At 61.1% G+C, this 57172-nt stretch carries 53 protein-coding genes, 1 tRNA gene, 1 other RNA gene and 1 pseudogene (1 of these 56 cut by a window edge); 24 read left to right on the top strand and 32 right to left on the bottom strand.

Features of this window, described 5'->3' with window-relative positions:
- The 7 genes from hisN to MGEO_RS15555 all read left to right on the top strand — a co-directional run.
- Positions 1-657 carry the 3' portion of a histidinol-phosphatase gene (hisN, locus tag MGEO_RS15585; protein WP_198948118.1) on the top strand. The gene continues 144 nt to the left of window position 1, outside the view, so the window shows 657 of its 801 coding nt (coding positions 145-801); its start codon lies beyond the left edge, outside the window; the stop codon is at positions 655-657.
- Between the two features lie 118 nt (positions 658-775).
- Positions 776-2107, top strand: a complete 1332-nt coding sequence (locus tag MGEO_RS15580) for an 8-oxoguanine deaminase (RefSeq protein WP_085639855.1) — start codon at positions 776-778, stop codon at positions 2105-2107.
- Positions 2108-2216: 109 nt separating this feature from the next.
- Positions 2217-3350, top strand: coding sequence for a cobalamin-independent methionine synthase II family protein (locus MGEO_RS15575; RefSeq protein WP_085639928.1), 1134 nt, complete (start codon positions 2217-2219; stop codon positions 3348-3350).
- 3 nt (positions 3351-3353) lie between these two features.
- A complete protein-coding gene (locus MGEO_RS15570; protein WP_085639853.1) occupies positions 3354-4064 on the top strand; it encodes an alpha/beta fold hydrolase in 711 nt (236 codons plus the stop codon).
- Positions 4065-4200: 136 nt separating this feature from the next.
- Positions 4201-4573: RNase P RNA component class A (gene rnpB / locus MGEO_RS15565), an RNA gene on the top strand.
- Positions 4574-4695: 122 nt separating this feature from the next.
- A complete protein-coding gene (gene rpmG / locus MGEO_RS15560; protein WP_050927593.1) occupies positions 4696-4863 on the top strand; it encodes a 50S ribosomal protein L33 in 168 nt (55 codons plus the stop codon).
- Positions 4864-5009: 146 nt separating this feature from the next.
- Positions 5010-6146 carry a YHYH protein gene (locus tag MGEO_RS15555; RefSeq protein WP_085639850.1) on the top strand — a complete coding sequence of 379 codons (1137 nt, stop codon included), beginning with the start codon at positions 5010-5012 and terminating at the stop codon, positions 6144-6146.
- A 112-nt stretch (positions 6147-6258) separates the two neighbouring features.
- Here MGEO_RS15555 and guaD read toward each other — a convergent pair whose 3' ends face one another.
- Positions 6259-7548, bottom strand: coding sequence for a guanine deaminase (gene guaD, locus MGEO_RS15550; protein WP_085639847.1), 1290 nt, complete (start codon positions 7546-7548; stop codon positions 6259-6261).
- 131 nt (positions 7549-7679) lie between these two features.
- Here guaD and mgtE point away from each other — a divergent pair, with 131 nt between their 5' ends.
- Positions 7680-9074: a magnesium transporter gene (gene mgtE / locus MGEO_RS15545; protein WP_085639844.1), complete on the top strand. Its 1395-nt coding sequence runs from the start codon at positions 7680-7682 to the stop codon at positions 9072-9074.
- Positions 9071-9637 carry a 5-formyltetrahydrofolate cyclo-ligase gene (locus MGEO_RS15540; RefSeq protein ID WP_085639841.1) on the top strand — a complete coding sequence of 189 codons (567 nt, stop codon included), beginning with the start codon at positions 9071-9073 and terminating at the stop codon, positions 9635-9637. The genes mgtE and MGEO_RS15540 overlap by 4 nt, the downstream gene beginning before the upstream one ends.
- 51 nt (positions 9638-9688) lie before the next feature.
- Here the strand turns inward: MGEO_RS15540 and MGEO_RS15535 are convergent, their stop codons facing one another.
- The 16 genes from MGEO_RS15535 to MGEO_RS15460 all read right to left on the bottom strand — a co-directional run bounded on the left by MGEO_RS15535 (position 9689) and on the right by MGEO_RS15460 (position 22557).
- The gene (locus MGEO_RS15535; RefSeq protein ID WP_085639838.1) at positions 9689-10870 is read right to left on the bottom strand and encodes a S41 family peptidase; all 1182 of its coding nucleotides are present in this window, start codon (positions 10868-10870) and stop codon (positions 9689-9691) included.
- 21 nt (positions 10871-10891) lie between these two features.
- Positions 10892-11299, bottom strand: coding sequence for a (R)-mandelonitrile lyase (locus MGEO_RS15530; RefSeq protein ID WP_085639835.1), 408 nt, complete (start codon positions 11297-11299; stop codon positions 10892-10894).
- 82 nt (positions 11300-11381) lie between these two features.
- On the bottom strand, positions 11382-11696 hold the full coding sequence (locus tag MGEO_RS15525) for a DUF1272 domain-containing protein (protein WP_085639832.1): 315 nt from the start codon (positions 11694-11696) through the stop codon (positions 11382-11384).
- 71 nt (positions 11697-11767) lie between these two features.
- Positions 11768-12142, bottom strand: coding sequence for a SpoIIAA family protein (locus tag MGEO_RS15520; RefSeq protein ID WP_085639829.1), 375 nt, complete (start codon positions 12140-12142; stop codon positions 11768-11770).
- A gap of 68 nt (positions 12143-12210) precedes the next feature.
- The gene (locus MGEO_RS15515; RefSeq protein WP_085639826.1) at positions 12211-12720 is read right to left on the bottom strand and encodes a GNAT family N-acetyltransferase; all 510 of its coding nucleotides are present in this window, start codon (positions 12718-12720) and stop codon (positions 12211-12213) included.
- An 89-nt stretch (positions 12721-12809) separates the two neighbouring features.
- Positions 12810-13778: a cupin domain-containing protein gene (locus MGEO_RS15510; RefSeq protein ID WP_085639823.1), complete on the bottom strand. Its 969-nt coding sequence runs from the start codon at positions 13776-13778 to the stop codon at positions 12810-12812.
- Positions 13779-13794: 16 nt separating this feature from the next.
- A complete protein-coding gene (locus MGEO_RS15505; RefSeq protein WP_085639820.1) occupies positions 13795-14757 on the bottom strand; it encodes a nuclear transport factor 2 family protein in 963 nt (320 codons plus the stop codon).
- The gene (locus MGEO_RS15500) at positions 14754-15767 is read right to left on the bottom strand and encodes a LacI family DNA-binding transcriptional regulator (RefSeq protein ID WP_085639924.1); all 1014 of its coding nucleotides are present in this window, start codon (positions 15765-15767) and stop codon (positions 14754-14756) included. The genes MGEO_RS15505 and MGEO_RS15500 overlap by 4 nt, the downstream gene beginning before the upstream one ends.
- A complete protein-coding gene (locus MGEO_RS15495; protein ID WP_085639817.1) occupies positions 15764-16522 on the bottom strand; it encodes an SDR family NAD(P)-dependent oxidoreductase in 759 nt (252 codons plus the stop codon). The genes MGEO_RS15500 and MGEO_RS15495 overlap by 4 nt, the downstream gene beginning before the upstream one ends.
- A 76-nt stretch (positions 16523-16598) precedes the next feature.
- Positions 16599-17207: a hypothetical protein gene (locus tag MGEO_RS15490; RefSeq protein WP_085639814.1), complete on the bottom strand. Its 609-nt coding sequence runs from the start codon at positions 17205-17207 to the stop codon at positions 16599-16601.
- 14 nt (positions 17208-17221) lie between these two features.
- Positions 17222-17650: a VOC family protein gene (locus tag MGEO_RS15485; protein WP_085639810.1), complete on the bottom strand. Its 429-nt coding sequence runs from the start codon at positions 17648-17650 to the stop codon at positions 17222-17224.
- Complete coding sequence (locus MGEO_RS15480) at positions 17629-18579, bottom strand: ester cyclase (RefSeq protein ID WP_233139947.1); 951 nt, start codon at positions 18577-18579, stop codon at positions 17629-17631. Before MGEO_RS15480 ends, MGEO_RS15485 begins: the two co-directional genes overlap by 22 nt.
- 162 nt (positions 18580-18741) lie before the next feature.
- A complete protein-coding gene (gene hisD / locus MGEO_RS15475; RefSeq protein WP_085639807.1) occupies positions 18742-20067 on the bottom strand; it encodes a histidinol dehydrogenase in 1326 nt (441 codons plus the stop codon).
- 91 nt (positions 20068-20158) lie between these two features.
- Positions 20159-20899, bottom strand: coding sequence for an alpha/beta hydrolase (locus tag MGEO_RS15470; protein WP_085639804.1), 741 nt, complete (start codon positions 20897-20899; stop codon positions 20159-20161).
- A 60-nt stretch (positions 20900-20959) separates the two neighbouring features.
- Positions 20960-22207 (bottom strand): MFS transporter, encoded by a 1248-nt coding sequence (locus tag MGEO_RS15465; RefSeq protein ID WP_085639801.1) that lies wholly within the window; start codon positions 22205-22207, stop codon positions 20960-20962.
- A 104-nt stretch (positions 22208-22311) separates the two neighbouring features.
- Positions 22312-22557: a hypothetical protein gene (locus tag MGEO_RS15460; RefSeq protein ID WP_085639798.1), complete on the bottom strand. Its 246-nt coding sequence runs from the start codon at positions 22555-22557 to the stop codon at positions 22312-22314.
- 308 nt (positions 22558-22865) lie between these two features.
- Between MGEO_RS15460 and thrS the strand changes: the two genes are divergently transcribed.
- The 6 genes from thrS (at position 22866) to ygfZ (ending at position 28455) form a co-directional block, all read left to right on the top strand.
- Positions 22866-24845: a threonine--tRNA ligase gene (gene thrS / locus MGEO_RS15455; protein WP_085639795.1), complete on the top strand. Its 1980-nt coding sequence runs from the start codon at positions 22866-22868 to the stop codon at positions 24843-24845.
- A gap of 234 nt (positions 24846-25079) precedes the next feature.
- Positions 25080-25382, top strand: a complete 303-nt coding sequence (locus tag MGEO_RS15450; protein ID WP_085639792.1) for a BufA1 family periplasmic bufferin-type metallophore — start codon at positions 25080-25082, stop codon at positions 25380-25382.
- Between the two features lie 83 nt (positions 25383-25465).
- A complete protein-coding gene (gene bufB, locus MGEO_RS15445; protein ID WP_085639788.1) occupies positions 25466-26323 on the top strand; it encodes an MNIO family bufferin maturase in 858 nt (285 codons plus the stop codon).
- Entirely contained in the window at positions 26320-27054 is a 735-nt protein-coding gene (locus tag MGEO_RS15440; protein ID WP_085639785.1) for an HvfC/BufC N-terminal domain-containing protein, read from the top strand. The genes bufB and MGEO_RS15440 overlap by 4 nt, the downstream gene beginning before the upstream one ends.
- A 26-nt stretch (positions 27055-27080) precedes the next feature.
- On the top strand, positions 27081-27653 hold the full coding sequence (locus MGEO_RS15435) for a DoxX family protein (RefSeq protein ID WP_085639781.1): 573 nt from the start codon (positions 27081-27083) through the stop codon (positions 27651-27653).
- 58 nt (positions 27654-27711) lie between these two features.
- Positions 27712-28455, top strand: a complete 744-nt coding sequence (ygfZ, locus tag MGEO_RS15430) for a CAF17-like 4Fe-4S cluster assembly/insertion protein YgfZ (RefSeq protein WP_085639778.1) — start codon at positions 27712-27714, stop codon at positions 28453-28455.
- A gap of 412 nt (positions 28456-28867) precedes the next feature.
- On the opposite strand, the gene efp is transcribed toward ygfZ, so the two are convergent.
- Positions 28868-29431 (bottom strand): elongation factor P, encoded by a 564-nt coding sequence (gene efp, locus MGEO_RS15425; RefSeq protein WP_085639775.1) that lies wholly within the window; start codon positions 29429-29431, stop codon positions 28868-28870.
- A 215-nt stretch (positions 29432-29646) separates the two neighbouring features.
- Here efp and MGEO_RS15420 point away from each other — a divergent pair, with 215 nt between their 5' ends.
- Positions 29647-29970: a DUF6280 family protein gene (locus MGEO_RS15420; protein WP_072776460.1), complete on the top strand. Its 324-nt coding sequence runs from the start codon at positions 29647-29649 to the stop codon at positions 29968-29970.
- 95 nt (positions 29971-30065) lie between these two features.
- On the opposite strand, the gene MGEO_RS15415 is transcribed toward MGEO_RS15420, so the two are convergent.
- The 3 genes from MGEO_RS15415 to MGEO_RS15405 form a co-directional block, all read right to left on the bottom strand.
- Positions 30066-31283, bottom strand: coding sequence for a hypothetical protein (locus MGEO_RS15415; protein WP_085639773.1), 1218 nt, complete (start codon positions 31281-31283; stop codon positions 30066-30068).
- Positions 31284-31352: 69 nt separating this feature from the next.
- Complete coding sequence (locus tag MGEO_RS15410; RefSeq protein WP_085639770.1) at positions 31353-32762, bottom strand: TolC family outer membrane protein; 1410 nt, start codon at positions 32760-32762, stop codon at positions 31353-31355.
- Between the two features lie 54 nt (positions 32763-32816).
- A complete protein-coding gene (locus MGEO_RS15405) occupies positions 32817-33470 on the bottom strand; it encodes a protein-L-isoaspartate O-methyltransferase family protein (protein WP_085639767.1) in 654 nt (217 codons plus the stop codon).
- Between the two features lie 162 nt (positions 33471-33632).
- Between MGEO_RS15405 and MGEO_RS15400 the strand changes: the two genes are divergently transcribed.
- Positions 33633-33706 (top strand) — tRNA-Cys (locus MGEO_RS15400).
- Positions 33707-33780: 74 nt separating this feature from the next.
- On the opposite strand, the gene MGEO_RS15395 is transcribed toward MGEO_RS15400, so the two are convergent.
- Entirely contained in the window at positions 33781-34437 is a 657-nt protein-coding gene (locus tag MGEO_RS15395) for a tyrosine-type recombinase/integrase (RefSeq protein ID WP_085639764.1), read from the bottom strand.
- A 271-nt stretch (positions 34438-34708) separates the two neighbouring features.
- Here MGEO_RS15395 and MGEO_RS21185 point away from each other — a divergent pair, with 271 nt between their 5' ends.
- Complete coding sequence (locus tag MGEO_RS21185; protein ID WP_143746280.1) at positions 34709-35143, top strand: hypothetical protein; 435 nt, start codon at positions 34709-34711, stop codon at positions 35141-35143.
- Positions 35144-35598: 455 nt separating this feature from the next.
- On the opposite strand, the gene MGEO_RS15390 is transcribed toward MGEO_RS21185, so the two are convergent.
- The 10 genes and pseudogenes from MGEO_RS15390 to MGEO_RS15345 all read right to left on the bottom strand — a co-directional run bounded on the left by MGEO_RS15390 (position 35599) and on the right by MGEO_RS15345 (position 49095).
- On the bottom strand, positions 35599-36852 hold the full coding sequence (locus tag MGEO_RS15390) for a D-amino acid dehydrogenase (RefSeq protein WP_085639761.1): 1254 nt from the start codon (positions 36850-36852) through the stop codon (positions 35599-35601).
- 95 nt (positions 36853-36947) lie between these two features.
- Positions 36948-37606 (bottom strand): annotated as a pseudogene (locus MGEO_RS15385) (IS6 family transposase).
- 99 nt (positions 37607-37705) lie between these two features.
- Positions 37706-38716 carry a C45 family autoproteolytic acyltransferase/hydolase gene (locus MGEO_RS15380; protein WP_085639758.1) on the bottom strand — a complete coding sequence of 337 codons (1011 nt, stop codon included), beginning with the start codon at positions 38714-38716 and terminating at the stop codon, positions 37706-37708.
- A gap of 5 nt (positions 38717-38721) precedes the next feature.
- On the bottom strand, positions 38722-40173 hold the full coding sequence (locus MGEO_RS15375) for a biotin carboxylase (protein ID WP_085639755.1): 1452 nt from the start codon (positions 40171-40173) through the stop codon (positions 38722-38724).
- Between the two features lie 3 nt (positions 40174-40176).
- On the bottom strand, positions 40177-42939 hold the full coding sequence (locus MGEO_RS15370; RefSeq protein WP_085639752.1) for an aminotransferase class I/II-fold pyridoxal phosphate-dependent enzyme: 2763 nt from the start codon (positions 42937-42939) through the stop codon (positions 40177-40179).
- Between the two features lie 46 nt (positions 42940-42985).
- The gene (locus MGEO_RS15365) at positions 42986-43954 is read right to left on the bottom strand and encodes a carbon-nitrogen hydrolase family protein (RefSeq protein ID WP_085639749.1); all 969 of its coding nucleotides are present in this window, start codon (positions 43952-43954) and stop codon (positions 42986-42988) included.
- 157 nt (positions 43955-44111) lie between these two features.
- A complete protein-coding gene (locus tag MGEO_RS15360; RefSeq protein WP_085639746.1) occupies positions 44112-44537 on the bottom strand; it encodes a universal stress protein in 426 nt (141 codons plus the stop codon).
- 13 nt (positions 44538-44550) lie between these two features.
- Positions 44551-47289 carry a TRAP transporter permease gene (locus tag MGEO_RS15355; RefSeq protein ID WP_085639743.1) on the bottom strand — a complete coding sequence of 913 codons (2739 nt, stop codon included), beginning with the start codon at positions 47287-47289 and terminating at the stop codon, positions 44551-44553.
- 108 nt (positions 47290-47397) lie between these two features.
- On the bottom strand, positions 47398-48360 hold the full coding sequence (locus MGEO_RS15350) for a TAXI family TRAP transporter solute-binding subunit (protein ID WP_085639740.1): 963 nt from the start codon (positions 48358-48360) through the stop codon (positions 47398-47400).
- Between the two features lie 165 nt (positions 48361-48525).
- Positions 48526-49095: a cupin domain-containing protein gene (locus MGEO_RS15345; protein ID WP_085639737.1), complete on the bottom strand. Its 570-nt coding sequence runs from the start codon at positions 49093-49095 to the stop codon at positions 48526-48528.
- Positions 49096-49270: 175 nt separating this feature from the next.
- Here MGEO_RS15345 and gabT point away from each other — a divergent pair, with 175 nt between their 5' ends.
- From gabT to MGEO_RS15310, 6 genes are all read left to right on the top strand, one after another.
- Entirely contained in the window at positions 49271-50653 is a 1383-nt protein-coding gene (gene gabT, locus MGEO_RS15340; RefSeq protein ID WP_085639734.1) for a 4-aminobutyrate--2-oxoglutarate transaminase, read from the top strand.
- A gap of 105 nt (positions 50654-50758) precedes the next feature.
- Positions 50759-52078, top strand: coding sequence for an aspartate aminotransferase family protein (locus MGEO_RS15335; RefSeq protein ID WP_085639731.1), 1320 nt, complete (start codon positions 50759-50761; stop codon positions 52076-52078).
- The gene (locus MGEO_RS15330; RefSeq protein ID WP_085639728.1) at positions 52078-53706 is read left to right on the top strand and encodes an FMN-binding glutamate synthase family protein; all 1629 of its coding nucleotides are present in this window, start codon (positions 52078-52080) and stop codon (positions 53704-53706) included. The genes MGEO_RS15335 and MGEO_RS15330 overlap by 1 nt, the downstream gene beginning before the upstream one ends.
- Positions 53703-54263, top strand: coding sequence for a carboxymuconolactone decarboxylase family protein (locus MGEO_RS15325; protein ID WP_085639725.1), 561 nt, complete (start codon positions 53703-53705; stop codon positions 54261-54263). Before MGEO_RS15330 ends, MGEO_RS15325 begins: the two co-directional genes overlap by 4 nt.
- A 42-nt stretch (positions 54264-54305) precedes the next feature.
- Positions 54306-55784 carry an NAD-dependent succinate-semialdehyde dehydrogenase gene (locus MGEO_RS15320; protein WP_085639722.1) on the top strand — a complete coding sequence of 493 codons (1479 nt, stop codon included), beginning with the start codon at positions 54306-54308 and terminating at the stop codon, positions 55782-55784.
- A gap of 843 nt (positions 55785-56627) precedes the next feature.
- A partial coding sequence (locus tag MGEO_RS15310; protein ID WP_143746279.1) for a DMT family transporter occupies positions 56628-57172 on the top strand: 545 nt, incomplete at its 3' end.

Here is a 57172-nt window from a genome sequence, read left to right as displayed (position 1 = left end):
GTCACAATCGCAGACCGCGCGTCTGAAACTGCGATGCGCGAGGTCCTGGCCGACCTGCGCCCGCAGGACGGAATTCTGGGCGAAGAACATGGCACGGTGGAGGGCACCAGCGGTCTGACATGGGTGCTCGATCCGATTGACGGCACGCGCTCCTTCATCAGCGGCACGCCAACCTGGGGTGTGCTGATTGCCCTGTCCGACAGCACGGGTCCGGTCCTCGGCATGATCGACCAACCCTATGTAGGCGAACGTTTCATGGGTGGTTTGGGACGCTGCAACTGGACGGGTCCGGGGCGCGACGGGACGCTTGCCACAAGGCAGACATCGGCGCTGGCGGATGCCACGCTCTTCACAACTTTCCCGGAAATCGGCACCGACGACGAGCGCGTCGCGTTTCAGCGTGTCGCCCGCGAGGTCAAGCTGACGCGCTATGGCTGCGACTGTTATGCCTATGCGCTGCTGGGCGCCGGACAGATCGACCTCGTGATCGAAGCCGGGCTGAATGCCTATGACGTTCAGGCGCCTATCGCCGTCATCGAGGCGGCGGGCGGTGTTGTCACCCAATGGGACGGCAGCCCCGCCCATGACGGTGGCACGACGCTTGCCGCTGCCACGCCGGAACTGCACGCCGCCGCGATGGCGCTTCTGAACGGCTGACACGCGCACCGATCCGCGCTACACCTGACTCCGCCCGGGCGAGTCCTTCCGCTCCTTTTCTGTCGCCCCGGCGGGTTATCCTCACCGAAAAGGGCACGATTTGTGTGGAGGGAACGGCATGGCCATCCTGATCAAGAACGCCACAACCATCCTGACGATGGACACCGCTCTGGCAGAGCTGGCACAGGCGGACATCCGCATCGAGAACGGTGTCATCACGGAAGTCGGCAGCGGGCTGACCGGCGCGGAAGAGACCATTGACGCCAAAGGCTGCGTGGTTACGCCCGGCTTGGTCAACACCCATCACCATCTCTACCAGACCCTGACCCGCGCGGTGCCGGGCGGGCAGGACGCGCTGCTTTTCGGCTGGCTCCAGACGCTGTACCCGATCTGGTCGCGCTTTGGCCCCGAAGAGATGTATATCTCGGCCCAGATCGGATTGGCAGAACTGGCTCTGTCTGGCTGCACGCTGACCTCTGATCATCTCTACCTCTACCCGAACGGCGCGCGCCTTGATGATACAATCGCCGCCGCACAGGACATCGGGATGCGCTTTCACCCGACACGGGGTGCGATGAGCATTGGCGAAAGCGATGGCGGGCTGCCGCCGGATTCGCTGGTCGAAAACGAAGCGGCGATCCTCGAAGACTGCATCCGCGTGATCGACGCCCACCACGACCCGCGCGAGGGCGCGATGGTTCGGGTGGGCGTTGCGCCCTGTTCCCCCTTCTCGGTCAGCCGCGACCTGATGCGCGATGCCGCCCTGCTGGCGCGCGACAAGGGGGTGATGCTGCACACCCATCTGGCCGAGAACGACGAGGACATCGCCTATTCCAAGGCGCAGTTCGGCTGTCGCCCGGGCCAATATGCCGAAGATCTCGGCTGGACCGGGCCGGATGTCTGGCACGCGCATTGCGTCAAGCTCGACGGGCAGGAGATCGACCTTTTCGCCAAATCCCGCACCGGGGTGGCGCATTGCCCCTGCTCCAACTGCCGGCTTGGGTCGGGCATCGCCCCAATCCGTGCCATGCGCGATGCCGGTGTGCCGGTCGGTCTGGGTGTCGACGGGTCGGCCAGCAACGACGCTGGCAATCTGGTGGCCGAAGCGCGTCAGGCGATGCTGCTGCAACGGGTGGCCAATGGCGCCAACGCCATGAGCGCGCGCGAGGCGCTTTACATCGCCACGCGCGGCGGGGCCGAGGTGTTGGGCCGTCCGGATTGCGGCCAGATCGCGGTTGGCAAGCGCGCCGATATCGCCATCTGGGACGTGACCGGGGTGGAAAGCGCCGGAAGCTGGGACCCGGCGGCGCTGCTGCTCGCCGGACCGACGCGGGTCAAACACCTGCTGGTCGAAGGACGCCAGATCGTGCGCGATGGGCATGTGACCACCATTGACCTGCCCAACGTCGTTGAACGGCAGAATACCCTTGCTCGGGCACTGATGGGATGAGCGGCCAAAGCTTTTCGAAAAGCATTGCCAGATGCTTCGAAGCATCTGGCACCGCGCGCCTGATTTGTTAGTGTCGCTGCAAACCTATGCAGACCGAGGGGCCGAGCCGATGACACGCATCAAGACCACCCATGTCGGATCGCTGCCGCGCACGCAGAAAGTGGTGGATTTCATCTTCGCCCGCGAGAATCGTCAGGACTATGACCACGCCGCTTTCGATGCCGCGATGACCGAAGCCGCATCAGACACCGTGCGCCGACAGGTCGAGGCCGGGATCGATATCGTGTCGGACGGCGAAACCTCCAAGATCAGCTACGCCACTTATGTGAAAGACCGCTACACCGGTTTCGACGGCGACAGCCCGCGCAACGCTCCGGCCGATCTCAAGCTGTTTCCGTCTTTCCTCGAACGGCTCAAGGACGATGGCGGCACGCCGAAATACGCGCGCCCCATGTGTGTGGGCGAGGTGAAGTCCAAAGGTCAGGGCGAGTTGGAAACCGATATTGCCAACCTCAAGGCCGGGATGGCGGCGCATGGCGCAACGGAGGCGTTCATGAACGCGGCCTCCCCCGGTGTGATCTCGCTTTTCCAGCAGAACCAGTTCTACCCCACCCGCGACGCCTATCTGGCAGCGCTGGCCGATGCGATGCGCGACGAATACCGCACCATCGTGGACAGCGGGCTGATGCTTCAGCTCGACTGCCCCGATCTTGCGCTGTCGCGGCACATGATCTTTACCGATCTGACCGACGCCGAATTCGTCAAGATCGCCGAAAGCCATGTGGAGGCGATGAACCACGCGCTTGACGGGATCGACCCGGCGCGGGTGCGGGTGCATATCTGCTGGGGCAATTACGAAGGTCCGCATGTCTGCGATATCGACATGGACACGGTCTTCCCGACGCTGATGAAAGTGTGCGCGGGTCAGGTGCTGTTCGAGACCTCGAACCCCCGGCACGCACATGAATGGACCGTGTTCCGCGACCGCAGATCCGAGATCCCCGAGGACATGGTGCTGGTCCCCGGCGTGATCGATTCGACAACCAATTTCGTCGAACACCCCGAAGTGGTGGCGCAGCGGATCGAACGCTTTGCCGAAATCGTCGGCCCAGACCGCGTGATCGCGGGCAGCGATTGCGGTTTCGGCACCTTTGCAGGTTTCGGCGCGGTGGACCCGAATATCGCCTATGCCAAGCTGGCCACGCTGGCCCGCGGCGCGGCTTTGGCGTCGGAGCGGCTGTAGACGATGGCAGAACCGGTTGTCTTTCTGCCGGGCATGATGTGCGACGCGCGGCTTTTTGAGCCGCAGATCCGTGCGTTTTCCGCCACCCATCCGGTCATGGTGGCACCGATCACCCAAGGCCAGCGGATTGAAGAGATCGCCTCTGGCCTCCTGCCCCTGCTGCCCGCGAAATTCGCACTGGCGGGCCTCAGCATGGGCGGCATCGTGGCGATGGAGATCCTGCGCCGCGCGCCGGAACGGGTTCTGCGGGTGGCATTGATGGACACCAATTGCCTTGCGGAAACGCCGCAGGTCGCCGCAAATCGCGAGCCGCAGATCGTCAAGGTGAAGTCGGGCAAGCTGACCGAGGTGATGCGCGACGAGTTGAAGCCCAACTACCTCGCCCCCGGTCCGCGCCGTCCGGCCGTGCTGCAAACCGTGATGGACATGGCGCACACGCTGGGCCCGGATGCGTTTGTCCGGCAATCCCGCGCGTTGCAGCGGCGCCGCGACCAGCAGGGCACCCTGCGCCGGATCCATCAGCCGACGCTTGTCCTGTGCGGCGCGCATGACGCCTTGTGCCCGGTCAAACGCCACAGCGTCATGGCGGAACTGATCCCGCATGCGCGGCTTGTCGTGCTTGACGATGCCGGCCATCTGCCGACCCTTGAAACCCCGGACGAGACCAATGACGCGCTTTGGGAGTGGCTGCACCAGCCCTATGTTCTGCGATGATGCATCGGATTGGCGCGTGCCGATCCGATGGAGCAGCCCCCGCCCCTCGCAAATCCGGAAAAAGCAGACAAACCGCACGTGGCCCTGTCGCATGGTGATTGACCGCACAGGGCGCTTGCCCTACGCCACCTCTCGCGCGGAGGGCCGGATGGCCGCCCCCTCGGGGGAGGAAAGTCCGGACTCCCTGAAGCAGCGGTGCCGGGTAACGCCCGGGCGGGGCAACCCGACGGAAAGCGCCACAGAGAACAGACCGCCCCGGTCCGCCGGGGTAAGGGTGAAACGGTGGGGTAAGAGCCCACCGGGGGGCTGGCAACAGCCCCCGCACGGCAAGCCCCACCGGGAGCAATGCCGAATAGGGGGATCGCGCCGCGCGTCGGCAGGGTCGCTTCAGCCCAGATCCCCGGGTTGGCAGCACGAGGCCGGTGGCGACACCGGTCCCAGAGGAATGGTCATCTAACCTTGGGGAAACCCAAGGGGGACAGAATCCGGCTTACAGGCCCTCCGCGCGATTTTTCGGAACATTCGGCAAAGAAGCGACGCAAGAAGGGTTGACTCACCCGTGCGCGCGGGTAGAAGGCAGCCTTCATACTGGAATTTACGGGCAGGCCTTGCCCGGTGCAGGAGACGACCCATGGCGAAGCCTACCACAATCAAGATCCGCCTGAACTCGACTGCGGGAACGGGTCATTTCTATGTGACCAAGAAAAACGCGCGGACGATGACGGAAAAAATGTCTGTGCGGAAGTACGACCCCGTCGCGCGCAAGCACGTCGAGTACAAGGAAGGCAAGATCAAGTAAGCCTTCCGTTCACACGGACAGTGAAGAAAAGCCGCGCCGGGCTGATCCGGGCGCGGTTTTTTCGTTTGCGGAAGGGTTCAACCCCTGAGGCCGAACCCTTTCGTGAAAGCGCCCTTCGAAAAAACCACCATTGATTGCTCCGGCTTATGCCGGCCTTTTTTGCATCTTGCAGCTATTTTCGCAAAAAAACTGAAAATTTCGATTTTTCTGCCAGAGTCAGCGACGGAGTCTTGCCCTTGGTCCGTTTCATCTATGTGGATGGTCCCACCAACGGGCCGCCGCGCAGTATCAACTTGTTTTGTGCCAATACGAAGAGGGACCATATGACTATCGGGAAAAACGCTAAAAAATCGAGGATTTTCAGAAGGCTCGGCATTTCCTTCCAGACAGCGGCCATCAGTGGTCTGTCCGTGTTTGCAGCTTTTGTTGACCCAGCAAGCGCTCATGAAGACATCACAAACGCCATTCTGACGGATCGAGCTGCAAATTGTACGGCATATGCCGATACCTACTCGGCCCAGGCCACGGACGTGCAGAACGCGCGTGAATTCGATGCGTCGGTCTCGATAAGTGTGAGCGGCGACCACTGCTCCATCACATCCAACGCGGTTCCCAATCATGACTTCAACGCCACAGGGCGGTTTGTCACCCCGCTTTCCGAACAGAACCAGGCGTACTCGGTTCCTGCAAATCCCACCCTCGCAGCCCAGCCAACGGCCTTGAGCCTGCAATATGACAATGCGGTTTTTCTGAACGGCGTGAAACTCGACCTGCTTGCGGCAGGGTGTTTCGGCGTGGGCAACGGTCGGATCGGGTGCAACGACATGACGGCGCCCTATCGCTATGATCCAATGGCGCCGGGTGCCGGGTTTGGTGCCGATGAGCACAACGCCCATACGCAGCCCGATGGCGCCTATCATTATCACGGCAATCCGATGGCGCTGTTCGAGCAGGAAAACCCGACATCTGCCTCTCCGGTCATTGGCTTTGCCGCGGATGGCTTTCCGATCTTCGGGATTTACATCGACGATGGCGGCACAATCCGAAAAGCGACAAGCAGCTATCGCCTCAAGATCGGCACACGCCCCGGTGGCCCCGGAGGGACATATGACGGAACCTTTGTCGATGATTGGGAATATGTCGACGGATACGGTGACCTGGATCGGTGCAACGGGATGACTCAGGATGGCGTCTACGGCTATGTCGTCACCGAGACCTACCCGCATGTCATGGCCTGTTTTTCAGGCACTCCGGATTCGTCGTTCATGAAGCGGCGCCCGTAGGTCGACCTGTCGCTCACCTGCGGGTGGCCCGGGGATCATGTTGGCGGCATCGGCTCTGTGCTGATGCCTGCCAGCATCCGAATGGAACGATCGAACGCGGCGCGTCAAAACCTCAGCGCCGCCGCTCGCCCATCACCCAAACCCCCGACACCGCGCGGTCGTCCCCCATCATGATCGTCGGGAACACCGCTTCCCAGATATCCGCGGCCCTCGCGCTGCGCTGCGCAATGGCGGGCGTTGATCCCAGATCCAGCGTAATGAAATCCGCCTCAGATCCCGGGGCCAAAGTCCCCACGCGGTCCGCGATCCGCAAAGACCGCGCCGAGCCTTCGGTCGCCAGCCACAGCAAGGTCGACGGGTGCAGCGCCACGCCGCGCAGTTGGGCAATCTCATAGGCTGCCGCCATCGTGCGCAGCATCGAAAAGGACGACCCGCCGCCGGTATCGGTGGCCAGCCCCACGCGCTGCCCCTCTGCCGCCAGACCCGCCATGTCGAAAAGACCCGACCCGATGAAGGTGTTGGAGGTCGGACAATGTATCAGAGCCGCGTCGACCTCGCGCAGCCGGTCGCGTTCACGCGGTTCAAGATGGATGGCATGGCCGTAAAGGCCATTGGCCCCCAGCAACCCATGCGCCTCATAGGTATCAAGGTAATCCCTCGCCTCGGGGTAGAGCCCGCGCACCCAGGCAATCTCGTCGGTCTGTTCGCTCAGATGCGTCTGCATCAGGCAGTCGGGGTGTTCGGCCCACAAGGCCCCCAGCGCCGACAGTTGTTCGGGGGTCGAGGTGGGCGAGAAGCGCGGCGTGATCACGTAGGACGCCCGGCCCTGCCCGTGCCAGCGCCCAAGCAGCGCCTTGCTGTCGTCATAGGCCGATTGAGCGGTATCCAGCAGCCCGTCCGGCGCGTTGCGGTCCATGCAGGTCTTGCCACCCAGCACCCGCATCCCGCGCGCGTTGGCGGCGCTGAAATAGGCGTCCACGCTTTCGGGGTGGATCGTGCAATAGCTGCACATGGTCGTCGTGCCATGCGACAGCGCCAGATCAAGGTACCGCCCGGCGATCTCGGCAGCGTAATCCGCATCGCCAAAGCGCATTTCCTCGGGGAAGGTATAGGTGTTGAGCCAGTCGATCAGCCGCTTGCCCCAGCTCGCAATCATGGCGGTCTGTGGGTAGTGCACATGCGCGTCGATGAAACCCGGCAGGATCAACGCCTTCCCATGATCATCGACCCTCGCCTGCGGAAAGTCGCGGCGCAGATCGTCTGCCGTGCCGCGCGCCAGAACGTGCCCGTCCTGCACAGCGATCCCACCGCGCGCATCAAATCGCGCCGCCTCCGGCCCTTCGACCATAGGGTCCCCTGCAAACCAGAGGGTCTGCCCGAGATGAATCGTGATGTCTGACATGGAAGCGCTCTTTTTGACACGTGCGCTGTGAACCTATCTCGTGATCCGGAGTTGGTAAATCGCGCGGACGCTCTGTTTTCTCCCGAGCCGATTGCGTAAAGAATGACCGCACAACACAGCGAGGGGGCAGGATGAGCGAAGACCAAACCATCGAGGCACCCGAGGTCGAAGAGACCGAAGACGCCTACAGCCTTGGCCGCAAGGCGGTGGCACAGATTCTCTATGCCGTTGATCTGGAAGACCGCGATCAGCTCGTAGAGCTGATGGACCCGCTGCACCCGGCGGATATTGCCGACCTTCTGGAGCAGATCAACGCATTCGACCGGATGCGGCTGATCAAGCTCTATGACAAGGAATTCGACGGGGACATCCTGTCGGAACTCGATGAATCGATCCGCGAGGAAGTGATCGGGATCCTGTCGCCTGAGGTTCTTGCCGAAGCGGTGCGCGAGCTCGACAGCGACGATGTGGTCGACCTCCTCGAAGACCTCGAAGAACAGCAGCAGGAAGCGATCCTCGACGTTCTCGAGGATAGCGACCGGGTCGCGGTGCAGCAGTCGCTGACCTATCCGGAATATTCCGCCGGTCGTCTGATGCAGCGCGAGGTGGTGATGGCCCCCGAGCATTGGAATGTCGGCGAAGCCATTGATTACCTGCGCAATACCGACGATTTGCCGGAACAGTTCTACCACATCGTGCTGGTCGATCCGCGCCTGCGCCCGGTAGGCAATGTCACGCTGGGCAAGCTGATGGCGTCGCGCCGCGAGGTGCTGCTCAAATCGCTGGTCGAAGACACGTTCCACGTGATCCCGGTGCTGCAATACGAAGGCGATGTCGCCTATGCGTTCAACCAGTACCACCTGATCTCGGCCCCCGTGGTCGATGAAAACGAACGGCTGGTCGGTGTCATCACAATCGACGACGCCATGGCGGTTCTCGACGAAGAGCACGAGGAAGACGTGCTGCGTCTGGCCGGTGTGGACAGTGAAAGTTCCCTGTCCGACCGCGTGGCCGAGACCACCAAGCGCCGTTTCCCCTGGCTGTTCGTCAACCTGATCACCGCCGTTCTGGCCAGCCTTGTGATCGCCCAGTTCGAAGCAGCCATCGCGCAGGTGGTGGCGCTGGCGGTGCTGATGCCCATCGTCGCCTCGATGGGCGGCAATGCGGGCACTCAGTCGCTCACCGTTGCGGTGCGCGCCCTGGCGACCAAAGACCTTACGGGATCAAACGTCTGGCGGGTGATCCGACGTGAGGTGCTGGTGGGTCTGATCAACGGATTGGCCTTTGCGGTGATCATGGGGATCGTCGGCTATGTCTGGTTCGGCTCGACCGCGCTCGGAGGTGTGATCGCGGCGGCGATGGTGATCAATCTGGTCGTGGCAGGGCTTGCCGGAACGGGCATCCCGATCGTGCTCGAGAAACTGGGCATCGACCCGGCGCTGGCCTCGGGGGCCTTTGTGACCACCGTCACGGACGTGGTCGGGTTCTTTGCCTTCCTCGGCCTCGCCGTTGTGGTGCTGCTGTGACGCTGGAAGAGCGCAAGGCCGCCGCCCGCAAAGCCGCCTTTGCCCGCCGCAAGGCAGCGCACGAGGCCGGGCACCGTGGCGCGGCCGGACATCTGAGCGAGGTTCTGGCGGGCTATCGGGGCGTTCCGGTCTCGGGCTACCTTCCGATCCGGACCGAGATCGACCCCCTGCCCGCCATGTCAGAAGCCGCAGCGCATGGACTTGTTGGCGTGCCGGTGATCCGCGGCGCGGGGCAGCCTCTGGTCTTTTCGCAATGGGAACCCGACTGCGCCTTGGTCGACGGCCCCTTCGGCGTGTCCGTACCTGCGGTGGAACGGCTGATTACCCCCGAAGTGCTGATCGTCCCACTGGTCGCATTTTCCCGCGCGGGCGGGCGGCTGGGCTATGGCGGCGGGTTCTACGACCGCACGCTCGAAGGCCTGCGCGCCCAGCGCCCGACCCTCGCCATCGGTTTCGCCTACGCCGCGCAGGAGGCGGACGACCTGCCCCTTGAGCCGACAGACCAACCGCTAGACCTGATCGTGACCGAGCGGGAGGTTGTTGAGGTGGGACGGTCATTCTGACGGCGAATGGTTTGTGCTTGTGTCTGGTGTGCGGACAATATGAACATGCGTCTAAGCATGCAGGCCGCCGAGTAGATCACAGCAAAACCGATCCCGCGCTTCAATATCGTCTGAATGGGCGATCCAGTAACGATCCAACACCATCGTTCCGACAGGTACGATCTCTGCCGCGATCTCTCTTGGTGTGGTCTCGTCGATACGACCTTCTGCCCAATCATGAAACGCCGATGAGTATCGAACAGCCGCACGGCCAGTCGACAGGTCGAGTGTTCCCCCTTCTGCAAAGAATGTAAGATCGTCCCCCATCTCTTCCCCGATAAGCGAAAGCCGCGCTCCGAGACGGTGCTTGAGGATGGCAACGAAGACGATTGCCGCGGAGAAGGTGAATTTGTCGACAAGCACGCAAACCTGGCGATCGTCCGAACCCTCCGATACCGCGTCGATCAATGGCAAGGTTCTAAGAAAGTTGCCGCCGGTATTTCCTCGGACATCAATAACAAGCGGAGTTTCAGGGCGCATGCTCACGCAATTTGCCGCCTCGGAAACCGCGTTCGAAAAATCCGTTTCACCGGGATCGAAGAAACTCGGAAGTACCATCAACAACCCGCGCTGGCCGAAATCCCTTTTCTCCAGATAAGTCTTTGGAGACCAGAACGCGTCGGCTTTGCCATGCTCGTTTCGTGGATAAAGCGCCGATCCGGAAACCCGATCATTTGTATCCGGAGCAAGCTCGCTGATACGTCCTTTCGAATTGCAAAACTGATATTTGATTGTGCCGCTGCCCGAAAACACACCCAATCGTACCAATGCTTCCGGCCAAGCGAAAAGGATCGGCCCGATAACGCGTCTTCGTTGTCGTGTACCAGCTAGAAATGCCTCGGCGGCGGCCTCGATTTCGATCACTGGAATGCCATTGATGGACATCAGTGCGCTGCCGATTGCCCCTGCATAACCTGATGGGGCACCAAGCAATCGGATATCTGCGCCGATACTAACAAACCTGAAAGGCAGGACACTGATGGCATTATTCGGGATCAGACGTGTATGCCCGTTTTTCGGAAGAGCCAAAAGCCGCATCACTGACAGGATGAACGCATCCTTCGAGCATGCGAGTGCATTCTGCCGGGCTTCGTTGAGGTGACGATCTATGTCCGCGCGTTCGATTGCCCGGAAGCTGGGGTCTATCGCAAGGACCGTTCTCTCTATTTCTTCAAGGTCATGGAGCATCGACATGGGCGCCGCGCTTGCCAGACATCACCCCGTCCTCGGCCCGTTGTAATCGGCGTCCGACACGTGTTCCTGCCAATCCGCGGTCCTGCCATCGACAGCGGTCTGAACCGCCAGATGGGTCATCGCGCAATCCGGGGACGCTCCGTGCCAATGGCGCTCGCCGGGCGCGAACCAGACGGTGTCGCCGGGGCGCAGCACCTGCACCGGCTGACCTTCGGTCGCGGCCCATCCCAGACCGGATACGATATGCAAAGACTGCCCCGCCGGGTGCGTGTGCCACGCAGTCCGCGCGCCGGGCTCGAAGGTCACCATCAGGATCTTGACGGCGGACTCGTCATCGCCCGAGACAACCGGATCCATCCGGACGGTCCCGGTGAAATAGTCAGGGCTGGGCGTAAGCGAAGGCCGGTCCCCGGCGCGGTGGATTTTCATGGCAGGCTCCTCTGTCTGTCTCTGGCTGAAATAACGCGGTTGCGTTGAATGGAAAGTCTTGCAGCTCGGTCGGGAAAAGCCCTCACCGATCCTGCGGTGCGATGCCGCGCAAAAGCCGGCTCAACTCTTCGACCTCTTCGGCGGTCCAACGGGAATGGACCCGTGTGGTGCTCGCCGGCTGATGACCCAGACCAAGCGTCTTGCCCACGCGATGCGCCCCCTTGGGCCGGATCGGGCGTGGTGTGAAACCACCACCGCAGGTCGCGCAGACATTGTGCAGCACGGTTTCGACGCAATCGGAGCAATAGGTGCATTCATAGGAACAGATGCGCGCATCTTCGGCATCGGGCGGCAAATCCTTGTCGCACCATTCGCAATTCGGTCTGAGTTCAAGCATGGGGACATCCACGGTTGGTCTTCACATGACCCGACCAGACCCCGTCCACCCCCGCGTGGCAAGCACGATGATCAGGCTGTGCCGGTTTTCAACCACGCCTCGGCTGCATCGCGCTCGGACAGATCGAACGCGTTGATGTCGAAACCGGGGATCAATGCGCCTTCCACCTCGGCTGCTGTGCGCAGCCAGGCGGCATCGCTCAGCACCGCGCAGCGGTCAAACCGGCCCAGCAGGCCTAACAGCTTGGGCAGGCGCGCCATCTCGACGGCGATGGCGCCAAGATCAGGAAAGGCGAAAGACGTGATCGTATAGAGCATCGTGCCCTTGTTCACATCCTGCGACAGCTCAAGCAGATCATCGAGTCCCTTGGCCATTTCCTCCGAAGAAACCCTGCCTGAGAGTTCTATGTCCACGCGGTTCGGTTCCGGTTTGGTGATGGTCAGCATGGTCCCCTCCTTATGCTGGAGCCCGAGTCCACACCAAAAGGCGTTCAGGTGCCATGACCCAGGTCAACCTAGGCAAGACGCCGCCGCATGAACACTGCGGGAAAGGTGATACCGGGGCGCAGCGGAACCTCGATCCCGGCCTCCGTGACAAAGCCCAGGGATTCGTAAAACGGCACCGCAGTCCGGGTGCTTTGACAATGCAGCTGTGTCATCCCGCAGGCATGGGCGTGCAGGATGACATACTCCATCAACTGTCGCCCGATGCCTTCGCGGGTGCGACGGTGGTCGGTGACGACATGGCGGACATGTCCGATACCGCGCTGGCCCGGACGACCGCCCGGAGCCTGCATCGTCCAGCCGCCAGCTCCGACGATATCCTCACCGTCGCAGATGACGAAATACGTCCCCGACGCGATCAACCCCGGTTGCGCTTTCGAGATCAGCGGCACCGCCGTCACCAGAACCGAAGGCGGGTAATCGGGCTTGAGCAGTACCGGGTAGCTTTGCCCGAACAGCCGATCCAGCGCCTCGATATCCGAGGCTTCAGCGGTGCGAAGGGTCAGCGTGGCATCAGGCATGGCGGGCTCGTCCTAGGATGGCATTGGCCGAGAGGTAGCGCGCCGCCATGATCGCACCAGCCCGAGCCGGCCGGTCTGGAGGCGAGCGCCTACGCGCCGGTCCAGGTCGGCCCGGCCGGATCGTCGGTCGATCGCACCCGGTACATCGACGCCTCGCCGGTCATCGCGGGCGTCAGGCTGTGCGGCAGGCCAGGCGGAACTGCGGCCGTGTCGCCGGGGTTCAACGCCGTGTTGCCACCATCCCAGCTCAGCCGCCAATGGCCCCGCACGGGCATCAGCACCTCGTGGCTTGCGACAGAATAGCGGTTTGCAGGGATCGACCCGCGCGTGATGAAATCCACGCCAAAGCCGGGACGGTCCTTCAACCGCCCCTCAGGCCCGATCACCTTGGCTGGCTGGCGGTCGGCCAGCGCCATCAGATCCCAGTAGCGGGCGACATAACCGGGGATCACATCCGCAGTCGTGGGTTCTGGAAACGCCTTCAGTTCGTCGTCGGTGAGCAGCGGCATCGGCTTGACCCCCTCGGGCAGCGCCTGCCCCTTCTTGGTGTCGTAAAGCTTGCCGTTCTCGCCCAGCACCAGCCCGTGATCCTTGGCATCCTCGATCACCTGCGGTGCCCAGATCACCCCGCCGCCCGCATCGTCGCCACCGAGGATGGCCATGATCATCCCGTAATCCGTGCCGATATTCTCGAACCCCCGGAAAATTCCGGTCGGGATATTGAATATGTCGCCCTGCTCGAGCACGACTTCCCCAGCCTTTCCCCAGCGCCCCCAGAAGAACCGCCACCGCCCCGACAGCACAAAGAACACCTCCGCCGTGCGGTGGCTGTGCAGCGAGTTTCGGCATTTGGGCGGCTGGCCCGCAGCCCCGATATTGAACCCCGGCGTTTCGGTGATGTGGACGTGCTGATCGGCACTTTCCGACACTCCGCCGCCGATGATGGTAAAGTTTTCCTTCTGGTTGCTTCCGGGCGTATGGGCGTCGATGAAGGCAGTCCGACAGGGGCGCAGGTCGCCGTATCGGACAATGCGGGCTTCCATCTCTTGCGGGGTCATTGGTCGGTCCTCTTGGTCAGCCCTGATGGGCGAGAATTTGCATCCAGATCGCGGTTTCGTCGTAAAGCGTCCATTCCCGGCGCAGACCGCGCGGGCCGAATTCGGCATGGGAAATGCCCATCACATGAACCTCGGCCCCGCTTGGCGTACCGAACGCGCCCCAGCCATCATGCTTGCCGGTCAGCGACCAGCGGATCGCGGCGCGTGGCGGCATGTTCGGCTCTTCCATCCCGATCTGGTGGTGGATCTCGAAGGTCGCCGACGGAAAGGCCGAGCGCAGCCCCAGCCAGAACGCATCGACACCACCCGTGCCATGCACCGTCTGCGCACCGGGATATTCCGCCTGCACGGCGCGGTCATACTGATCGGGAATGACCGAGAACTCCGCCGCCATCACACGGGTCAGAAGCGCGGCGAAGGCCTCGCCCCACTGGTTGTCATTGCCCCGGCCCGTATACGGCCCCTGCACATCGACCGCCGGGCGGAAGGGCTGGGTCTCGGGATCGAGCCCCGCGACACGCTCGCGCGCCCAGTCCTTTGGATCGAACCCCAACTGCCGGACAATCGCGCCGTTGTCGCGGATCAGCCATTCGTCGCTGATCATGTTGTTCTTGGCATAACAATCCGCCATCGCCCTTGTGGCGATCCTGCGCCCGGTTGCAGGGCCGAACTGGCCGTCTTTCACATGGGTCGCCGTGGACAGGATGCGATGCGATGACAACATCCCCACCTCGGGTGTGCCGGACCAGATCACATCCTCGCCCAAGAGCTGCCGGTCGGGGAATTCGTGACAGGTCGCCATCGTCGCCGCCGTCATTGCCGGCTCGCCAAAGCCGATCCCCGCAGGTGTCCGGACAATCACCTCGGGGTGATAGTAATCCTTCATCCGCGCCCCAAGCCCGCGATCCTCCCAGATCTCCTTGGTGATCCCGAGGATGTAGTCGGGAAAATCCACGAAACGGTTGTCGAACCCTCTCATTCCATGCCTTCCGGTCTGCGGGCCGATCCGCGCAGGATCAGCGGCCCGTCGATTTCAGTCACCTCCGCATGCGCGGATTTGTCTTCGATTTGGTTAATGAGCGCCTCGACCGTCGCCTTCACCATGCGCCCCACGGGCTGCCGCACCGTGGTCAGGTCATAGGCCGCAAACGCCGCCATTGGCACATCGTCATAGCCCACGACCGACACGTCATTCGGCACCGACAGATCCAGCGTGCAGCGCAGATGGTCCATGACCGCAAAGGCCATGTGATCGTTGCCGACAAACAGTGCATCGACGCCCTTGTCCAACAGAACGTCCGTCACCCGCACCGCCTCGGCATGGTCATAGCGCCCGTCTTCGACGCCAACGCAGTCCTGCCCAAGCTCGACCAGCCGCGCGACAAACCCCTCGGTCCGGTCGCGCCCGGTGGACGACCCCTGCCATCCGGCGACATGTCCAATGCGGGTATGGCCACCCGCCACCAGAAAATCTGCCACCTTGGCCCCTCCGACGCGATTGGCGGAAGTGACCTGCGCCAGACCGCTGCCTTCCTGCCCGCGATTGAACAGCACCACGGGAATACCCGCCGCCTCGCAGCGCGCCGCCAGCGCGTCGCCCAAGCCCACACTGGCCAGAACGATCCCATCCACCTGATGGTCGAGCATCTGCTGGATGATGCGGTCCGTATCCGTATCTTCGGCCCCTTCAGGCAGGGTAAAGACCAGCGTGTGATACCCTTCGTCCTGAAACTCGCGGCTGAACCGTTCCAGCGCATCCGGGTAGAACGGGTTGCCCAGATAGGCCACCACCATGCCGATGATCCGGCTCCGCCCGGTGATCAGTGACCGCGCCAGCACATTGGGCCGATAGCCCAGCGCCTCGGCCGCCTCGCGCACCTTCTCCACCGTTGCCTTGCTGGCCGAGGCCCCCGAAAACACCCGGCTCACCGCCGACTGGCTCACCCCCGCCCGCGCCGCCACGTCAAAGGAGGTGACACGCCGTGTCATCCCGCCGTCCATCCCCCATCGACAAGCAGCGATGTGCCGGTGACAAGCGCGCTCGCATCCGACGCAAGAAACAGGCACGCGCCCATGATATCCTCGACCTGCCCGACGCGCGGCAGCTTGATCTTGCTCGCGATCCATTCGCGCTTTTCGGGGTCGTCAAAGGTCGGTTTGGTGAGTTCCGTGAGGATAAAAGTCGGACAGATCGTATTGACGCGGATCTGCTCTGGCCCCCATTCGATCGCCATCGCCTTGGTCATGCCCTCTACCGCATGTTTGGTGCCGCAATAGACCGCCCGATCGATCCCGCCGACATGCGCCATCTGGCTCGAGATCTGGATGATCGACCCGCCCCGCCCGACCATCTGCCGCGCCACCGTCTGCGCCAGGAAATACGCCGCCTTGATGTTGATCGCCGCCACCGCATCGAAATCCTCGGGCGTGGTCTCAAGTGCCGGGCTGTGCCGGGCAAGCCCTGCCGAGTTCACCAGAATGTCGATCGGCGCCAGCTCTGCCACCGCCGCCTGCACCGCCGCGATGTCCGTCACGTCGAGCACCAGCGCCTCGGCGCTGAACCCCGCCTGCGCCATCTCATCGACGGTCGCCTGCACCTGCGCCGCACTCCGCGCCGCAACGATCACATGCGCGCCCGCCTCGGCCAGCGCCACAGCACAACCCAGCCCGATCCCGCGCGACCCGCCGGTTACCAGCGCCCGCTTGCCATCAAGCCTGAAAGACGGTGTTCTGGGCAGGGGCATACAGGCGACTCCGTGATTTTGCATAGGTGTGCAAAATCACGCTACTCCGCACACACCCCTCTGTCCAGCCCCAGGTTCACGGGTGATCAATACCGCGAAACGGCGGGAAATCCGCATAACGCTCTGCGCGTTGATCCAACGGTTCAGACGGTTCCTGCCCAGCCCGCACCAATGTCCCCTTCGGCGCGATATAGCTGTCGATCCGCCGCTGCGGGTCAGGCCGCCAGGCGATGTTGAATGCGCAGAGCTTGGGGAAAAACCACGCTTCGGCAAAGGGCAGATGGTCATAGAGCCACCACGCCAGATCGCGCCAATCCCGCCCGTGATCGTATTGATCGGCAAACCACGGGATCACGATGCTGGCTCCTGCCACCTCGACGTCGGGCAAATCCCAGATATGGCACTCCAGCGGATAATCGTTGCGCGCGCAGTTCAGCCCGTTCTCGTTGCCGAACCGGTTGAGCGCCGCCGACCGAAACCCCGACCGCACCGCGATCCGGCCAAAGGTCTCTTGCAACGGATCAAGCAGGGTCTCGCAAAACGCCCGCCCCCGCGCGATGGCGAGATCGGGATTATCGGGGATGTTCTGAAGTCCGTGAAAATTCCCGATCTCGGAATAAAGAAACTCCCGCATGTAGAAATGCCTGGACAACCGGACCCGGCCCAGCGTCTCAAGGCTCCACATGCTTTGCGGGCGTCTCAATATCCCAGCCAGCGAAAAGCGCCATCGCCCTCGCGCAAAGGCGAAAACGGATTGTGCGCCACTTCCCAGATATGGCCCTCGGGGTCGCTGAAATAGCCGTGATAGCCACCCCAGAACACCTCCTGCGGCGCTTTCAACACGGTGCCACCCGCGCCCTCGACCCGGCCCATGACGTCATCCACGCCAGCCCGGTCCCGCGCATTGTAGCCCAGTGTCAGCGCCCCGCGCCCAAGCTGTGCCACGTCGATCCCGATATCCTCGGCCAGCCTGTCGAGCGGATAAAGCCCCAGCGTCTGCCCCAGCAGATCATAGGCGATCACACCCTCCTGCGCCTCGACCCGCACCCAGCCCAGCGCATCATAGAAGGCCGCCGCTTTCTCCGCATCCGCCACGCCCAGCGTGATCAGCGAAATCCTCTGCTCCATGCCAGTTCCTTCATCCGGGCGAACACATTCACCCCGAGCTGAGCGTACACATCCAGAAGGTCCACGAGAACCCAGTTTTCCCGGATCAACCCATCCTCCAGCCGCCAGAAATCGAGGCTGCGCAGGGTGATCCTCTGCCCCGTTGGCGGCATGCCGAGCCATCCATCGCCCGTCAGCGTCTGCTGCATGTTGGGCCAGCCGGTCACACCGACATAGGCCCCTTCCGACATGAAGTGATGTACCGTGCCCTGGGGGTGCTGCCCCCGGTCCGGCATGGCGTTCAGGAACGGAATCTGGTGGAAGCGGCGAAACTCCTCCACCCCGCGCGCCGTGCCGATGCCCGCAGGCCCGTACCACATGAAGTCATGATGCCAGAACCGCTCCAGCTCCATCACCTCCGGCCCGCCCTGCGACGGGTGCCGCACCATCGCGGTAAGCATGTCGATCACATGGCGCGCGCTGACCGCCGACACAGCCGGATCATGCGGCCCCAACCCGTCCTGCGTCATCGGCGCGGGCGCATGACAAAACCGCCCCAATTGGGGCGCCATGGGCCAGACCCCGGCCTGCATCATCATTTCTGGAATGTCCCAGATCGCCTGCATCTCGACGCAGGTGTTGCCTTCGATCCGGTAGAACTCGTGAAACCGCATCACCGCGCTGCGCCCGGTCGGCGGGATGCCCAGCCAGGGTGCGACCCACCGCCCGGCATAAGACCCACCCGAGCCAACCCAAAGCGCCCCATCCGCATCAAAGCCCGCAATGCGAATGAACTCCTGCCGCTCCAGATCCGGCAACGCCACCTGCAACGGCGCAAGGCACTCCCGCACGAACGCGTCCGCGCCTTGCAGGTCGCCAAACGGATGGCACATCCGAAACCGCGCACCCGGCGCGACCTGCGCCAGCGCATCAAAAACGCCATCCCGCATCGCCGCAAAGACCGGCGCCATCACCACTTTGGCGCGCTCGACCTCAGACACGAGGCTCCCCTGCTTCTTCTTGCCCAAAATATCCCGGGGTCTGGGGCGGAGCCCCAGTGTTTCCGCCGCAGGAACCAGACCATGCGTCACCGCATCGCCCCGCGCCGCAATTCACTCCGCCGCATCCCGATAGGGCGCACCCTGCCCATAGGGCACGTTCACCCCGCCATAGCGCCGCACCCGGACGTTGCATTGCTCGGCATGCCCGACAAACCCCTCCAGCATGCAAAGCCGTGAGCCATATTCGCCGATCAGCGTCGCTGCCTCATCCGTGGTGATCTGCTGATAGGAGTGCGTCTTGAGGAACTTGCCCACCCAAAGCCCACCGGTATAGCGCCCCGCCTTCTTGGTGGGCAGGGTGTGGTTCGTCCCGATCACCTTGTCGCCGTTGCTGACATTGGTCCGCGCCCCAAGGAACAGCGCGCCGTAGCAGGTCATGTGCTCGAGATACCAGTCGTCCCGGTCGGTCATCACCTGCACATGCTCGGACGCGATGTCATTGGCGACCGCCAGCATCTCATCATGATCAGCACACAGGATCACCTCGCCGTAATCGCGCCACGACACCGAGGCGGTGTCCCGCGTGGGCAGGATTTCCAGCAGCCGGTCAACCTCCTTCAGCGTCTCCTCCGCCAGTTTCCGCGAATTCGTCACCAGCACGGCGGGCGAGTTGTAGCCATGCTCCGCCTGCCCCAGCAGGTCGGTCGCGCAAATCTCGGCATCCACCGTGTCGTCGGCAATGACCATGGTCTCGGTCGGCCCGGCGAAGAGGTCGATCCCCACCCGCCCGAACAACTGCCGCTTCGCCTCCGCCACAAACGCGTTGCCCGGGCCCACCAGCATGTGCACCGGGTCGATGGTCTCGGTCCCGATCGCCATAGCCCCAACCGCCTGAATCCCACCCAGAACGTAGATCTCATGCGCCCCGCCCAGATGCATCGCGGCGATCACCGCCGGGTTCGGCTTGCCCTGCCAGGGGGGTGTACAGGCGATGATGCGCGGCACCTCAGCGACAGACGCCGTCGCCACCGACATATGCGCCGAAGCGACCATCGGGAACTTGCCGCCCGGCACATAGCAGCCCACCGACTGCACGGGGATGTTCTTGTGGCCCAGGATCACCCCCGGCATCGTTTCGACCTCGATATCCAGCATCGAGTCGCGCTGCGCCTGCGCGAAGTTGCGCACCTGCTCTTGCGCGAATTTGATGTCCGCCAACTCGCACGGCGAAAGTTCCGCAATCAGAGCGTCGATCTCGTCTTGCGTCAGGCGGAAACTCTCGGGCGTGTAATTGTCGAACTTCGCAGCCAGATCGCGGACCGCCGCATCGCCGCGCGCTTCGATATCGGCCAGCGTCGCCTCGACCACCGCGCGGGTCTTCGCATCGTCTTCGGCACGTTCGGTTTCGGGTTTCCCCCGCTTGAGATACTCGGCCATCGCCACCTCCCCGGATCTTCTGTCCGGATCAGCATAGCGGCGCGCGCGGGCCTCTCAAGCGATATTTGCATACGATTGCAAAAACCTGCGATCAGGCCAGAACCTCAAGGATCGCCTCTTCGATATGGCGCAGGTTCTGCGGTTCGGAAAAGCGGTGATCGGTGCCTTTGACCAGCGTCAGTCGCAGGTCGGGGCTGTCGATATGATCCAGCAACCGCAACGCCGTTTCCCGGCTGACAGCGGTATCCTCGGTCCCCTGCACCAACCGCACCGGATAAGGCATGTGCAGTGGCGAACGCAGGACAAGGTTCTCGCGCCCATCCTCGATCAGACGACGGGTGACGATATAGGGATCGCCATAATCGGACGGCAGCGCAACCTGCCCGTCCTGCATGATCTGCTGGCGCTGCTCATCGGAAAACCCGGCCCAGAACCCGTCCTCGGTGAAATCGGGTGCTGCGGCAATGCCGACAAATCCCACCACATGCCTGAGGCGCTGCGTCATCAAAGACGCGATCCAGCCCCCCATGCTTGATCCGACCAACACCACCGGCCCCTCGCAGGTTGCTTCGATCACCGCCTGCGCATCCCGCGCCCAGTCGCCGATGCAGCCTTCCTCGAACACACCGCCCGAGATGCCGTGCCCGGAATAGTCGAACCGCAGGAACGCCCGGCCCGTCAGCTTGGCCCAGGCTTCCAGATGCACCGCCTTGGTGCCTTCCATGTCCGACTTGTAGCCCGACAGGAACACGATCACCGGCCCCTCGCCCTCGGTCCTGGCGTAGGCCAGCTTGTGCCCGTTCGGCCCGTCGATGTGTTTGATTGCTGTCATGCCTGCCTCCGTTCCGGTTTGGCAAGACTTTACGCAAACCCCGCCGGAACCCAAGAGGCGTCAGCCGTTTTCCACTTCATCCAGCCGAAGCGCCAGCAACCCGCCCGCCAGTGACAACGCCGCAAACCCGATCAACGAGGCCACCGGCCCCGCCAGTGCCAAAACCCCGCCAAACGCCCCGGTGATCAGCAAGAGCACGCCAATCGCCGTATTCGCCAAGGCCGCATAGGACGATCGCGCCTTCTCCGGCGACATGTCCACCAGATAGACCGACCGCGCCGAGCGCACGCCCTGATAGGACAGCATGAAAAAGAACAGGATCACCGGGATCACCCACGCGGTTTCGGCCCAACCGCTCAGTTCGGCCAAGACGGCCAGCGTGGCAAACCCGGCGGCCAGCATCCCCGACAGGAACAGCACCTTGCGCGAGGACTTGTCCGACAACCGCCCCCAGACATAAGACCCCGCAAACGCCGCCGCCGCCGAGGCCAGAAGCAACGCCCCCAACCCTTGCAGGGCAGACTGCCCACCGCCCAAAAGCACGAAATAGGGCGGGGCCAAAGCCGTCACCGTCAGCAACCCGCGCACAGCGATGAACAGACGAAACTGCCGGTCTTCCTGCAACGGGGTGAAATCCACCGACGTATCCTCGGTGTCCTCCGACGCCCTTTCCTCGAGAAACGAAAACAGGATCGCTGCGGCCCCCCAAAGCATCGCCGCCAACGTGATCGCCACCACAATCGGCATCACGTCGCGCAACAGGCCGGACATCAACAACCCGGCAAAGACGATCACCACAATTGAGGCCACCGACCCGGCCACCCCCGTCACTGCGCCCCGGCGGGTTTTCCCGACGGTCTTGCCCAGAATGTCCTTGTAGCTCACCGAACAGGCCGCACGCGCGACGGCGAGTACCGCCAAAGCGGCACAGAGCGCGACACCGGCGGCAAACCCCTCTATCGTCAAAGCGATGAACACGATGGCCAGCGCAGCGATCCCCTGCCCGGCGGACCCGATGACCCACGCCCATTTGCGATGCCACAAGGATTGCACCCAACCCGCAAACACGATCTGCGGCAGGAGCGCCCCCGCCTCGCGGATCGGCACCAACAACCCGGTTAGCGCGGCAGGCGCACCCAAAGCACCGGCCAGCCAACTCAACACCAGTTTGGGATCGATCAGCCCGTCCGCCACCTTGGTCATCGACAGGCTGACCATGTGCCGAAGCCCATTGCGCGCCTCGCGGTCCCGAATCGAATCGTCCGCCCCGGTGATCTCTTCATAGGCGTCGGTGGCGGGGTGGGTCATAGGGCGAATCCTGTGGCTGTGAACGACCGCAGGCAAACGCACAGTGTTTGGAAATGGTTCCGACCTACGCGGAAAAACACGGGCGCATCACGCCCGCCATTTTGTTACCCGCCGATATAGGCGCCGGTCTTGGGACGATAGAAATTCTTCTGGTTGTGCAGGCGCCCCAGCAGATCATTGATCCGCTTCATCGACGCATCCACCGCGCGGGTGTTCTCACACGGGCGCAGCGGGTCTGCATCCTGGCTCAGAACGGTAGAGTTCAAAGACCGCTTGGTGGTCCGCAGCGCGTCCTCGATCAGTTCCATGTCTTCGACGGACAGTTCGAATGTCTTGTTGTAGCCGGGCATTGTCTGCTCTCCCGTGTCGCATGACGCCAAAAGTTTCCGATAGTGGAATGTCGTTATACATAGCAATTGCGTCGCTTTCGTCCATAGGGAAAGACAGGATTAACCCATTGTTAATAAACGCTTTCCAATAATACATTGGTATACCGCGCAAGAATCTTGCGCGCCCAACCGCAAAAGCCGCGACTCAGGGGGGCGTTTCCGACCCGCCCTGTCTTGACGTGCCGCGCCCCCCCTGCCAAAAGCCGCGCACGATACATAACCCGCAACCGGGCGTTCCGTGGGCGCCAAACTGACGAGGAGCTGGGCCAATGAGCCAGATTTCCCTGACCTTCCCCGATGGCAATGCGCGTGATTTCGATGCAGGTGTAACCCCTGCCGAAGTGGCCGAGAGCATTTCCAAGTCGCTGTCGAAAAAAGCCATCTCCGCCACCGTGAACGGGGCGCACTGGGATCTGCAATGGCCGATCCAGAGCGACGCGCAGATCGCCATCAACACCATGCAGGACGATGAACCGGCGCTCGAACTGATCCGGCACGACCTTGCCCATATCATGGCGCGCGCGGTGCAGGAGATCTGGCCGGACGTCAAAGTCACCATCGGCCCGGTCCGCGACAATGGCTGGTTCTACGACTTCGACCGTCAGGAGCCCTTCACCCCCGAAGATCTCGGCGCGATCGAAAAGCGGATGAAGGAAATCATCAACGCCCGCGATGCAGTCCGCACCGAGCTGTGGACCCGCGATCAGGTGCGCCAGTACTACACGGACTCGGATGAACCCTATAAAGTCGAGATCCTCGACCGCATTCCCGAGGGCGAGGACATTCGCATGTATTGGCATGGCGAATGGATGGACCTCTGCCGCGGTCCGCACCTCCAGCACACCGGTCAGGTTCCCGCAGATGCGTTCAAGCTGATGAACGTCTCGGCCGCCTATTTCCTTGGCGACAACACCCGCCCGATGCTGCAGCGCATCTACGGTGTGGCGTTCAAGAACCGCGATGATCTGAAAAAGTACCTGACCTTCCTTGAAGAGGCAGAAAAGCGCGACCACCGCAAGCTGGGCCGCGAGATGGACCTCTTTCACATGCAGGAAGAAGCCCCCGGTCAGGTGTTCTGGCACCCGAATGGCTGGACCGTCTACACCGCCCTGCAGGACTACATGCGCCGCAAACAGCGCGCGGGTGGCTATCTTGAGATCAACACACCGCAGGTGGTGGATCGCAAGCTCTGGGAAGCGTCCGGTCACTGGGAGAAATACCAGCACCACATGTTTGTCGTTGAGGTTGATGAAAGCCGCGACGGTGAAAACGACGACGCCAGCGCCAAGAACAAGGATCACACCCGCATCAACGCGCTCAAGCCGATGAACTGCCCCTGCCACGTGCAGGTGTTCAATCAGGGTCTGAAATCCTATCGGGATCTGCCTTTGCGACTGGCAGAATTCGGGTCGTGCGCCCGGTTTGAGCCGTCAGGCGCGCTGCACGGTATCATGCGCGTGCGCGGCTTTACGCAGGATGATGCGCATATCTTCTGCACCGAAGACCAGATCCAGGCCGAATGTGCCCGGTTCATCGACTTCCTTGCCAATGTCTATCAAGAGCTTGGCTTCCCCGAGTTCGAGATCCGGTTTGCCACTCGCCCCGAAAAGCGCGTCGGCAGCGACGAAAGCTGGGACTATGTCGAAGGCGCGCTTGAAAACGCGATCAAGGCAGTGGGTCGGGAATATACGCTCGAACCCGGCGACGGCGCGTTTTACGGCCCGAAACTCGACTTCTACCTGACCGACGCGATTGGCCGTGTCTGGCAGTGCGGCACCTTCCAGGTTGACCCGAACCTGCCCGAGCGTCTTGGCGCCAGCTATATCGGTCAGGACGGTGATCGCCACCGGCCGTTCATGCTGCACCGGGCCTGCCTTGGGTCGTTCGAACGGTTCATCGGCATTCTGATCGAGAACTGGGAAGGCAAACTGCCCTTCTGGCTTGCCCCGCGTCAGGTGGTTGTGGCCTCGATCGTGTCCGAGGCGGATGACTACGTGAACGAGGTCGTGGCGGAACTGACCAAGGCGGGCGTGCGGGCCGAGGCGGATACCCGCAACGAAAAGATCAACTACAAGGTTCGGGAGCACAGCCTTGGCAAGGTGCCCGTCATCCTCGCCATCGGCCACCGCGAGGTCGAGGAGCGCACCGTCACCGTGCGCCGCCTCGGAGAGAAGCAGACCTCTGTAACATCGCTGGCGGAGATCGTGAGCAGCCTCGGAAAAGAGGCGACGCCGCCCGATCTTCTGTAACATTCCAGTGCTGGATGGTTTCAAAAAGGCCCCGTTTTGTTACGGGGCCTTTCTTTTTGGCCCGAAAACAAAGGAAAACCGGCTCTTCCAAGCCTCACCCGGCGTCACGCCCGCGTGAAACACACCGCCGTGAATGGCGCGATTGGCTGACCAGAGGCAAGCTAATGATATCGACGCGGCAGACGCTGTGCCGAAACGAGTTTACAATCAGGTTTAACGAGAAGGACCAACCCAATGTCGAAAGCCATCAAGACCGTTGCCATCGTCGGCGCAGTAGCAGCAAGCCTTGCCGCACACACCACCACCGCAACCGCGCAAGCCAAGGAAAAGTGCTTTGGCGTATCGCTTGCCGGGCAGAACGACTGCGCCGCAGGCCCGGGCACAACCTGCGCCGGCACCTCGACCGTTGACTACCAGGGCAACGCGTGGACGCTGGTCGATGCCGGCACCTGCGGCGACATCGAACTGCCCGCCATGGCAGACGGCACCGCGCGCATGGGTTCGCTCGAAGAGCTGAACCGCGACCTGCCGGGTTAACCAAATCGGAGGCAGGCCGGGGCACATCCCGGCCTGCCTCGCGCTTCGGCCCCCGCGGGGCCATTGCACCAAGGACGACCGCCATGCCTGACGCCACGCACGCCTTCCCTCATCTCCCCAACCTGCCCGGTGTCGGCTACAAGCCGCAGCATTTCTCGGAGATTCTGGCCGATCCCTCCCCCGTCGGTTGGTTGGAAATCCATGCCGAGAACTACATGGGCGATGGCGGTCGCCCGATCGCGCAGTTGCGCGTTCTCGCCGAACGCTTCCCGATCTCGGTGCATGGCGTAGGCCTCTCCATCGGCGGCGAGGGCCGTCTGGACTCCGACCACCTCGCACGGCTGAAACATCTCTGCGACTGGCTCAACCCGGCCAGTTTTTCCGAGCATCTGGCATGGTCGACCCATGACAGCCATTTCTTCAATGATCTGCTGCCCCTCCCCTATACCGATGCCACTCTGACCCGTGTGGCTGATCACATCGATGAGGTGCAGACCGTTCTGGGCCGCCGGATGCTGCTCGAGAACCCGTCCTCGTATCTGGCCTTTGCGGAAAGCACATGGTCGGAAACCGATTTCTTGGCCGAGATCGTCCGCCGCACCGGATGCGGTCTGCTGCTGGACGTGAACAACGTGTTCGTCTCTGCCACCAATCTCGACTACGCCCCGCAGGGCTATATCGACGCCTACCCGCTCGATGCCGTTGGCGAGGTTCACCTTGGCGGCCATGACGAGGACGAAGACGACCACGGTGCGCCCCTGCTGATCGACAGCCACGGGCGCGAGGTCGTGGACCCGGTCTGGGCGCTCTTGGATTACACGCTGGCGAAATCCGGGCCGAAGCCGCTGCTGGTCGAGTGGGACACCGATGTACCCGACTGGCCCGTGTTGGCCGATGAGGCCCGACGCGCTGCCTCCGCCCTGACCCGCGTGCTGGCATGACCGATCAAACCGCCTTTCACAGCGGACTGTTGAACCCCGCCGCCCCTGTGCCAGACGGGTTGACCGACGCGCAGGCCCGACCTGCCGGATGGCGTTACGGCGTCTATCGCAACAACGTCACCGTGTCCCTGCGCGAGGCGCTGGCCGAAGGGTTCCCGTCGCTTGTGGGCCTGATCGGGCGCGAGAATTTCGACCATGTCGCCCGTGCCTATCTGCGGCAGTCGCCACCGACCTCACCGCTGATGATGCATTACGGGGCTGGCCTGCCGGAGTTCGTGGCTTCGCTCGATCAGCTGAAGCACCTGCCATATCTGGCCGATGTCGCACGCATCGATGTCGCCATGCGCCAGAGCTACCACGCCGCCGACAGCACCGGCATCGACGCCACCGCGTTGCAGACGCCCGACGAAGAGGCGCTGCTCGCCACACGGTTCGATTTCGCGCCGTCGATGATCCTGCTTCGGTCGCAATGGCCCATCGGCACGATCTGGCGCTACACCCTGCGCGGCGGCGACAAACCGAGCGGTCAGGCCGAGGACGTGCTGATCCTGCGCGCCGAATACGACCCCAAGCCCTTCGTGCTTGGCCCCGGCGCGGGAGACGTGATGCAAGCGCTTCAGAACGGAGCGTCCTTCGGCACCGCCATCGACCAGGGCGGTGAAGCGTTCGATCTTGCCGCCCTGCTTAATCTCCTGCTCTCACAACAGGCGATAACCGGCCTGAACCACTGACATTTCCCAAACGAAAGATCGCTGACATGGACCGCCTCGCTTTTCTTCACGACTCTCTCTTTTCCGCGATCGAACGCCATTTTGACGGGCTTGTTCCTTTGCTTGCGCGGTTCGTATTTGCGGCGACGCTTCTGGTCTATTTCTGGTCCTCGGCCCTGACCAAGCTGGGCGATGGGATCATGGGCATTTTCATCCCCTCCACAGGTGCTTACGCGCAGATCTTCCCGAAGCAGATGGAAGCCGTTGTCTATGACGTGTCACAGCTTGGCGTTTTTCACTGGGCCGTGGTAGTTGCGGGGACCTGGGCCGAATTCATCCTGCCGCTGTTGATTGTAATCGGGCTGTTCACCCGCCTCGCGGCTTTGGGCATGATCGGGTTCGTCGTCGTGCAATCCCTGACCGACCTCTACGGGCACGGCGGGATCGCGCATCCCGAGACTTTGGGCGCGTGGTTTGACAAGGTGCCGGACAGCGTGATCCTCGACCAGCGCGCGTTCTGGATGCTGGTCCTCGTCACGCTGGTGATCAAAGGGGCCGGTGCCCTGTCGCTCGACCGGATCCTGTCGCGGCAGATTCTTGGTCAGGCTGCCGCCGCCTGACCCCTTGCACGCCACCCGATGACCGTTATCTCTGTCAGTGCAACGGCAGGGGGCACAGATGACGGACCGGACAGTTCTCAGGATCAGCGGCGCGGACGCGAGGCACTTTCTTCAGGGGCTTGTGACCAATGACGTCGAACGGCTGGATCAGGGCCTGCTCTATGCCGCGATGCTGACCCCGCAGGGCAAGTACCGCGCGGATTTCTTCCTTGTCCCCATGGGCGACGACATCCTGCTGGACGTGGACAGCGGTCTGGCCCCCGGCCTCAGGCAGGCGCTGACGATGTACAAGCTGCGCTCCAAGGTCGAGATCGAAGAGACAGACCGCGTGGTGACGCGCGGGCTTGGAGATGCGCCGGACGGGGCGTTCGCCGATCCGCGCGATCCGTCGCTGGGCTGGCGCGGCTATGACGGGCAGCCGGGGGATGACAGCGTCGACTGGGAGGCGCTGCGCGTGGCAGCCTGCGTGCCGCAAAGCGGGGTCGAACTGACACCCGACAGTTTCATCCTGGAAATGGGGTTCGAACGGCTGAACGGGGTCGATTTCCGAAAGGGCTGCTATGTCGGACAGGAAGTCACCGCGCGGATGAAGCACAAGACCGAACTGCGCAAGGGATTGGCGCAGGTCGCTGTCACCGGTGCTGCGCCGGTTGGAACAGAGATCGAGGTCGAGGGCAAACCGGCAGGCACGCTCTTTACCCAAGCGGACGGGCGTGGTCTGGCCTATCTACGCTTTGACCGGGCGCAGGGGGCAATGATGGCCGGGGATGCTGAGGTGTCGCTGGTTACCGAGCAAGGCTGACGCCGAGGCGTTCAACCGTACATGCGTGCGTGTCGTCCTCGGGTCTGACCCGAGGATCCCATTTGAATTCGGAGAAGAAGCGGCGCCGCCCTTTGAGCCTGACGGTTCTCTCAACTGCCGGGTGTTCCCGGGACCTGTGCCCCTTGGGGCCTTCGTGAAACCGGTTTCTCATGGTCGCCCCTGTCGGGGATCAAGAGAGTGTCAGTTCATGTGTCGCGGCATGGGAGTGACCCTTCCCGCTCGATGCGCATCGTGGGCGGGGGTATGCGGTGTCAGACGTTAAGGATTTGGAAAACCTGCGCGCGGTGCCAAGACCTTTCGAAAGGTCTTGCCAGAGCCTTCAAAGGCTCTGACCCGCATTTTCGAAAATGCGGACAAGCCCGGTCGACCGGGCTTGTCACAGCTCCCGAGATCAGGCGCGCTCGGAATATTCCATGGTTTCGGTGTTCACCACGATCATCTCGTCCTGCGCGATGAAGGGCGGAACCATCACCTTGACGCCATTGTCGAGGATCGCCGGTTTGAAGCTGTTGGCGGCTGTCTGGCCTTTCACCACAGGTTCGGTCTCGGTCACCTGGCAGGTGACCTTCTGCGGCAGCGTCGCATTGAGCGCCTCGGATTCGTAGAATTCGACCACAATGGTCATGCCGTCTTGAAGGAAGGGGCGGCGGTCACCCAGAATGTCGGCGGGCAGTTCGACCTGATCGTAGGTCTCGGTGTCCATGAACACGAGCATCCCGTCAGTTTCATAGAGGAACTGCATGTCCTTCTGTTCCAGACGCACACGCTCGACCTTGTCCGCCGAGCGGAAGCGTTCGTTGAGCTTGGAGCCGTTGCGCAGGTTCTTCATTTCGACCTGGGCAAAAGCGCCGCCCTTCCCCGGCTTCACATGCTCGACCTTCACGGCGGCCCAGAGGCCGTCATTATGTTCCAGTACGTTGCCTGGGCGGATTTCGTTACCGTTGATTTTGGGCATGGCAAAACTTTGTTCAAAGGTTGATCAGACTTTGGAGGCCCCTATATCTGGGTGATGGGAAGCTGTCCAGATGACCAGATATCGTGCCGGGCACGGGGTAAGCCATGCAGTATTTGCATAAAAGGTATGCAAATCTAGGGTATCCGAATCGACACGAATAGGTCATAAGCAGCTTCACGCCGGAAAACACAAGAGCAATAATCACAGGACGGATCATGAAGGATTTCGTTGACGGTACCGCCTTCAACGCAGAGCAAGGCAATCGCGCGCGCAAGCTGTTTGCTGCCGTGGTTCTTGCTGCTTTGGACGATGCAATCGCAGACGACAAGAAATATGGCAATGGCCCCGAGCAGATCGCCCGCTGGGCACGGTCGCGCGATGGCCGTGAGGTTCTGAGCTGCGCCGGGATCGACCCGAACGAACGTGTCGTTGCCGGGCTGATGGAATTTGTCGGCAAGGGTGTTCGCACCTCCGTTGCGCTGTCGCGCGAGGAAAGCGAACGCCGCAACGCTGCTGCACAGCAGGCTGAAGCCGCTTAACTCTCTGCTATTGAATGCAGAAAACGCGCCCTGTATCGGGGCGCGTTTTTCTATGGGATTTCAGGGGTTCGGGGCAGTCCGGTCCGCCTGGCGGATCACTCGAAATCCTGGGAAATCAGCATGCGGTGAATCTCGCGGCGCACCAGTTTGCGCACGTTGCGCGTGATGCGTTCGCCCAAGGCGCCCTGCAATTCCTGGCGCACGATTTCGACAACCATGTCGCGCAACTCGGCCTCGTCGATGGAAAGGGCCGGCGCAGCGTGTTCCGGCGTATGTTCGGCGGGCACGGGCAGATCAGACTGCGCTTCGACCTCCGGCTCAGGCTGGGGTTCGGGTTCTGGTATCGGCATCGAGCGGGTGGCCTGCGGCCAGACATCAGGTGCGTGCAGAACATTCGATGACGCCTCGACCGGTTCTTCCTCGACCTCGACAAACGGGGCCGGGTCGGGCCATTCCATCGGTTCGGCAGTCGCGGTGAGTTCGTCGGCATCGGGCTGATCCCGCTCTTCCTCGAACTCTTCAGTGTCGCGCGAAACAAGCCGACTCAGCGCCGCGACTTTGTCCTCAAGGGTTTGCGGGGGCGCCGGTTGTGGCGGGATGTCGGGTTCCCGAGCTTCGACGGGTTCCGGCACTTCGACGGCCCAGGCCTCTTCCGTGGTGTCCGCGACCTCTTGATAGGCGCTGTCTTCCTCGTACCCGTCTTCGACGGGATCCACGCTGTCCCAACCCACCTCTTCGTCGAAGGCGCGTTCGTCTTCGTCATCAGAGCCGGAGCTTGCGTCGTGCGTGGTGTCCGCGGCGTCGGAAACCCCCAGCGCCGCAGCAAGCTCTTCTTCGATCAGGCGGCTGAGGTCACTCCGGGCAGAGGTGTCATCCGGTTCAGGCGTCCACGCGTCCTGCTCCTGTTCGTCTTCGGCAAGCGCAAGGTCTTCGGCATCCGGTTCCTGCTCCGGCTCCCAAGCGGTTTCCTGCGCGGCCTCGTCCTCAGCGGCGCTGCCTTGTTCATAGCTGTCGATATCGGGAAATGCCGCTTCGACATCACCGAAATCGGCCAGCCGGGCATCGCCGGGAATGTCTTCGAAAGCGGTGTCTTCGACCGGTCTCGGGCGGGTGCCTTCGACAATCGGCTGGGTGAGCAGAACCGGTTCCGTCGCGGGTTCGTCCACATGCACCCGCTGCGCTGGTGTCAGCACAAGACGCCCCACCGAGGTCGGCTTGCGCGCAGGCGCGGGTGCCCGGGTTTCCTCGGCCACAAGCTTGCGAATTGACGACAGGACGTCCTCAATTTCCACGTTTGTCACAGGATCAGACATGGTTCACCACTGCTTCCTCGGCTACAGAGTAGCTTGGAGGAACAATCGGCACAACCGATGAGGAAAAACTTAGTTTTTTCCTAGTGACTTGAGAACACGGTCAAGCTGTTGACCCTGCTTACTTTTCTGGATCGGGCCATCTTTCACCAGATTGTAGTAAGAAATCGGGTCGTATTGCTGAACGTTCAGCCTCAGATCCGTCGCCGTCAGGCGCCCCAGCGTCGACAATACCCGGTATGCAGCGATGCTTTCATCGACCTGCGCGGAAATCCGGGCGGATCGGGCGTTCAGAAGCTCCTGTTCGGCGTTGAGGACATCAAGCGTTGTCCGGGCACCCAATGCCGCCTCTTCGCGGACACCCCGGAAGGCCACGGTTGCGGCGCGGACCTGCCGTTCCGTCGACTCAAGACTGGCCTGGGCGATTCGCAGCTGCGCGTAGGCGTTGCCGACATTCTGCGACACCTGATCGATCACCTGATGGAGCTGCCCCCGCGAGGAGTCGCGGTTGGCCATGGCCTGACGCACCAGCGAGGTCAGACGCCCCCCCTGGTAGATCGGTCCACCGGCCTCGACGCCGACCGAACCTCCGCGCGTGAAGCGGTCGGTGTTGAGCCCTTCGGTCACGTTCAGACGCCCGGCCAGACGGACCGTCGGTTTCATTGCGGCTTCGGCACGCAGGATGCTGAGTTCGGCCGCTGCAACCTGATGCTGCACCGATTTGACCTGCGGGTGTTCGCGCACGGCAATGGCCTTGGCCGACTCGACCGAGCCGGGCAGATTCGGCAGGCTGCGCAAGGGTTCAAGCGCGCCCGGCAGGCGGCCAACGATGGCAAGATACTGTTCACGCGCAATGGTCAGCGCCCCCTGCGCCGCGGCCAGCTGGCTGCGGGCGGCGGCAAGACGGGCTTCTGCAAGCGATGTATCGGTGCGGGTGACCTCGCCGACCTCGAACCGCTCACGCGCCGCGCGCAGTTCCTGTGTGATCAGGCGAACGTTGTTTTCACGCAGCGCAACGTTCTCGATGGCCCGGCGCACTTCGAGAAATGCTTCGACGGCGGCCAGCAGCACCTGCTGTTCGATCCCGACCAAAGACTGACGCGTCCCCAGCACCGCCTCTTTCGCGGTTTCGATGGCAAGCTTGCCCTGACCGTTGTCGAAAATCGTCAGTTCTGCGATCAGGCTCGCCGAAGCCGTGTTCGACACCGTTGGCAAAATCAGATTGTTGGTGGTCGCGCTGCGGGTCGTGCCGAACTGGCGGGTCGCATCCGCCGACCAAGAAATCACCGGGCGCAGCGCCGCGACGGCCTGAGCCACATCTTCGTCCGCCGCCCGCAGAACCGCCCTGTTCTGTTCAAGCAGGCCGCTGTTGTTGTAGGCGCCGATCATCGCATCGGCGAGTGTTTCGGCCTTGGCCACAGACGCGCTGACCGCAAGACCCAGAGCCACAGCAAGGGCCGCCAGTTTCGTTCGTTTTGCCATTCCTGCTTTCCCCCAAGACCCTGTCGGTTTTTATCTGTTTCGGCAGCGGGACCTTTACAGCGCGAAGGCTGCCTCTTTGGCAAATCCCGGCATGACCGGCGCGTACGCATTGAACGCAAAGCGCCAGGTCACCTCACCATCAATCTTGTAGCCGATTCTGACAACGCCCAACGCGCCTTCCATGAAGACACAGCCGATCCGTCCACCTTCCTTGAGCTGGTCGATCAGTGTGTCCGGGACGGTTTCCACGCCACCCTGAATGAGAATCGCGTCATACGGGCCGTGCTGTGCGGCTCCGTCGGTCAGCGGTCCCTGATGAACGACAACGTTGTCGGCCCCCTGCTCGGACAGGATGCCCTGCGCCTCGGAGGCCAGCGTTTCGTCCTCTTCAACGGCAATCACAGCCTCGGCCATCCGGGCCACGACGGCGGAAGAGTATCCATAGCCCGCACCGATATCGAGAACGAGTTCGTCACCTTCGATGTTCATTGCGTCCAGCAGTTTGCCCAGAGTGCGCGGCTCAAGAACCACCCGCCCCGGCGCCAGCGGGACATTCTCGCTGACATAGGCGGCCTCAACCTGCTCGCGCGGGACGAAGACCTCGCGCGGGACGGAGAGCATCGCATCGATGATCGGAAACTTGGTCACATCAGAGGGACGCACCTGGGTGTCGACCATCATGGTCCGGCGGGCAGCAAAGTCTGTCATGGGCTAAACTCGTCCGTTCAGTTCATTGCGGGACTTCTGCCACAGCTGGCCGCTTTCAGCAATGTGCAGAACGCGCGAAATACTGCCACATCACGCAGTACGCAAAGTCGCCGATATCCGCTTGACCCGCCCCGCCCAACCGCCTAATCAGAACGCCACTCTGGCGAGTTGGCGGAGTGGTGACGCAGCGGATTGCAAATCCGTGTACACCGGTTCGATTCCGGTACTCGCCTCCATTTAAAATCAATCACTTAACCCAAATATTGCGGCGCGCGGAAGACATCGTTTACAGCACCGTTTACAGTTTTATTCACTTTGCGGTCTTTCTGGACTCAGCCAGCTTGACCAGAACAGCATCGGTTTCACTCGGCGAAACACGCGCGTAGTGCTCAATGACATTGGCGGCATGACGCAGTGACCAACCCATGTGACTTGCGATCTGAGATAAGCTGAGACCCGCATTGAGTAGCCTAGTCGCCGCTGTTCCTCTGCAGTCTTGCAGACGGAGTTCCTGGCTTAGCCCTGCCTTGTCACGCCATTGCCGCAAGCCTTCTGAGGCGCGATGTTCAGTCAATTGTCCCCCACTGGCGTTTGTCAGGATCAGAAGCCGGTCATTTGGCGTTGCATCGATGACCTCTGCGAGTGCTTGAGTGATAGGAATGTGAGCCACACGTCCACGTTTGCTCGTCCGCACTCTCAGACGACGCCCGAGAGGTGTGTTTTCGACAGATGCCTTGGTGAGCTTGATGAGGTCACCTGGTCTCAATCCTGTTTCACAGGCAACACACAGAATGCGCTGGATCCATTCTGGTGCTATTGCGTTAACGGCTTGCCGATCGGATGGCGTCCAAACGACTTCGGAGCGATCAACCTCATATAGTTTGGGTAGTCGATGACAGTGATGCTCTGATAGAAGTCCTTCTTCAACGGCCCAATTCAACACTCGCACAGCATGCGTTCCGGCCATGTCGTGCTGTTTTGGAGAGTGCTTCCTCGACGCCTGATTGGCACAGAACGCTAACGGGTCTACCAATACGGTGGACCCAAACCGTTTTGGTGCGAGGCAAGCAGACCACGCATTTTTGGTTCCAGTACTGTTGGCCCAAATGCTGATCGAATGTGCCAAACAAAAACAAGTGAACGATCCAGGCACACCACAGGGGCAAGTTGATTGACCTGCCACATGTAAGACGCCCAAACTGGGCAGGCGTTTTCAAAAGCCAACTGGAGTATTGCAAATGGACCGAGGCCAGGAAATCCGTGGTTCGATCTGGCCGGACCATTTGACCGGATTGACCGGACTTCTTGTCCAACTTCGCGAACGCTTTGATGGGGATCTTGACCTTATGCTCGTTCTTGCAGTGATCGGAAGCCAGTCTAGGCCAGCTCCGCGGCCAACTGAGTTTGCATCGTCGCCAGACATGACTAACACGCATCATAAAGATGAGAGTTCGAAATCATGTAATTTCCAGTCAGTCTCTCAGTCTTCCGGAATTCCGCGTGAAACTGTCAGACGCAAGGTCAAAATTCTACAAGACAAGGGCTGGGTGTCACGAGGCTCGGACGGACAGCTTTCTGTTTCACTTAGTGCGGCGAATGTCCTTGCAGACGAAACTCGTCATTTGCTTTTTCAACAAAATGACGCGCAAGCTGCTCTCGATGCGGAGAGTTGAAACTATTTAAGGCGCACGCATCTCGGCACGGGCCCTTCTCGGCGGACTCCAGATGTACAAGTTCCGCTTTTAGCCAAGGCAGATCCGTCGCTGCCTCTATCAGATCGCGAAGCGTCGCATCAGCTGAGTACAGAAAGAACCCGATACAAGCCCCATTTGCGCTCATATTTTGATGATACTCATAGGGTTCGCGCGAGCAGACGATGACCGCTTCGCCTCGCAAGAGATAGAATACTACCTCACCAACGCCGGGTAAGCTTCAAACTGATCTCATCACGCTCAAGACCGGCCTCCAAGAAGCTGCTGCGCAACTCATCAAGCCCGTCATTCACTGCGGCCACGCCACGAAGTATTCCCTAGGATGCCTCTAAAAAAACGCGTGAAGGGCGACCCCAGCAGTTATTCCCGACCATGCCGGAGTGACTTCAAACTCTTTCCGCTTTGTCGGCTACCATTCAATATCGCTCAGCTGTGAGGCCATCAAAATCGATTGCGGGTTTATGACCCAGCACAAGGTCGGCCACCGCTTTCCCGGACCCAGCCGCCATCGTCCAGCCAAGCGTGCCGTGCCCCGTATTCAGGAAAAGGTTTTTCAGGCGGGTCGATCCGAGGACAGGCGTGCCGTCTGGCGTCATCGGCCTCAGGCCCGTCCAACCCTCGGATTTCGAGAGATCGCCGCCCTTTGGAAAGAGATCATTGACGACGTAATGTACCGTATCGGTCGCGTGCGGACCCAAGCGCCCTGAGTAGCCTGCGATCTCGGCCTGTCCAGCAACCCGGATGCGGTCGCCAAGCCGTGTGATCGCCACCTTGTGGGTTTCGTCCATGATCGTCGACTGCGGCGCGCCCTCATCGTCCACAACGGGCAACGTGACCGAGTAGCCCTTCACCGGATAGATTGGGAGCCGGATACCGATCGGGTTCAGCACGCGTGGCGCATAGCTGCCCATGGCGCAGACGTACTTGTCCCCCGTAATCCGCCCGGCGGGCTCCGTTTCTATTCCGACGACACGATTGTTTTCGACATCGATGCTTTGAATCGTCTGGCCATAGAGGAACTCGACACCGGCCTCAGCGCATTTCTCGGCCAGCGAGACGGTGAACATCCTGCAGTCGCCGGTCCTGTCGGATGTCAGTCTGAGGCCGCCGACGAACTTGTCGCGGACATGCGCAAGCGCGGGTTCGACGGCGACACACCCGTCCCGGTCGAGAACCTCGAAGGGAGAGTCGTATTCGGCCAGGATCTCCTGATCGGCCTTTGACGCCTTGAGCTGCTTCTCGGTGCGGAACAGCTGTAAAGTCCCCTGCTCGCGGCCGTCATATTCAACCCCGGTCTTGGCGATCAACTCGGGCAGGCAATCGCGCGAGTAGCTCGAAATCCGCACCATCCGAGACTTGTTGATCCGGTAACTCCCTTCGTTACAGTTGCGGAGCATCTGGAGACCCCAGACCCACATGGTCGGGCTAATGAGCGGCCAGATGAAGAGTGGTCGGCGTTTCATAAAGAGCCACTTGAGCGCCTTCATTGGAATGCCTGGCGCGGCCCATGGCGATGTCATCCCGTAGGACAATTCACCGGCATTTGCATAGCTTGTCTCAAGCCCGGGGCCCGGCTGCCGGTCGATCACGGTGACCTCCACCCCCCCGCGCGCCAGATACCACGCCGTAGTGACACCGACGACACCCGCTCCCATGACAACGACTTTCATTTCTCTGGTCTCCCGGGTTTCTCAACACGCAGCGGTTATGATGTTGCTGTCAAACGAATTGAAACTCGTCTCTGTTCGGCCAGTGACCCTGTCCTTTATCCCACGCCAAGTTCGCGCCACTCGGCAAGTGCGGAACTACGTGTCAGCTTGAAGATGTCTCGCCTCGTGAGCGATTTTTCTTGGTTGAAGTGGTTGTAGACGGAGGCATGGACGGCGGCGAATTTCTGCAGACTTCGCATGCGTCTGAATCGCTGCATGGCGGGTTCTCTTCGTCGGAACGGCAGGTGCAAGTTCTCAACTCGGTTGTCGAAAAATCTGCCTGTGCGCTGATTGTCCAACGCGCCGAGCTCGCGGAGCGCTGCTTTCCAAGACTCAAGACGGTCAGTGATGATCTCTTCCGAACAACCATGGCGCTTCGTCAATTTCTTGAGGAATTTCAGCGCTGTAGTTTTGTTTCGGCGTTTGGTGACAACGGCTTCCTGCACCTCACCTTCGTGATCAACAGCCCGCCAAAGATAATCCCGCCTGCCATTTACCTTCACGAAAACCTCGTCCACGTACCACTTCCATTTCGATGACGCGCGCCGCTGCTGAACACGCTTCCGTCTGATCTCAGCAGCAAACATCGGGACAAACCTGTTCCAAAAAATTGGACAGTTTCGTGGCTCACGTCGATGCCTCGCTCAAGCAAAGTTCTTCTGACAAGACCCTCCTGGCTGGTTTTGAAGTAGCGAAAAGGCGAACGTCTGATCATGAAACGAGGTTACGAAAGCACTCTGCCCGGTTCAACCAAGTTTGCTCTGACAATTCCATGGACGACCTTCACGCCGCCCGCGACAGCACAACGCCGCCGCTACCATGGCCGAGTATTACTCCGCCGTTCAAAGGTGCCGCCGATCGGATAGGTGACCGTGATACGATCCTCGATGAAATCGCCGAAGGTCTTGACCCATTTCGTGCCCGGCCAGAGCAGTTCCACCTGCTCGCGCAACGGGGCATAGGCGGCAGTGAAAAGCGTCCCGAACCCCCGATCGAAGGCCAGCGAATAGAGCGGCGGTTTCAGGAACGCAGCGATGAACCGATCCTGCGTTTCAGGATGCAGGGTCAGCCGTTGGAGAAGATAACGCTCCCGCTCGACGGTGGCAGTCAGCCTTGCGTGGCTTTTCCATTCAACTCGCTCCTGATGGTTGGTCGCTACGGCCGCGCGTGAGATCACCGGCGGCCGGTCGGGCGCCAGATAGGCGGTCAGGAAATGCCGTTTGGCATCCAGAACCGTCACGTTGTAGCTCATATGGCAGGGCACCTTGGTCAGAACCTCGCAGGCCTCGGCCACGGTGGTGCAGGTCTGTAGGATGTAGCGCAAGATCACCGGCACGCCGAAGCCGACGCCTGTCGCCTGCCGTCCACCGAAGGTCAGCGACGCGACCAGCCCCGCGTCGTTCATGCCGTCAATGAGACCGAAGAGGCCATCCGACATGCCTATAACCTGCCGACCTTGCCAATTGGTGCGCAACAGCACCGCATCGACCGCGTGCGGGTTGTAATCGTAGTTCCTCACCAGCAGCGGCTCATCCCCGGACCAGACCGCCTGGCTGCACCCAGTCAGGTATCGGGGCGGGCAATAGAAGCTGAGAAATCGCGCCTCCATATCGCCTCCGCCGGCCAATGCGCACAGCTGATCGTAAACAGACAGAAGCTCAGGCATGTACTTCTTGAACGCCCGCCGGCATTCGAGGTAGGTCGGACGGCCGGAGAGCCCTTCGCTGGCCCACCAGTCCAGATAGGCCGTTCGATACTCGGCAAAGAGCCCGGCCCATTTCGGGCCAGGCTCGTCTTCCGATATCGCTCTGAAAGTGAGTGACATACATCCTACATTATCTTGAACGCCGGGTCCTCGAAAGCCTGTGCAGACGGCAGCGACCGGGCCGAATAGGATGCCTTAATCCCTTCGATCCATTTCTTCGATTTCGCGGTCAATTGGAAGCTCTTCGTCATCGACCGCCCGCGCGTCACCAGAATCCCGAGGTCAGCACCCTCATAGCGATAGTCGCCAACATTGGAAATCCGCAGGAAGAAAGCTTCGTCCTCAGTTTCAACGGCACGGCGGTGATAGTCGAACCGGTCATAGACCACGCTGCCATCTGGCAGCATCTTGTAGATGCCCGATTGCGGGGCCTGCGTGATGATGTCGACGCTGTCTTCGGTATGCTTGATCACCATCTGACTCCAGGAGTCGATCATGTCCGGGTCCGCCCAGCGGGCGTTCAGCTCCTCGACACTCAGTTGAAAGGGCTTTTTCGAAAACTCCAGCAGGTGGAATAGGAAGAGCGGCGCATCCGCATGGGCGAATGCCGCATGGTTGGTCATTGACGAAGCCCCGGTAATCCGCGGGTTCAACTCGCCCAGCCAGATCTCGCCAGTCTTCTTGTCGATCAGGAAGTCCAGTTCGAAATAACCTCGGTATCCTTCCTTGCGCAGTTGCTCCCCGAACTTGAAGGTCAGGTCGCGGGCCGCCTCGCGAGTCTTCGGGGGAAAGGCTGTCGAGAAGATCTCGTTGCCGCACCAGCCGCCGCGATAAGGAGTCAATTCCTTGAAACCGACAAGCTCGGTCATCAATGGGCCGACAATAGTGCCTTCGGATGTGGCGCAGGCTTCGATGGCCGACCCGCGACAGTCGATCCGCTTCATAATCTTGATTTCGCCTTCACCCACGATCTCGTGTTCGTGCTTGCGGAAGTCGGCCTCAGACTTGATGAAGAACGTCGTGTGTCCGCTGTCGCCAAAGGCGGACTGCAGCACGAGGTCATGACCAAGACCGGACTCCTCGCAAATCTCGCGCAGATGCTCGTAGCTTTCGACCTTGGAGAGCGTGTTGGGCACGGACGGCACGCCCGCCTTGTTGCCGACACGGACCGTTTCTATCTTGTTGTCCATATGCGTCCGCAGCTTGGCCTTGGGGAACCAGACTTCGCCGCCCAGTTCCTTGACCAATTTCTCGGTGGTCTGGTCGAACATCAGGAAGACGAACTTCGGCTTGCCACCGCGCGACTTAACATAGTCGACGACTTCTTTGTGCTGCAGCAGGTAGTTGTTGATGTCCTCAATGGACTGGAATTCGTCATGGGGCATCTCCGAGGGGCACAGGACATTGGGATGCCGCCCGTCGAAGCAATCCATGTAACAGATGTACTTGAAGTTCTTGACCCACTCGTCGAGGCCCAGAAGATTGAAGTTCGTGGCGGACACGAAGTAGATCGGATCGGCATTCGTGTGGAAATACCGGCGGATTTCCGATATGTTTTTCAATGTCTTCTTCGGCATTCTTCATTCCTCTCCCTTGAGTTTCTTTATCACTCCGGCTAAGGCGTCCGGCGTGAACACACGCAGGCCCAGATCCGGTCGGAAACCGTGAATTTCGCTCACGTCCAGTGCGCGCATGAACGTCATAATCTCGGGGCTGATCACCTGCCCCGGTACCAAGATCGGAAACCCCGGTGGATAGGGGATGATGAAGCTGGCCGAAACCAGTTCATCGCCCTTCTCAAGGCGTTCAATCAGCGTCTCGTCCAGATCGAGGTAATCGCAATTGTCCTCGTCGTAGGCGAGGAAGAACGCCTCCCGGATGTCGCCTTCGGGCGTGTCCTTGCCTGCACGGAAAGCGTCGTGGAACCGGCTGAAATCGGGCAGTGGCGGCACATGCTCGATCAGCGCCGCGACGCGGTTCTCGAATGATCGCCGCTCCATCTTCGACGCATCGTCGAGTAGATCGTCCAGCTCATTGGCAATCTCGACGAGAACCTCAATCAGATAGGCAACGGAACTGCGCGTCGTACCAATATTGGTCATGAAGAGCACGGTGTTACGTGAGGTCTTGTTGATCTGGATCCCATATTTATCCATCAAGATCTTTGTCTTGAACGTATCACCGTCCCAACCCGTGCCGCCCACGGCCAGCGTGATGCGGGTCGGGTCGAGGACGAATTCGTCCTGATTCCAGACCGACCACTTGTCCGTCCAGCCCTGCGCCGGGTCGTAATAGCTCTCCATCCCGCTTTCGCGATAGCCATCAGGGATCATGTCGCCCGCCGTCAGCACGCGGAAGTACTTCTTCAGAAGCGGGTGCGTCATGATCGCCCGGCGGATCGCCATCGCGCTTTCCACTTGCCGCTGTACGAACTCGAACCCTTCTAATTCGACCTGCCGCCGTCCCACGTCGAGCGATGCTATGATCTGATAGTTCGGGCTGGTAGAGGTGTGGGTCATGTAAGCCTCGTGGAAGGCCTGCTCGACCTCTCCTTTGAAGTCTTGATCGTTAACGTGGATCATCGAGCCTTGCCGCAACGACGTCAGGGTCTTGTGCGTCGATTGGGTGGAATAAGCCCGCACCCTTGCATCCGGCGGTGGGACCAGCCGGGTGTTGAGCATCGTTTCCTCGTCGGCGCCCTCCAGCTCGGCCTGCTGGCGCTCCCAGGTCTCAGCCGTTTCCGGCAGGCGCAGGGTTTCCCGCAAAGTATTGGCCACACCCATGGCCGTGCGCTGACGGTATGTCGGACTGAAACGCGCGAAGCCAAACCATGCCTCGTCCCAAAGGAAAATCAGGTCCTTCTTAATCGCGAGACATTCTTCCATGACGCGCTGCACATTGTAAACCAGCCCATCGAAGGTACAGTTCGTCAGCAGAACCATTCGGACGCGGTCAAGCTTCCCGGCTGCTTTAAGCTTCAGCAAGTGATGTTTGATCTCCCGCACGGGCACGGCGCCGTACATCGAATATTCGTGCAGCGGGTAGCTGTCCATGTAGACGACATTTGCCCCTGCCAGAACCATCCCATAATGATGGGATTTGTGGCAATCCCGGTCGACCAGCACGATGTCTCCCGGCCGCACTAGCGATTGCACGACTATCTTATTACAGGTCGAGGTGCCGTTGGTGGCAAAGAAAGTGTGCTTCGAGCCGAACGCACGCGCGGCCATGTCCTGCGCTTCCTTGATCGGGCCTCGCGGTTCCAGAAGGCTGTCGAGGCCTCCGGACGTAGCCGAGGTCTCGGCCAGGAAGATGTTGGGTCCGTAGAAGGCCCCCATGTCCTGAATCCAGTGACTGCGCGAGATCGACTTACCCCGGCTGATCGGCATGGCGTGAAAAACGCCGGTCGGCTGACGCGAATATTCTTTGAGCGCAGTGAAGAAGGGCGTCTTGTAGCGCCGGTTCACACCGCGCAGGATATTCAGGTGAAGTTCGAGGAAGTCTTCCTGGTTGTAAAACACCCGCCGGCACCGCCCCAGATCAAGACCGGCGATATCCTCCGCTGAGCGGTCTGTGATCAGGTAGGCGTCCAGTTCGGGACGAATCTTGGCAATCAAGCGGCAGGCCTCTGGCCCGTATTCGTGCGGCTCGATCGCGTCAACTTCCTCGTCCTCCCGGAAGTGGTTCAGGTACTGGCTAAGAATGGGCAGCTCATTGCGGGACTTCAGAGTCAGACCCGGCCGAACAACGACCGCTTGCACGTTGTAATTGAAGAGAATTCCGATCAAAGCATCCTCGAGCGAGGGCACCACAACCGGCTCGTATATGAAGGGGTCTTCAGGTCGGCGCATACGCATGAGACTGTGGCGCAGGAAGCGGTCCTGATGTTCGTTGACGTCATCAACTATCAGGACTTCGAAATAGGGCCGCCCAAGGGAGCGCGCCTCCGGGCTTAGCGAGGATTCGTCTTCGAAATCCTCCGAGTCGACCTCATCCGCGCCGAGCGGAATGCTCCGCCGCCGGTAGGCCCCCGAGGTCAGCGCACGTGCCACCCGGCGGACGGCGATCGAAAGGTCCTCGATATTACCCGCATGCAGCAGTCGTCGCAGATGGTCGAAGGCATGTGCGCCGGGGAAAGCCCAGTACCGTTCAATTGGCTCCAGCGCCTCAAACAGGGCTTCGGCCGTTGCAATAAGCTTCTTGCCCTGCCGGCCATCGACACCATGCCTGTGCAGGCCTTCTGCGGCCTCTCGCAAGGCGCTCCATCGATCCGACCTCAGCTGCGTCGCGCTGTAATAATCCCGGATAGAGCCCAGTTTCGAATCGTTCGCGTGCGTTTTCATTTATTGCCTCCCCCAACGGCCCAGGCTTTTTGCCCGGCCGCCCTCTTCAGTCAGCTCCCGTCTTGCCGTGGAAAACGGAAAAGTTATTCGGTGGGACCGACGGCGTCTCTACATAACCGAGCGCGGTTCGCGGATCCCCCGCCTGCATTCCCCGGCCGGAACCCTTGCGGGGCATCTCAAGCGGCCCCAGCGTGTGCAGATAGCCGTCGATGCCGCTTGCCCGGTTGTAGACACTGAATTCCGCATCGCGATCGCGGAAGCTCTTCAGAACCTGCCCCAAACCCTTGATTCCGGTCTCGCGTTGGCGACGCACCTGGTCGAGGTCGACCTCGATCGGGAACATGTCTTCCTGTCCCGCCGATTGGTGCAACACGGTCGCCGCCGGATCCACCACTATGGACCGCCCCACCCCGCCTGCGGCCAGACCGTTCACGTCGAAGACATAGCACTGGAATTGCGCCGCCGTAGCCCGTGCTATGGCCAGTTCGGCATCGCGGTCAGTTGTGCCTGTCAGAACCGGATGCAAAAGGACTTCAACGCCCTGGCTGGTCAACTGGCGTGTGGTTTCGGGGAACCAGATGTCATAGCAGATCGACAGGCCGAACCGACCCATCTCGGGCACATCGAAAACGCAGAACTCGGTCCCCGCGGCGATCCCAGCCTCGTATGGCCGGAAAGGGAACATCTTGGAATATTTCGCGACGATATCGCCGTCGGGATTGATCACCACGGAGGTGTTGAAGATGCGCCCGTCTTCGGTCTTTTCGAACATCGAACCGGGGATTAGCCAGATCCCGTAGCGCCGCGCGTCTTCCTGGAACTGCGACAGGGCATCGTTTGGGAAGGGCTGGGCGAACTTATCCAGCGGGCCATAGGGCGCCAGCTCCGAGAACAGGACCATCTGAGTCCAGGGAAACCGCGCCATTAGCACATCGATCCTGTGCCGCATCGCCTCTACGTTCGAATGAAGGGCCGCGACGTGCATTTGCACACCGGCGATCGCGAAAGGGGTCATTATTTGCTTTCTCCGTTGGCAGAGGGACTGCTCAGCACCCCTGCGGCTTGGTTCATGGTGGAGCGTCGCGCGCAATGGCCCGCGATGCGTGGGTTCGTGCATGTAAGCGTACTACAGCAACTTGTGCGCGACTAAGTGCATAACTGATCGCCGCACGCTAGCGCACGACGAGCACGGGACGATCCGCGTGGCGCACGACCCGGTCGGCGTGCGATCCCACGAGGAAGGTCATCAATTCGTCCGGCGGATGCGAGGCCATGACGATCACATCTGCACCTAGGTCCCTGGCGGCGGACAGGATATGCTCCGGCACATGGCCGTGACCCACATGGGCCTCTGCCTTCGCCCCAGCCGGGAGCTTTTCGGCGATGAAGGCATCGAGATCCGCCTTCATCTTCTGGAGTGCCCTTTCTTCGAACCCATCAGGCAGGTAAGAGGCAATTGCGGCTGCGCCAAGGTCATGAACGATGCCCAGCAGGTGCAGCGTGCCGTTGGTTCCGGAAAGCTTGAGCCCCATGGGCAGCGCCTTCTCCCAGGACGCCTGATGGTTCAGATCGATTGGCAAAAGCACATTGTCGAACATGGTCAGGCCTCCTTCATGCCTTGGCAGGTTGCGTGTACGCGCGACGGCGCTGCAGCACCACCACGAGGGCCAGAAGCAGCAGCGCGGGCAGATACATCAAGTACTTGGTCGGCTGCGATGCTGGTGTCTGTACCGCGACGATTTCCTGATCCCAGTCGAGCCCAGCAGCCTGCGCCGCGCTACCGAAAGCGACGTTGTCGATCATGATCTTGCCGCCGTTGTCGAGGTATTCGATCCCCGCCGTCATCAACCTGTCAGCTCCGGTATCGCCCTCAGGCACAGCAAGAACGGCAGTAAAGGTCACCGGATCTCCCACAGCATTCAGCCCGTCGATGGTCAGACGGATGTCCTGCCCCACCTCCGTGGCGGCCATCGCCTGCTCGATCTGAGCTGGCGGCACATTGTTGAAGGGCGGTGCCACCATGTCCATCCAGAAACCCGGGCGGAACAGGGTGAAGGCTATTAGGAGAAGCGCGAGGGTCTCGTAAATTCGGTTGCGCGCAAGGAACCAGCCTTGCGTCGCAGCCGCGAAGAGAAGCATCGCCAGTGTTGCCGTTATAAAGACGAATATCCCCTGTGCCCAGCCCACATCGATAAGCAGCAGATCAGTGTTGAAGATAAAGAGGAACGGCAGGGCGGCGGTCCGCAGACTGTAAAAGAATGCGACCACCCCTGTGCGGATAGGGTCGCCGCCCGAAACGGCGGCGGCCGCGAAACTGGCCAGGCCAACCGGTGGGGTAACGTCCGCCATGATGCCGAAATAGAAGACGAACAGGTGCACTGCGATTAGAGGAACGATCAACCCGTTCTGCTGGCCTAAGGTCACAATGACCGGGGCAAGTAGGGCCGAGACGACAATGTAGTTCGCCGTAGTCGGCAGACCCATGCCGAGGATCAGCGACAAGATCGCCGTCAGCACGAGAATCGCCATGATGTTGCCGCCCGATAGCACCTCAACCACGTCCGCCAGCGCCGAGCCGACTCCGGTCTGGCTGACAGCGCCCACGATGATGCCGGCGGTCGCGGTCGCAATGCCGATCCCGATCATATTGCGCGCGCCGGCTTCCAGCCCTTCTAACAGTTCGCGAACGCCGCGCGAGACGGCACCGGCCACGCTGCCTTCGCCGCGGAACATCGCTTCCAGCGGGCGTTGTGTTACGAGGATGAAAATCATGAAGGCCGCCGCCCAGAAGGCCGACAGGCCCGGCGACTTGCGGTCCACCATGAGTGCCCAGACCAGCACCACCACCGGCAGCAGGAAGTGCAGGCCCGCGCGGATCGTCGGCCCCGGCGGTGGCAGCTTGGTCACCGGCGCGTTAGGGTCTTCCATCTTGAGGCGCGGCTGTTTGCAAGCAACGTAGAGCAACGCGATATATACGACCGTCAAGCCGCCGAACACGATCCAAGGAGCAGCTTTCCCGAAGGCAGGACGAATCCAGCCCATTGTGTAGTAGACCCCAAAGGACAGCGCGCAAATGACCGCTATAGTGAAGGCGAGGCTGATCAACCAGGCGACCAGCGGCTTGGGTTCGACCGCGCGTGGCAGCCCCTGCATGTTCGCCTTCATAGCTTCAAGGTGCACAATGTAGACGAGCGCGACGTAGGAAATGACCGCAGGCAGGAATGCGTGCTTGACCACGTCAAAATAAGGAATGCCGACGTATTCAACCATCAGGAAGGCCGCGGCACCCATGACGGGCGGCATGATCTGCCCGTTCACGGAAGATGCGACCTCTACCGCGCCGGCTTTCTCGGAGGAGAAGCCCACTCGCTTCATCAGTGGAATCGTAAACGTCCCCGTGGTCACCACGTTGGCGATGGAAGAGCCCGAGATGAGCCCGGTCATGGCCGAGGAAACGACCGCCGCTTTTGCCGGTCCCCCACGCATATGACCCATAAGCGAGAACGCGACCTGGATGAAGTAATTACCCGCCCCCGCCTTGTCGAGGAGCGAGCCGAAGAGGACGAACAGGAAGACGAATGAGGTCGACACGCCCAGCGCGATACCGAAGACGCCCTCCGTGGTGATCCACTGGTGGTTGGCGACCACGCCCAACGACTTCGCGCTATGGGCGATGATGCCGGGCATGTAAGGCCCGAGGAACGTGTAGGCTAGGAAGACTGATGCCACGATGGTCAGCGCAGGGCCGAGCGCGCGCCGCGTGGCCTCCAGCAGCAAGATCATGCCGATGACGCTGATCACAAGGTCCTGCGTAATTGGAGCACCTACCCGGCTCGCGATGCCATCATAGGCGAAAAAGATGTAGAGTGAGGTGATTGCGCCCACGATGGCGAGCGCCCATTCCCAGGGCGGGACCCAATGCTTTGGTGATCCCATGACAATAGCTGCCACCACGGCGGCTGCGACCAGAATGATCCACCACCCCGCGCCCAGACCGCCGATCCCGATGATGAAGAGAAACGCCAGCAGAATCGGAATTCCGATCCCCAGCAAGAGCTGGAACGGTGTGCGTGCCGCCGGATAAGCGGCGTAAGCGAGAAAAAGAGCAAATGCCAGGTGGAAGGCCCGTGCTTCGGTATCGTTGAAAACGCCAAAGCCCACCATGAATGGAATGGGCGAGGCGATCCAAAGCTGGAATAGCGACCAGAAGATCGCGACGATGGTGATGAACCGGGCAACCGGTAGAGACGGGCTGCGGCCGCCTGTGTCGGAAGAGGCAACCAGTTCGTCGAGTTCGGATTGGTTCAGAGCGACCTGCCCTGCCGCCTGTGTCTGATCCTGATCTGTCATGGCACGTCCCCCGTGTCGGCACCGCTCGTACACCATGCGACGGTGCTATTTTCTGGTGGGCGGCCCCGTCGCGCGGGGCCTCCCCTTGTCGTCACGCCAGATGATGGATCACTGGATCCAACCTCTCTCGCGGTAGTATTTCTCGGCACCCGGGTGCAGCGGCGCACTCAGCCCACCTGAGATCATGTCCGCTTCCTGCAGGTTAGCAAACGCCGGGTGCAGACCCTTGAAGCGATCGAAATTATCGAACACGGCCTTAACAACGGTATAAACAACATCGTCGGGCACGCTGGCCTTGGTCACGAAGGTCGCCTTCACTCCGAACGTTTCGATATCTGCGTCATTGCCCTTATACATGCCGCCTGGAATGGTCGCCTTGGCATAGTACGGGTTTTCAGACACCAGTTTGTCGATGGCCGGGCCGGTCACCGGGATCAGCTTGGCATCGGTAGTGGTGGTCGCTTCCTGGATGGAGCCGTTCGGGTGACCCGCAGTGAAGACGATTGCGTCCACCTTGTTGTCGCCCAGAGCTGCCGATTGCTCGGCCGACTTCAGCTCTGAGGCGAGCGAAAAGTCGTCGATGCTCTTGCCCATGGCGTTTAGCACGACTTCCATCGTGCCACGCTGGCCGGAGCCCGGGTTGCCCACGTTTACACGCTTGCCAAAGAGGCTGTCGAAGTCAGTCGCGCCACTGTCGGTGCGCGCCACGACAGTGAACGGCTCGGGATGGACCGAGAACACGGCGCGCAGATCGCCGACCTGCTTGCCCTCGAACTCAGAAGATCCGTTATAGGCGTGGTACTGCCAGTCCGACTGCGCGACACCCATATCCATGTCGCCCGCCGCGATGGCATTGATGTTGGCAATCGAGCCGCCGGTGGAGGGTGCCGTGCATTTCAGCCCGTGATCGGCCGACCCGCGGTTGACTAGGCGACAGATCGACTGTCCCACCACGAAGTAAACGCCGGTCTGACCACCCGTCCCGATGGTTATGAAACGCTCTTGTGCGGCCGCAGCGGTGGCCGATACTGCAAATGTGACTGCAACAACAGCCTTGATAAACTTGTTCATGTGTCTCCCTTTCTTGCGCTTTCGTATACTAGTCTGGCAAAGCGCTACCCTGCGCAGGCTAACAACTTAGAAATGTTGTTCAAGCCAAATGCAGAAAACCGACCGAACATGCCACGTTTGCGACGTCGCGCCAGCTGTTCAAAAAGTCAGCACCCCGCGGCAAGCCTAAAAACTGGGCGGCGTACAAGCACTTATTACAACACACTTTTTATCTCCAATATTGTGGAACCGGTGCGGAATCGTGCTGTCGAACAGATACCCATCACCAGGGTTCAGGACTCGCACGACATCGCCGACGGTTACCTCGATAATGCCCTCAATCACGATCCCGGCCTCTTCGCCTTCATGGCGCAACATGTCTGGCCCCGTATCGGAACCGGGCGGGTAGACTTCGTGGAGCATTTGGAGGGAGTGGCGCGACGCCTCCCCCACTTGTCGGAGCGACACGCGCTCCGACCCACTCCCGAGGCCAAGCTCCTGCGGCGAAAGCTCGATCAGCTCGTCGGCGGTGTAGAAATATTTCGGCGTGCCGGCATCCTCAACCTCAATGAAGAACTCCGACATAGTCATCGAGATTGCGTCCAGCAGGCTTTTCAGAGACGCAACGGACGGGCTGGACTTGTTTTGTTCGATTAGGGAAATCGCCGCGCTCGTCAGGCCAGCCCGGCTGGCAAGGTCACGCTGTGACATGCCCTTGGCCTCACGTATCGCTCTGAGTCTGCCGCCAATATCCATCTGCGATTCCCCTTAAGGGTCGATAAGAAAACTTGACTTGTGAATGTATGCCTCGTCAAGCCTTTTATAAATTGTTGTTTTTGCGAGAATTATTCGCACTCGAAGTTGAGATTGACAAATATACTCGCCAGACGGTAAATATTTTTAACGCCCGCATGAACCGGAGTGACCAGACATGCCCGCAAAGAAAACCCCCACCAAATCCAGCCCCCGAAAGAAGAACGCAAAGGCCCGTGCTGCTGCGCAACAGCAGGACAACGCCGCTCTCTGGGCCCGCCGTGAGACCGCTGTCGCCCGTGGCGTGGGATCGGCTGCGCCGGTCTTTGCCGCCCGCGCCGAAAACGCCGAGCTCTGGGACGTCGAGGGCAAACGCTATATTGACTTCGCAGGTGGCATCGCTGTGCTGAACACCGGCCATCGCCACCCCAGCGTGATCGCCGCGGCCAAGGCACAGGAAGACCTGTATACGCACACCTCGTTCCAGGTCGTGCCTTATGAGCCCTATATCGCCCTGGCCGAGAAGCTGAACGCGCTGGCGCCGGGCGATTTCGCCAAGAAGACACTATTGGTCACCACTGGTGCCGAGGCCGTGGAAAACGCCGTCAAGATCGCCCGCGCCCATACTGGGCGCCCCGGCGTGATCGCGTTCACCGCCGGATACCATGGCCGTACACTGCTTACGCTCGGCTTGACCGGCAAGGTCAATCCTTACAAAAAGGACGTGGGCCCTTTCCCGTCCGACATCTTCCGCGCCCCGTTCCCGGACACGCGCGCCGGACTCACGGTGAGTGACAGCCTGCGCGCATTGGAAACCCTGTTCCTGACCGATGCACAGCCCGACCGCGTGGCAGCAATCATTCTGGAGCCGGTCCTGGGCGAAGGCGGCTACCACCCCGTTCCGACCGAAATGTGGCAGGCGCTGCGCGCGATCTGCGACAAGCACGGCATCCTTCTGATTTCCGACGAGATCCAAGCGGGTTTTGCCCGAACCGGCACGTGGTTCGCCATCGAGCATTCCGGTGTCGCGCCGGACCTCATCACCTGTGCCAAGTCGATGGCAGGCGGCTATCCTGTCGCTGGTGTCATTGGCCGCGCGGAGGTAATGGACGCGCTGGAACCAGGTGGTCTGGGCGGCACCTATGGTGGCAACCCGGTGGCTTGTGCGGCGGCTCTCGCCGCGATCGAAGCGATCGAGTCCGAGGATCTTCTGGCCCGCTCGACCGCGCTTGGTGATACCATGCGGGCGCGCTTCGCCGACATTGGCGCCCGCGTGGCCCCCTTCCGGATGTGGGATATCCGTGGCCTTGGTGCGATGCTGGCCGTTGAGTTCGTGACCGATTTCGGCACAGCCACGCCCGATGTTGCCCTGACCAAGTCAGTCATCGCTCACGCGCTGAAACGCGGGTTGATCCTCCTGTCCTGCGGCATGCATGGCAACGCCGTGCGCATCATGGTACCGCTGACCGCGTCCGACGCGATCATCGAAGAGGGTCTTGCTATCTTCGAGGCGGCGCTGGCCGACGCGATGGCTGACGAAATCCGCCACGCCGCGGAGTAACATGACACGACAGGCGCGAGGCTCCGGTCTCGCGCCTTTTGCAACATCACTTTTCCCCCCTAGACTGCGGATGCTATCATTCGACAACCCCGCAGGAGATGCCTCATGTCGCACATCTTTCCCCGTCACACACGTCAGCAACCGCCGGTCGCCGTGGGCGGGGATGGATGCTACTTGATCGACAACAATGGCAAACGCTACCTCGATGCCTCCGGCGGGGCGGCGGTGTCTTGCCTAGGCCATTCCGACCGTACCGTGGTCAATGCGATCAAGACCCAAATCGACCAATTGGCCTTTGCCCACACGGGCTTTTTCACTTCGGAGCCAGCGGAAAAACTGGCCGATCTACTCATCGCCAATGCCCCGGGGGAACTGAACCGAGTCTATCTCGTTTCCGGGGGGTCCGAGGCGACCGAAGCCGCTATCAAGTTAGCCCGGCAGTACTGGGTCGAAAAGGGCGAGGCGAAACGCGGCCGCCTGATCGCCCGTAAGCAGAGCTACCACGGCAACACCATCGGCTCGCTCTCCGCGGGCGGCAATGAATGGCGCCGCGCGCAGTTCGGACCGCTCCTGCTGGACGTTAGCCATATCGATCCCTGCTACGAATATCGCCACAGGCGCGACGATGAAACCGCCGAGGACTACGGGCTGCGCGCGGCGCAGGCGCTAGAAGAAGAAATCCTGCGCCTCGGCCCGGAAACCGTCATGGCATTCATGGCAGAGCCCGTCGTCGGTGCCACGGCGGGCGCACTGGCGCCAGCCCCCGGATATTTCAAACGCATCCGCGAGATCTGCGACAAGTACGGCGTGCTGCTCATTCTCGACGAGGTGATGTGCGGCATGGGCCGGACGGGCAGCCTCTTCGCCTGTGAACAAGACGGCGTTGCGCCGGATATCGTCTGTATCGCCAAGGGCCTCGGCGCGGGCTATCAACCGATCGGAGCCATGCTCTGCACCTCCGAGATTTACGGCGCCATCGAGGCAGGGTCCGGGTTCTTCCAGCACGGGCACACCTATGTGGGACATCCCACCGCCGCTGCCTGCGGGCTGGCTGTCGTTGGCTCGATCCTGGAGCGCGACCTCGTGGCGCGGGTGCGTGAACAGGGCGACAAACTGGCCGCACGGCTCGAAGACCGATTTGGCCAGCACCCCCATGTGGGAGACCTGCGCGGGCGCGGCCTCTTCCGCGGCATCGAACTCGTGGACGACAAAGATACAAAGGCACCGTTCGATCCCGCCAAAGGCGTCGCTGGAAAGGTCAAGAAGTCGGCCTTCGAGGCCGGGCTGATCTGCTACCCGATGTCGGGCACAATCGACGGCAAGACTGGCGATCACGTCCTCCTGGCCCCGCCGTTCATTATCGAGGACGGCCAGTTGGATGAGTTGGTCGACAAGCTGGCCGGCGCGATTTCGGCGGCGATCTGATGCTCCGCGAACAACAGCGCTATGCAACCTTGGTGGGATGCTCGGTCATAGCGCTTGTGTCCTTGTTGGGTCTCGCGTTCCACGGGTGGTTTCGGCTGCCACTAGCTCTGTTCGGTGGCCTAACGGCTTTGGGCATTTATGACGTCACGCAGCGCAAACATGCCATACTGCGCAACTATCCCATTCTGGGCCACATGCGCTTCCTGTTTGAAGGCATCCGCCCGGAGATCCGACAATACTTGATCGAAAACGACGCCGACGAGGAACCGTTCTCCCGCGAGCAACGCAGCCTCGTCTACCAGCGGGCCAAAGGGGTAGAGGACAAACGCCCTTTCGGCACACGCCGCCGGGTCTACGACGCGGGTTACGAATGGCTGACGCATTCCGCCCAGCCCAAGAAGATCGATGATTTCGACTTTCGCGTTCCGATCGGTGGCCCGGCCTGCAAGCAGCCCTACAACGCCTCGTTGTTCAACATCTCCGCGATGAGCTTCGGCGCGCTTTCGGGCAACGCCATCCTCGCGCTGAACAAGGGCGCCAAGATGGGCGGTTTTGCCCATGACACCGGCGAAGGCAGCATCAGTCGCTACCACCGCGAAGGCGGCGGCGACTTGATCTGGGAGATCGGCTCGGGCTATTTCGGCTGCCGCACGAAGGACGGCAGGTTCGATCCCGCGAGCTTTGCCGAGCAGGCCGCCGACCCGCAGGTCAAGATGATCGAGCTCAAGATGAGCCAGGGCGCCAAACCTGGCCATGGCGGCATGCTGCCCGGCGCAAAGATCACCCCGGAGATCGCCGAGGCGCGCGGCATCCCCATGGGAATCGATTGCGTCTCGCCCGCCTCGCACCCCGAGTTCTCGACCCCCATCGAGATGATGGAGTTCGTCGGCAAGCTGCGCGAGTTGTCGGACGGCAAGCCCGTCGGCTTCAAGCTGTGCATCGGTCACCGGCGCGAATTCATGTGCGTGGTCAAGGCCATGCTGGAGACGGGCATCGCTCCCGATTTCATCGTGGTGGACGGAAAGGAAGGTGGCACGGGCGCCGCGCCGGTGGAATTCGCCGACCACATGGGCATGCCGCTGGTCGAGGGGCTGACCTTTGCCCACAACACCCTGCGCGGTGCCGGGCTCCGCGACCAGGTCAAGATCGGCGCTTCGGGCAAGCTGGTTTCGTCCTTCGCCATCCTCAAAGCCATCGCGCTCGGCGCCGACTGGGCCAATTCGGCGCGCGGTTTCATGTTCGCCGTCGGCTGCATCCAGGCGCAGGCCTGCCACACCAACCATTGCCCGGTCGGCGTGGCCACGCAGGACCCGCATCGCTCGCGCGCGCTGGTGGTGCCGGACAAGGCCGAGCGCGTGGCGCGCTTCCACAAGAACACCATGCATGCCATCGGCGAGCTAACCAGCGCCGCAGGTCTCTTGCACCCGGGCGAGTTCCTACCCTTCCACCTGCTGCTGCGCGAAGGCGATCGCACCATGGTGACGGGCGACGAGATCTATCCCTACATGCCGGTCGGCTTCCTGCTGAACTCGGGTGACGAGGATCCGCAGGGATACCGCAAACGCTGGCGGCGCTCCTCTGCCGACAGCTTCCAGCCTTTCGATACAGAGACTAGGCGCGGCGCATGACCGATTTCGACTTTACGCCCATGACGGACGCGGCCTGGCCTGTCGAGGTCACTGACCTGCGCGACGGCTTTGCCGGGGCACTCAACGTCTACCGCGTCATGGCGCACCACCCGGCCCTGCTGCGCGCCTGGGCCCCTTTGCGCGAGCACATCGTCAACCAGACGACGCTCGGCCCGCAGCTGTCCGAGGTCGCCATCCTGCGCACCGGCCACCGGCTTGGATCGTCCTACGAATGGCAGCAGCACATTGACCGGGCCCGCCGTCGCGGTCTGAGCGATGCGCGCATTGCCTCCATCGCCGGACCGTGCGAAGACATGGCGCTGCAGGACGCGCTGATCGCCCGCGCGGTCGACGAACTGATGACGGACCACAGGCTGTCGCAGGCCAGCATCGACGGCATCGCCCGCGACTTGGGCAAGCTGGCGGTTCTCGACCTGATCGCCACCGTCGGCTTCTATTCCGTGCTCGGCTACGAGCTGAATTCCTTCGACGTCCCCCTCGACGACGACATCGCCGAGGTGCTGCGCCAGACCCCGTTGAACCCGGGCGGCCACTGACGGCGTCTGACCAAAAACACCTCATACATAGAAAGGTGACCCATGCTGAAATCCGTGACCGGACTGAAAGACCTTCTCAAGGACCCGGCGATCCTCAGGACCCAGGCGTATATTGCCGGCGAATGGGTGGACGCCGATGACGGCGCCACTTTCTCGGTGTCGAACCCCGCGCGCGGCGATACCATCGCCGAGGTTGCTGACGTGACCCGCATCGAGACCGCCCTAGCCATCGATGCCGCCTACATAGCGCAGAAGGACTGGTCCAAATGGACAGGCAAGGAACGCGCTGCCGTCCTGCGCAAGTGGTTCGATCTGATGGTCGAGAATGCCGACGATCTCGCCACGATCCTGACCGCAGAACAGGGCAAACCACACGCCGAGGCCCGTGGCGAAATCCTCTATGGGGCGAGTTTTGTCGAATGGTTCGCCGAAGAGGCCAAGCGCACCTATGGCGAAACCATCCCCGGTCACCAGCGCGACAAGCGCATCACCGTCATCAAGCAACCGATCGGAGTCGCCGCCTCAATCACGCCGTGGAACTTCCCCAACGCAATGATCACCCGCAAGGTAGGCCCGGCGCTGGCCGCGGGCTGCGCCTTCGTGGCCCGTCCAGCAGCAGAAACGCCCCTTTCGGCGCTGGCTTTGGGGGAACTAGCGGAGCGTGCGGGTATCCCTAAAGGCGTGCTGTCGATCATCCCCTCGTCCCGGTCCTCGGACATCGGCAAGGAATTCTGCGAGAACCCAAAAGTCCGAAAGCTGACTTTCACCGGCAGCACGGAAGTAGGGCGCATCCTGTTGAAACAGGCTGCCGATCAGGTCATGAAATGCTCGATGGAACTGGGCGGCAACGCTCCATTCATTGTCTTCGACGACGCCAATCTGGACGCCGCGGTCGAGGGCGCGCTGATCTCCAAGTATCGCAACAACGGCCAGACCTGCGTCTGCGCCAACCGCATCTACGTGCAGGCCGGCGTCTATGATGCCTTCGCCGCCAAGCTCAAGGACGCGGTAGAAGCGATGCCGGTAGGCGACGGCCTCTCTGACGGGGTACAGCTTGGCCCTCTGATCAACGAGGAAGCGGTTGCCAAGGTCGAAGAACATGTTGAGGACGCTATCGCCAAGGGCGGCACCGTCATCTCCGGCGGCAAGCGGCACGATCTAGGCGGCACATTCTTTCAGCCGACCATCGTCACGGGCGCAACACGTGAAATGGCCTTCGCGCAGGAGGAAACCTTCGGCCCGCTGGCACCATTATTCAATTTCGACACTGTCGAAGAGGTTATCGATCTGGCCAACGACACGATATTTGGCCTCGCCGCCTATTTCTATGCCCGCGACCTGAGCCGCGTCACGCAGGTTCAGGAGGCGCTGGAATATGGCATGGTGGGTGTGAACACTGGGTTGATCTCAACCGAGGTGGCGCCCTTTGGCGGGGTCAAGCAATCCGGACTGGGCCGGGAAGGCAGCCACCACGGCATGGATGAATTCATGGAGATGAAATACATCTGCACCTCCGTCTAAGGGCTGTAGCGTCGCAGTGTCATTTAGTGTCCGCAATTTGACAGAATAGGAAGCGGCGGCTTTTGAGGAGTTGCCGCTTCGCGAAACCGAGATGACATCTTTCCCCTCGTGCTATTTGTATCGCATTTATCCGGTGAATGCTGGGAGACGCATACGAACCAAGTAGTCTTCTGGGAGAGGTGGGAATTCGAAACACAAAGACGAGAAACTTCATTTCCAAGGAAACTGGATGGCACCAACAAAGCCGAAAACAGAGTTTTCAGTTTACAGCCTCTACGTAAGCCTTTGAGATAAGGCCGTGAACAAAGGTAGTACGTTTACAATATTATTACGTAGTTACAGAGCGAAGCGCCGGATTGCAAATCCGTGTACACCGGTTCGATTCCGGTACTCGCCTCCATTAAAATCAAGTACTTAACACCACTTTCACCCTCCAAAATCGCCATACACACTTGATACACACTTTTGAAAGTGTGCTGCTGTGCGTATTGGGGCTGAATCACTGTGTTGAACACAGTGATTTGGAACAGTGACGCAAACACAGTTCTTGCAACACATTGTTTGAAGACACGCGTGGGAAGTTTGAAGACACGCGTCGGAAGACTGTTGGGAAGCTTAAGTTCGAAGCGAGCATTCACGGCTCTTTGTGCGAACGGTCGAATTGCTTCAACCGGCGGGAATTCATTCGGCCATCGGCAGTGTCAGCCCCGGGCATCCAAGACAGCACGCTCAAATTTAACGCACTTGCAAACAGGTTGTGCAGGTCCTGATCTACAACCGTCACACTATTGAAATCACTTGATGAACGCCTCCGCTTGAACAATATTTACGTGGGGGAAACCTATGCCTAAATCGCCTCGATTGAACAGCGTTGGTGTGTTTCTTGTTGCGGCTTTGGGTCCGCTAATGTGGGCTGGAAATTTTGTCGTAGCGCGCGCCCTTCATGAAGCTATCGAACCATTCCAGTTGAACTATCTTCGTTGGGTCGTTGCCGGAATTGTCTTGTTGCCGTTCACTGTACGCAATTGGCCGCAAATCGCCGCCGCTTGGGCGAGCCATCCTCTACAGATGCTAGCACTCGGGTTCTTGTCTGTAACGCTGTTCAATTGGCTCGTTTACTCCGGGTTGCATCATAGCCCCGCCTCTACTGGTGGCGCGATCTTTGCCCTCTCTGCACTACTCATACTGTTCATCTCCCAAGTCTGGCACGGGCGGCGGCTGCAAGCATGTGAGATACTTGGCGCTGTAATTGCTTTCTCGGGTGCAACTCTAATGGTTTGGCAGGATGTTAAGTGGGCCATAGTCGATACAAGTATTTGGGGACCGTCGCTACTATTAGCTGGCTCATTTATTTGGGCAATTTACACAGTGTGCTTACGCCGATGGAT

It is taken from the genome of Marivita geojedonensis (assembly GCF_002115805.1).
In the GTDB taxonomy this organism is placed as follows: Bacteria; Pseudomonadota; Alphaproteobacteria; order Rhodobacterales; family Rhodobacteraceae; genus Marivita; species Marivita geojedonensis.
Note: the sequence above shows the minus strand (reverse complement) of the source record. Positions and strands in the feature narration are given on the sequence as shown.

Coding starts and splice junctions, on each gene's coding strand:
- MGEO_RS15580 (WP_085639855.1), top strand. CDS start 776: ATGGCCATCCTGATCAAGAACGCCACAACCATCCTGACGATGGACACC.
- MGEO_RS15575 (WP_085639928.1), top strand. CDS start 2,217: ATGACACGCATCAAGACCACCCATGTCGGATCGCTGCCGCGCACGCAG.
- MGEO_RS15570 (WP_085639853.1), top strand. CDS start 3,354: ATGGCAGAACCGGTTGTCTTTCTGCCGGGCATGATGTGCGACGCGCGG.
- rpmG (WP_050927593.1), top strand. CDS start 4,696: ATGGCGAAGCCTACCACAATCAAGATCCGCCTGAACTCGACTGCGGGA.
- MGEO_RS15555 (WP_085639850.1), top strand. CDS start 5,010: ATGCCGGCCTTTTTTGCATCTTGCAGCTATTTTCGCAAAAAAACTGAA.
- guaD (WP_085639847.1), bottom strand. CDS start 7,548: ATGTCAGACATCACGATTCATCTCGGGCAGACCCTCTGGTTTGCAGGG.
- mgtE (WP_085639844.1), top strand. CDS start 7,680: ATGAGCGAAGACCAAACCATCGAGGCACCCGAGGTCGAAGAGACCGAA.
- MGEO_RS15535 (WP_085639838.1), bottom strand. CDS start 10,870: ATGTCGATGCTCCATGACCTTGAAGAAATAGAGAGAACGGTCCTTGCG.
- MGEO_RS15530 (WP_085639835.1), bottom strand. CDS start 11,299: ATGAAAATCCACCGCGCCGGGGACCGGCCTTCGCTTACGCCCAGCCCT.
- MGEO_RS15525 (WP_085639832.1), bottom strand. CDS start 11,696: ATGCTTGAACTCAGACCGAATTGCGAATGGTGCGACAAGGATTTGCCG.
- MGEO_RS15520 (WP_085639829.1), bottom strand. CDS start 12,142: ATGCTGACCATCACCAAACCGGAACCGAACCGCGTGGACATAGAACTC.
- MGEO_RS15515 (WP_085639826.1), bottom strand. CDS start 12,720: ATGCCTGATGCCACGCTGACCCTTCGCACCGCTGAAGCCTCGGATATC.
- MGEO_RS15510 (WP_085639823.1), bottom strand. CDS start 13,778: ATGACCCCGCAAGAGATGGAAGCCCGCATTGTCCGATACGGCGACCTG.
- MGEO_RS15505 (WP_085639820.1), bottom strand. CDS start 14,757: ATGAGAGGGTTCGACAACCGTTTCGTGGATTTTCCCGACTACATCCTC.
- MGEO_RS15500 (WP_085639924.1), bottom strand. CDS start 15,767: ATGACACGGCGTGTCACCTCCTTTGACGTGGCGGCGCGGGCGGGGGTG.
- MGEO_RS15495 (WP_085639817.1), bottom strand. CDS start 16,522: ATGCCCCTGCCCAGAACACCGTCTTTCAGGCTTGATGGCAAGCGGGCG.
- MGEO_RS15490 (WP_085639814.1), bottom strand. CDS start 17,207: ATGTGGAGCCTTGAGACGCTGGGCCGGGTCCGGTTGTCCAGGCATTTC.
- MGEO_RS15485 (WP_085639810.1), bottom strand. CDS start 17,650: ATGGAGCAGAGGATTTCGCTGATCACGCTGGGCGTGGCGGATGCGGAG.
- MGEO_RS15480 (WP_233139947.1), bottom strand. CDS start 18,579: ATGCGGGATGGCGTTTTTGATGCGCTGGCGCAGGTCGCGCCGGGTGCG.
- hisD (WP_085639807.1), bottom strand. CDS start 20,067: ATGGCCGAGTATCTCAAGCGGGGGAAACCCGAAACCGAACGTGCCGAA.
- MGEO_RS15470 (WP_085639804.1), bottom strand. CDS start 20,899: ATGACAGCAATCAAACACATCGACGGGCCGAACGGGCACAAGCTGGCC.
- MGEO_RS15465 (WP_085639801.1), bottom strand. CDS start 22,207: ATGACCCACCCCGCCACCGACGCCTATGAAGAGATCACCGGGGCGGAC.
- MGEO_RS15460 (WP_085639798.1), bottom strand. CDS start 22,557: ATGCCCGGCTACAACAAGACATTCGAACTGTCCGTCGAAGACATGGAA.
- thrS (WP_085639795.1), top strand. CDS start 22,866: ATGAGCCAGATTTCCCTGACCTTCCCCGATGGCAATGCGCGTGATTTC.
- MGEO_RS15450 (WP_085639792.1), top strand. CDS start 25,080: ATGTCGAAAGCCATCAAGACCGTTGCCATCGTCGGCGCAGTAGCAGCA.
- bufB (WP_085639788.1), top strand. CDS start 25,466: ATGCCTGACGCCACGCACGCCTTCCCTCATCTCCCCAACCTGCCCGGT.
- MGEO_RS15440 (WP_085639785.1), top strand. CDS start 26,320: ATGACCGATCAAACCGCCTTTCACAGCGGACTGTTGAACCCCGCCGCC.
- MGEO_RS15435 (WP_085639781.1), top strand. CDS start 27,081: ATGGACCGCCTCGCTTTTCTTCACGACTCTCTCTTTTCCGCGATCGAA.
- ygfZ (WP_085639778.1), top strand. CDS start 27,712: ATGACGGACCGGACAGTTCTCAGGATCAGCGGCGCGGACGCGAGGCAC.
- efp (WP_085639775.1), bottom strand. CDS start 29,431: ATGCCCAAAATCAACGGTAACGAAATCCGCCCAGGCAACGTACTGGAA.
- MGEO_RS15420 (WP_072776460.1), top strand. CDS start 29,647: ATGAAGGATTTCGTTGACGGTACCGCCTTCAACGCAGAGCAAGGCAAT.
- MGEO_RS15415 (WP_085639773.1), bottom strand. CDS start 31,283: ATGTCTGATCCTGTGACAAACGTGGAAATTGAGGACGTCCTGTCGTCA.
- MGEO_RS15410 (WP_085639770.1), bottom strand. CDS start 32,762: ATGGCAAAACGAACGAAACTGGCGGCCCTTGCTGTGGCTCTGGGTCTT.
- MGEO_RS15405 (WP_085639767.1), bottom strand. CDS start 33,470: ATGACAGACTTTGCTGCCCGCCGGACCATGATGGTCGACACCCAGGTG.
- MGEO_RS15395 (WP_085639764.1), bottom strand. CDS start 34,437: ATGGCCGGAACGCATGCTGTGCGAGTGTTGAATTGGGCCGTTGAAGAA.
- MGEO_RS21185 (WP_143746280.1), top strand. CDS start 34,709: ATGGACCGAGGCCAGGAAATCCGTGGTTCGATCTGGCCGGACCATTTG.
- MGEO_RS15390 (WP_085639761.1), bottom strand. CDS start 36,852: ATGAAAGTCGTTGTCATGGGAGCGGGTGTCGTCGGTGTCACTACGGCG.
- MGEO_RS15380 (WP_085639758.1), bottom strand. CDS start 38,716: ATGTCACTCACTTTCAGAGCGATATCGGAAGACGAGCCTGGCCCGAAA.
- MGEO_RS15375 (WP_085639755.1), bottom strand. CDS start 40,173: ATGCCGAAGAAGACATTGAAAAACATATCGGAAATCCGCCGGTATTTC.
- MGEO_RS15370 (WP_085639752.1), bottom strand. CDS start 42,939: ATGAAAACGCACGCGAACGATTCGAAACTGGGCTCTATCCGGGATTAT.
- MGEO_RS15365 (WP_085639749.1), bottom strand. CDS start 43,954: ATGACCCCTTTCGCGATCGCCGGTGTGCAAATGCACGTCGCGGCCCTT.
- MGEO_RS15360 (WP_085639746.1), bottom strand. CDS start 44,537: ATGTTCGACAATGTGCTTTTGCCAATCGATCTGAACCATCAGGCGTCC.
- MGEO_RS15355 (WP_085639743.1), bottom strand. CDS start 47,289: ATGACAGATCAGGATCAGACACAGGCGGCAGGGCAGGTCGCTCTGAAC.
- MGEO_RS15350 (WP_085639740.1), bottom strand. CDS start 48,360: ATGAACAAGTTTATCAAGGCTGTTGTTGCAGTCACATTTGCAGTATCG.
- MGEO_RS15345 (WP_085639737.1), bottom strand. CDS start 49,095: ATGGATATTGGCGGCAGACTCAGAGCGATACGTGAGGCCAAGGGCATG.
- gabT (WP_085639734.1), top strand. CDS start 49,271: ATGCCCGCAAAGAAAACCCCCACCAAATCCAGCCCCCGAAAGAAGAAC.
- MGEO_RS15335 (WP_085639731.1), top strand. CDS start 50,759: ATGTCGCACATCTTTCCCCGTCACACACGTCAGCAACCGCCGGTCGCC.
- MGEO_RS15330 (WP_085639728.1), top strand. CDS start 52,078: ATGCTCCGCGAACAACAGCGCTATGCAACCTTGGTGGGATGCTCGGTC.
- MGEO_RS15325 (WP_085639725.1), top strand. CDS start 53,703: ATGACCGATTTCGACTTTACGCCCATGACGGACGCGGCCTGGCCTGTC.
- MGEO_RS15320 (WP_085639722.1), top strand. CDS start 54,306: ATGCTGAAATCCGTGACCGGACTGAAAGACCTTCTCAAGGACCCGGCG.